The organism is Amycolatopsis sp. GM8 (assembly GCF_021653975.1).
In the GTDB taxonomy this organism is placed as follows: domain Bacteria; phylum Actinomycetota; class Actinomycetes; order Mycobacteriales; family Pseudonocardiaceae; genus Amycolatopsis_E.
Window position 1 is genome coordinate 55,939 of sequence record NZ_JAJKFK010000005.1, and the last position, 54,680, is coordinate 110,618.

Genomic DNA, 54,680 nt, shown 5'->3' on the forward strand with positions numbered 1-54,680 from the left:
GACGACCATCAGTCCACCAGCGTCCGTCCGGTCAGCCGGAGGAACACGTCCTCCAGGGTGCTGCGGCGGACCAGGGTGGACAGCGGCCGCAGCTCGCGCGCGTGCACGTGTTCCAGCGCCGTCTCACCGCTGCCGGTGTACAACAGGATCCGGTCCGGCAGCACCTCGGCGCGCTCGGCCAGGTCCGTCAGGCGCTCGGGCGGCACCTCGTGCCCCGGCGGGAATCGCAGCTCCAGCACCTCGCGGGTGGAGTACCGCGCGATCAGCGCCGCAGGGGAGCCCTCCGCCACGATCCGGCCGCCGTCCATCACGACGAGCCGGTCGCACAGCTGTTCCGCCTCGTCCATGTAATGCGTGGTGATGATCAGCGTGACGCCCTGGGCCTTGAGCCGGAACAGCCTGTCCCACAACAGGTGCCGGGCCTGCGGGTCCAGCCCCGTGGTCGGCTCGTCGAGCAGCAGCAGCTCCGGCTCGTTGACCAGCGAGCGGGCGATGGTCAGCCGCCGTTTCATGCCGCCGGACAAGGGTTCCACCTCGTCGTCGGCCCGGTCGGACAGCTGCGCGAACTCCATCAGCTCATCAGCCTTGCGCCGGGTCTGCGCGCGGGACAGGCCGAAATACCGGCCGTACACCTGGAGGTTCTGCCGCACGGACAGCTCGACGTCGAGATTGTCCTGCTGTGGCACCACGCCCAGCCGCGCGCGGATACGCGGGCCGTCGGTTTCCGGGTCCAGCCCCAGGACCTTCAGATCACCGTCCGAACGCGGTGAGACGCACGCGATCATGCGCATCGTCGAGGACTTCCCGGCGCCGTTGGGGCCGAGAAAGCCGAACGACTCGCCCCGGCGGACCTCGACGTCGATCCCCCGGACGGCTTCGAACTCGCCGAAGCGCTTCGTGAGCGCCTTGGCCTGGACCATGGTCGGTTCTTCGTCCACCCTGGGAACACTAGGCGGGGGTACCGACAGTTTTCGACCGGATTACCGCCGGGCCCGGGACGCGACAACGTCCCGGGCCCGGCATCAGCTCACAGGTCGGGGAACCACAGCTTCAGCTCGCGCTCGGCGGACTCGGGCGAGTCCGAGCCGTGCACCAGGTTGAACTGGGTCTCCAGCGCGAAGTCGCCGCGCAGGGTGCCCGGGGTGGCCTTCTCCACCGGGTCGGTGCCCCCGGCGAGCTGCCGGAACGCCGCGATCGCGCGCGGCCCCTCGACCGCGATCGCCACGAGCGGGCCCGAGGTGATGAACTCCAGCAGGTCGCCGAAGAACGACCGCTCCTTGTGCTCGGCGTAGTGCTCCTCGGCGAGGGCGACCTCGACCGTGCGCAGTTCCAGTGCGACCAGCTTCAGGCCCTTGCGCTCGATCCGCGAAATGACTTCGCCGACGAGACCGCGCTCGACGCCATCGGGCTTGACCAGAACCAGCGTGCGCTCACTCACGACTCTGCTTCTCCTCTAATTACTTTTTGACGGTGCCGAAAGCCTAGCGGCCTCAATGACGCTCGGGCCGGAGGGTCTTCGACCAGAGCGAAACGCCCTTCCCGTCGCGCAGATCCACGGTCAGTTCGCCACCCGGACCATCCACGTTCAGCTCCCCGAAATGCTGGAAACCTTCCATCGGCGAAGCGTTGGCGACCGGCGGCGCGTGCACGAAAACGGCTTCCGGGCCGAACGTCGGATCGAGTGTGTTCGGGCCGAACGCGCCGGCGTGCAGTGGACCGGAAACGAATTCCCAGAACGGCGAGAAATCACCGAACGCGGCGCGGTCGGGCGAATAGTGGTGGGCGGCGGTGTAGTGCACGTCGGCGGTCAGCCACACGACGTTCGGCACGCGCCGGATCTGGTGCAGCACCCAGGCGATCTCGGTCTCGCGGCCGCCGAGCGCGCCGGGCAGCGCGTTCGCGACGCCCTCGATGTCGGCGCCGTCCGGCACGACCAGCCCGACCGGCAGGTCGTTCTGCACGAACTTCCAAGTCGCGGTACTCCGGTTCAGCCCCTCGACGAGCCACTTCGCCTGCTTGTCGCCCAGGATGTGGCCCGGCTTGGTCTGGTCGGCGGTGTTGGCGTCCTTGTAGCTGCGCATGTCGAGCACGAAGATCTCGATGTGCTTGCCGTAGCGGAAGCTGCGGTAGACCCGGCCGTCGACGGCGAGCTTCGCGTCGATCGGGTGCCACTCGTGGAAGGCCTGGAACGCGCGGCGGGCGAGCACGTCGACGTTCTTTTCGGTGTACTGAGCCAGATCCAGGATCTCGCCGGGGTACCAGTTGTTGAGCACCTCGTGGTCGTCCCACTGGACATAGCTGGGCACGGCGGCGGTGAAGGCCTTGACGTTCTCGTCGAGCCGGTTGTACGCGAACTGCCCGCGGTACTCGTCGAGCGTCTCGGCGACCTTCGACTTCTCGGCGGTGACGATGTTGCGCCAGATCCGGCCGTCGGGCAGCGTGACCGACTCGGTGAGCGGGCCGTCGGAGTACACGGTGTCACCGCTGTGCAGGAACAGGTCCGGGCGGCGGGCGGCCATCGCGGCGAACCCGGTCATGCCGCCGATGTCGGGGTTGATGCCCCAGCCCTGGCCGGCGACGTCGCCGGACCACAGGATGCGGGTGTCCGTGCGGCCGAGCGGCACGGTGCTGAAGCGGCCGGTGACGGCTTCGCTCGTGGCGCGGCCGTCTTCGGCGGTGACGCGGTAGTGAAAGTCGGTGCCGGGGGCCAGGCCGGGGATGCGGACCTTGCCGGTGCCGCCGGTGTCCGGCGTGAGCAGCGGGCCCCGGATCGTGCGGGCATGGCGGAAGGACGGGTCGCGAGCGATCTCGACGACCATCCGGGACGGCTTGTCGGCGCGGGTCCAGACGATCGCGGAGTCCGCGGTCACGTCGCCGGACTGCACGCCGTGCGTCAGCACGGGACGGTCGCGGCGGACGAGCGGGGCGGCCTGTGCGGTGGTGGGAACGACGAGACCGGCGGCGAGGGCACCGGCGGTCATCGCGCCGGATTTGAGCAGGGAACGGCGGGTCTGTTCGGTCATGCCCGATTTCTAGCCCGCGATCCGGACGGCCGGGCCAACTCGGGCTTTCGCGCGAATGAACTGGCCTGGGTGCCGTCCCAGCGGCGGAGGCCGTAGCCGAGGGAGCGGTCCAGGCAGATGTGGGCGAGCCAGGCGAGGCCGAGGGTGAAGCCGGGGACGAAGTTCGCGCCGGCGAAGAAGGTGAAGTAGACGAGCAGGAGCACGGGCAACGGCCAGAAATGCGTGGTGTTGTAGAACGGCACCACGCGGCGCGGCAGCACGCCCCGCTCGGTGTGGACGCCGATGCCGATGAGGAACACCAGGTCGGGGGCGATCAGGCCGACGAACAGGAGCGGAGTCGCCCAGCCGCCGTGCTTGACCGCTTCGAAGATGGCGAAGGCCAGCAGGAGCAGGCCGAAGACCCCGTTACCGGTCCGGATCGCGGTGCGCATGTCTCGTCTCCGATCACTGGTCATTTTCGAGAGCGACGCTCTCTCATGAACACAGCATCATCGGATCGACGAACATTGTCAAGAGCAGTGCTCTCGCTTTGGATCGGGGCTCGCCCTACTGCTGCTGGAAGGGCAGGGTGCCCGCGGCCATCCGGCGGGCGACCTCGCGGCGCAGCCACAACGCCCACAGCCAGAACGCGAGGAACAGCAGGCCGATCACGCCGATCGCGGTGATGAAGAACAGGAACACGATCAGCACGACCTGCAGCGCCAGGATCACCGGCACGATCCACGACCGCCGCAGCACGCCACAGCACAGGACCAGCGCGACCGCGACGGCGATCACCGTCCAGCCCTTCACGGTGCCGACGCCCCCGCCGAGCCGCGCGACCACCGGCAGCGCGAGGCCCACCGTGATCGCTTCCAGGATCAGCGTGCCCGCCATCACCCCGCGGAACGACTTCATCGGGTCCTTCGCCGGCGGCTTGACGGACGCCGCGCTCTCGGGCTGTTCCGGAGAACTCACATCGGCTCCTTACCGAACAGGGTGCGCGCCTCGCCCGCCGTGACCACCGAACCCGTCACCAGCACCCCGCCGCCGGCGAGCGGCTCCTCGGGATCGCCGGTCTCCTCCACGAGCGCGACCGCGGTCTCGATCGCCGCGTCGAGGCTCGGCTCGGCGACCACCCGGTCCTCGCCGAAGACCGACAGCGCCAGCTCGTTCAGCTCGTCGAGCGGCATCGCGCGCGGCGAACCGTTGCGGGTCACCACGATCTCGGACACCACCGGCTCCAGCTCCTCCAGGATGCCCCGCGCGTCCTTGCCCGCCATCACCCCGACCACCGCGACGAGCCGCCGGAACGCGAACTCCTCGGTGATCGTCGCCGCGAGGGCGCGGGCACCGTGCGGGTTGTGCGCCGCGTCGATCAGGACCGCCGGGGCGGCCCGCACCCGCTCCAGCCGGCCCGGCGTCTCGACCTCGGCGAACGCCTCGCGCACGGCCTCGATCACGAGCTGCCTGTCCTTGCCCGCGCCGAAGAACGCCTCGACCGCCGCCAGCGCGAGCGCCGCGTTCGCGGCCTGGTGCGCGCCGTGCAGCGGCAGGAAGATCTCGTCGTACACCCCGCCCAGGCCCTGCAGGCTCAGCATCTGCCCGCCGACCGCGATCTCCCGGCGCAGCACGGCGAACTCGCTGCCCGCGCGCGCCACCGTCGCGTCGACCTCCACCGCACGCTCCAGCAAAACCCGTTGTGCCACCGGATCCTGCTCGGCGATCACCGCGACACCGCCGGGCTTGATGATCCCGGCCTTCTCCCGCGCGATCCCGGCGAGATCGCCGCCGAGGAACTCGACGTGGTCGATGCCGACCGGGGTGATCGCCGCGACCTGCGCGTCGGCGACGTTCGTCGCGTCCCAGGTGCCGCCCATGCCGACCTCGATCACGGCGGCCTCGACCGGAGCGTCCGCGAACGCGGCGAACGCCATCCCGGTCAGCACCTCGAACTTGCTCATCGGCGGTCCGCCGGCGGCGTCCACCATGCCCACGTACGGGAGGATGTCGTGGTACACGTCCACGTATTTCGACGCGGAGATCGGCGCGCCGTCCAGCGCGATACGTTCGGTGACCAGCTGCAGATGCGGGCTCGTGTACCGGCCGGTACGCAGGCCCATCCGGGTCAGCAGCGCGTCGATCATCCGGGCCGTCGAGCCCTTGCCGTTGGTGCCCGCGACCTGCAGCACCGGATACGTCTTCTGCGGCTCGCCGAGCACGTTGACCAGCGCGGAGATCCGGGTGAGCGACGGCTCGATCTTGGTCTCGGGCCAGCGCGTGTTGAGCTCGGCCTCGACCTTCAGCAGCTCCTGGCGGGCCTGGCGCTCGGTCACCTCGGGGTCGGCCCGCTCGACGTCCTCGGGATCGTCGGGCAGCGGCCCGGCCACGAAGTTGTCGCCGGTCGACAGCTCGGCGGGATAGTCCTCTTGCACCTAGCCCAATGTAGTCGGCGTGAAGCGCTCCGCCGGTGGTGGTCGGGCGAGGGGCTGGCGGTGGACGCGGTCGATCCGGACGCGGACGCCATCGCCGCCGCCCGCGCGCTCGGCAACGGTGTCGCGTTCCGGCAGCAGGACATCACGACGGCCGACCTGCCCAGCGCCCTACGACTTCATCTCCTGCCTGGCGTCGTTGCACCACATGCCGTTCGGCACCGTGAGGGCCTCAACGGCGGCCCCGACCGGACGATCATCCCGCGCATCCGGCCCGAGACCATGACGATGACCGAGATCCGTCGCGAGTCGGCGCGGTTGCTGCCCGGCCGCGCCGTCCGCACGCTGGTGTTCTGGCGGTACCTGCTCAGCTACCGCGCTCCCCTGCTATGAACGAGGGGTGTTCGTGGAGACGTATCCGCAGCTCGCGGTCAAGGACCTGATCGACGTCGCGGGCCAGACGGTCCGCAATGGCACTCCCGGTCTCGGGCACCGGGTCGCGGCGAAGGACGCCACGGCCGTGGCGCGGCTGCGCGCGGCGGGCTATGTCGTGACCGGCCGCACCACCGTGCCCGAGCTCGCCTGGTCGGGCCGGACACCCGGCTGCGGCAACCCGTTCGACCCCACGCGGGACGCGGGCGGGTCGAGCGGCGGCTCGGCAGTCGCGGTTGCGACCGGCGCGGTGCCGGTCGCCCTCGGCACGGACACCGGTGGCTCCATTCGCATTCCGGCCGCGCTGTGCGGGGTCGCGGGACTGCGGCCGACGCACGGTTCGGTGCCGATGGACGGGATCACGCCGGTCGCCCCGTCGATGGACACGGTCGGCCCGATCGCCCGCACCGCGGCGGAATGCTTGCGAATCCACGGACTCCTCGCCGAGACGACCGCCGAAATCCAGCCGGTCGACGGTATTCGCGTGGGCTGGCCGTCCGGCCTGTGGGGCGACCGGATCGATCCCGAGGTGCTACGGCTGGTCGAGAAAGTGGCCGAGGGACTGGAAATCGTCGAGGTCGAGTTGCCCGTCTCGCGCCGCCACGCGCGCGGAACCGGTTACACCATCATGCTTTTCGAGTCCGCGCGACGGTGGTGGGCCGAGTACCAGGAACATCCGGAAGGTCTTGCCGGACGCGCGATCGGCCAGCTGCGAGCGGGTTCCCAGGTGTCCACTTCGGACTACGAGCAGGCGCTGAAGCTCGCCGGTGAGATCCGGGACGAGGTGGACGCCGTGTTCACCACCGTCGACGCCCTGCTCCTGCCGACGGTCCCGGTCACCGCCGCGCCGCACGACGCGGACACCGTCGAGGTCAACGGCCGCACCGAGGACGTCGAGACCGCCTACTACCGGCTCACCGCGCTCGCGGCCGTCAGCGGGCATCCGGCGCTGTCGGTCCCGGCCGGGCGCACCGCGAGCGGGCTCCCGGCCGGCGCTCAGGTCGTCGGGCCGCGCGGGCAGGAGGCGCTGGTCTGTTCCATCGGCGAGGCGATCCACCGGACCGGGTGAACTGCGCAAACGCCACCCGATCGGCGGCGCCACGGCTGCCTTGCGCGGGCTAGGAAAGAAGTATGCGCGTTCGTCGGGGACTCGTTATCGCTCTGCTCGCCGTCTGCACCGTATTGGTGTCGACCTTCACCGCCTCGGCCTCGCCGCGGCATTACGAGCGCTACGTCGCGCTCGGTGACTCCTACACGGCCGGGCCGCTGATCCCCTTGCAGCGCCTCGACCCGCTCGGCTGTTTCCGGTCCACTCTGAACTATCCGGCGCAACTCGCGCTGAGGCTGCACACGCGGTCGTACACCGACGTCAGCTGCAGCGGCGCCGACACCACCAACATGACCGGCCCGCAGTCGGTGACGCTGGGTGTCAACCCGCCGCAGCTCGACGCGCTGCGCCCCAGTACCGATCTGGTGACGCTCGGCATCGGCGGCAACGACTACGGCGTGTTCGGCACGCTCGTGGGGACCTGTCCCGGGCTGCGCGCGTCGGACCCGGCCGGAAACCCGTGCCAGCGGCATTTCACCACCGATGGCGTGGACGTCATCGAGGCGCAGCTGACGCAGACCCAGGCCAACGTCACCGCGGTGCTGGCCGAGATCCACGAGCGGTCGCCGCACGCGAAGGTGCTCGCGATCGGGTACCCGCGGATCGCGCCGGTGAGCGGGACCTGCCCGGACGTGCTGCCGTTCGCCGACGGTGACTACGCGTGGCTCAGCAGCGTCGAAGAAGCGCTCAACGCCGCGATCTCCGGTGCCGCGGAGAAGGACGGCGACACGTCCTATGTGGACACCTTCACGCCGTCGCTGGGGCACGACGCGTGCGCCGGCCGCGCGGCGTGGATCAACGGCCAGTACTACCAGCTCACCGCGGCGCCGTACCACCCGAACCTGTCCGGGATGACCGGCCTGGCGAAGATCGTCTACGCCGCGCTGTACTGAGTCCGGTCCACGAGCACGGCATCACCGACAGCGACCGGACCGGGTTCGACCGTCGAGCCGTAGACGCCGAGACACAGGTCCCGCTCGCGTGCGATCGTGCGGAGGACTTCGGGATCCCGTTGCGTGGTAACGGGATCCACGTTGACGATCATGCAGCGCCGGTCACGCCGGTCCACCCGCAGGCGCAGGCCGCCGACGCGCAGCACGCTGCCGACCCAGTCGTCCTCCGCCCCAGCGGGCGCGTCGATGACCAGGTTCGGCCGGAACCGCCGGACGTCCAGCGCGCCGGCGGATCCGGTGGTGATCAGCGACAGCGGCAGCGCGTCGAACGTGCCGCGGTCGAGCTTGACGGCCCGGACTCCCCCGCCCAGCAAGGCGGCCAGCGCGGGATCGATCACCTCGTACGTGCCGCCATCCGGCGTCGTGACGAAGGTCTTCGACGAATCGGGCTCGGCCGGATCGGCGAACCACGGGCGATACCGGCACAGCTCGGCGCGCTGACGGATGGTGAACCACGGGAACCCGTTGCGCGGCACGCCATCCCGGAGAAACGCCCAGCGACGGTCCCCGGCCAGGCCGTGCCAGGACACGTCCGTCCCGGCCAGCTCCTGCCCGGCCATCGATTTGACCGGATACCGCCACAACCCCACGACCGTGCCGACGGTTCGCATCCCGCCTCCGAAGGAAAGGAGGCGCCCTTGGTGCGTGGAGACCGGGACCGAGCGTGGCGGATCGGATCCGTCGCAGCGCCTCTCGGCTCCGGCAGCCCGAGCTTGCCCGGCGCCGGGAGCGACTGTCAACTGTGTACCGAATTGGTTGCGCTGTCCCCGTTCCCGTAACGCCCCCGCGATTCCGCCGATCTTCGGTGCGATATCACGAGATGACGGGATAACCAGTGGACGAGCGCGACATCGAGAACCACCCGGACCTGATGGACCCGGACTGGCAGCGGCACGCCGTGAAAGAGGCGTGGACCGAGCATCGCCGGAACCAGCGCCGGGGGCGGACAACCAGGCGGCTGGGCATCTGGGTCGTCGTGCTCGTGGTCGTGGTCGCCGCGGGGATCGCGATCTACCGCTGGGGCAAGGCGACCTCGGACCACTACGCGGGCGGCGGCGAGCCCCTCACCACGGCGACGACGACCCCGCCGAGCGACCTGCCGGACTTCGCCCGCGTCGACCTGACCCGGCCGTTCGACAACACCCCGGCGCAGAACTGGGCCGAAAACATCACGGGCCTGGTCATGCCCCCGGCGACAAAGGTCGGGACCTTCTCGGCGGAACAGGTCAAGTCCGCCCAGGACCAGGTCAAACAGGCGATCGTCGAGTCCTCGCTGGACCTCGACGTGCTTCAGCAGCACAAGTTCGAGAAGTACGTCGGCCTGCTGGCCCCGGACGCCAGGGCGGATGCCCGCGCGAACCCCACCCACTACCTGACCCCCATCGCGGACGGCAACCACCTCCTGCCCGTCCCGCCTCGGCTGAACGGCACCGCGAGCGTGCGGCCCGGCGACGAAGGCGAGTTGATCGTGCATGTCACCTACCTGGTCGCGTACGCCTTCGACCCCGGCAGCCACCAGGTCTACGGCCCAGGCGACATGGAGCCCTACGTCCGTACCGACGCGGACTACATATTGCGCTCGGGACCGCACTGGAAGAAGAGCAGCTACGGCCTCTGGCTCGGCCCGAGCAACCTCTACTTCACCGAGTCCGCGTGCAAGGCTTCGGACCAGGGGCAGATCGCGCCGGTCTTCAGCGAACCGAACTTCAACCCCACGTCCCTCACTCCCGAGCCCGGCCGGTTCGATCCGAACCAGCCCATGCCCACCGGGGACAACTGTCACTGATCCGCGCGGAGCGGGTGTGACCAATCGAACAGTGCTCTAGGGCGAGGTGCCCGAGTATCGGCTGGGCACCGCCCCGTACTCGGCGCGATCGCCGCATCCACGCTGATAGCGCTGCGTTTCGGCGAGCGGGTAGGCCCGCGGCACCTCGCGCAGGCGCTGCTCGGCCTCGCTCGCCGACCCGGTGTCGCTGCGCACGTCCGCTCGTCAGAAGGCGACCAGGGCCGGAAGATGATGACGTGACACGCAACGCGCCGAAGGCCGACATCGACGAGGCCCAGCTCGAGATCCACCAGCCCAAACAGTGGGCCGCCGGCGTGACCGGGGTTGCCGTGTCACTGCTGCGCAGCGTCGAGCAGATGGGCACCGGCCGCACCGTCCGCACGCTCCGGCTGCTCAACCAGCAGCAGGGCTTCGACTGTCCCGGGTGTGCCTGGCCCGAGCCGCAGCAGGCCGACGGCGAGCATCGCAAACTCGCCGAGTTCTGCGAGAACGGCGCGAAGGCCGTGGCCGAGGAGGCCACGAAACGCCGCGTGGGCCCGGAATTCTTCGCGGCGCACCCCGTTGCGGAACTCGCCGGCAAGACGGACTACTGGCTCGGCCAGCAGGGCCGGCTGACCGAGCCGATGGTGCTGCGCGAGGGTGGCACCCACTACGAGCCGATCAGCTGGGAAAGCGCTTTCACGCTCGTCGCCGACCAGCTGCGCGCACTGTCCACACCGGACGAAGCGGTGTTCTACACCTCCGGCCGCACCAGCAACGAGGCCGCGTTCCTGTACCAGCTGCTCGTACGTTCCTTCGGTACCAACAACTTGCCGGACTGCAGCAACATGTGCCACGAGTCCTCGGGCACCGCGCTGACGGAGGCGACCGGGATCGGCAGGGGCTCGGTCAGCCTCGCCGACGTGCACCACGCCGATCTGATCGTGGTGGTCGGGCAGAACCCCGGTACGAACCACCCGCGGATGCTGTCCGCGCTGGAGGAGGCGAAGGCGGGCGGCGCGAAGATCATCGCGGTGAACCCGTTGCCGGAAGCCGGTTTGATGCGCTTCAAGAACCCGCAGTCGCCGCGCGGCGTGGTCGGCAAGGGCACCGCGCTGGCCGACGAGTTCGCGCAGATCCGGCTCGGCGGCGATCTCGCGCTGTTCCAGGCGATCGGGCATCTGCTGCTGTCCTGGGAGGACGCCGCGCCGGGCACCGTGCTCGACCACGATTTCATCGACGGCTCGTCGCACGGATTCGAGGAGTACGCGAAGAACCTGCGCGAGATCGACTGGGCCGCGATCGACGAGGCGACCGGGCTGGAGCGGATGCAGATCGTCCGGCTCGCCCGGCTGATCGCGGACTCGCGGCGCACCGTGTACTGCTGGGCGATGGGTGTCACCCAGCACCGGCACGCGGTCGCGACCATCCAGGAGATCACGAACGTCGCGCTGCTGCGCGGCATGATCGGCAAACCGGGCGCGGGGCTGTGCCCCGTCCGCGGCCACTCGAACGTGCAGGGCGACCGCACGATGGGTGTCTGGGAGAAGATGCCCGAGGCGTTCCTGGACAGCCTGGAAGCCGAGTTCGGCATCCCGATGCCCCGCGAGCACGGGTTCGACACCGTCGCCGCGATCCGTGCGATGCGGGACGGCAAGGGCAAGGTTTTCCTTGGTATGGGTGGGAACTTCGCCGCCGCCACGCCGGATTCGGAGCTGACCGAGCGCGCGCTGCGGGCGTGCGAGCTGACCGTGCAGGTGTCGACGAAGCTCAACCGCTCGCATGTCGTGCACGGCAGGACCGCGCTGATCCTGCCGACGATGGGGCGCACTGAGCGCGACGTGCAGGCGAGCGGGCACCAGTTCGTGACGGTCGAGGACTCGATGTCGGCGGTGCACTCGTCGCACGGCCGGTTGCGGCCCGCGAGTTCGCACCTGCTGTCGGAGGTCTCGATCATCTGCCGGCTCGCCGGGGCGGTGTTCGGCGAGGGCCATGCGGTGCCGTGGCGCGAGTTCGAGGGGAACTACGACCTGATCCGCGACCGGATCGCCCGCGTGGTGCCGGGGTGCGCGGACTACAACGCCCGCGTGCGGCAGCCGGACGGGTTCGTGCTGCCGCACCCGCCGCGTGACTCGCGGGAGTTCCGCACCGGCAGCGGCAAGGCGAACTTCACGGCCAGCGAGCTGGAGTTCCCGCAGGTGCCTTCGGGGCGGTTGCTGTTGCAGACGATGCGCAGCCACGACCAGTACAACACCACGATCTACGGGCTTTCCGACCGGTACCGCGGGATCGAGGACGCCCGGCGGGTGGTTCTGGTGCACGCCAAGGACATCGCTGAGCTGGGCTTCGCCGATGGCGAGATCGTCGACCTGGTTTCGGAATGGGAGGACGGCGACAGGCGCGCGGCGGAGTTCCGGATCGTGGCCTACCCGACCGCCCGCGGCTGCGCGGCGGCCTACTTCCCGGAGGCGAACGCCCTGGTACCGCTCGATTCCGTCGCCAAGAAGTCCGGCACCCCCGTCTCCAAGGCGATCGTCATCCGCCTGGAACACCGCCTCTGACGCCCGCGCCTCGCGCGGGCGAGTCCCAGTTCCGCGCGGGCACGGACCTGGGACTCGCACACGTGGAACGGGGGATCCGCTTGATACCGCGCTCGCCGGGAAAGCGAGCCGGCGACGCGTTCGGTCGTGATGAACCCGGCGCCACCGACGTGACCGCGATGCCATGCGCCGATAGGCCCGCCCGAGTCTCGTGTTCCGCGCGCGGGACGCGGAACTGGCCCGGCGACAACACGGGACTCACGCGCACACAATGGGCGACACGCGCGGGGAACGGGTGACTCGCACACATGGAACGCCGAACTCACGCTCAGCGAACCGGGGACTCGCCCGGCGGGCTAAGTCCTGAGGTACGACGCGCCGTTCAGATCCAGGACGGCGCCCGATGCCCACTGCGAGCCCGCGAGGTAAACCACGGCTTCGGCGATCTCGCGCGGCTCGGCCACGCGGCCGAACGGGCTCTGCGCTTTAAGTTCCGCGCCGCGTTCGCCGGTCAGCCAGTCGGCGACGCGTTCGGTCGCGATGAATCCCGGCGCCACCGAAGCGACCGCGATGCCGTGGGGCGCAAGGGAAACCGCGAGCGACTGGCCCAGCGAGTGCAGCGCCGCCTTGGTCGCACCGTAGGCCGGATGGTCCGGCTCGCCGCGGAAAGCCCCCCGCGAGCCGACGTTGACGACGTGGCCCGCGACGCCACGCTCGATCATGTGCCGCGCGACGCAGAACGTCATATCGGCGGCGCCCAGCAGGTTGACGTCGACCGACTCGCGCCACATTCGTTGCCAGTGCTCGAAACTCGTGCCAGCGAGCGGATGCGCTGTCTCCGTCGTGGTCAAGACGGCGGCATTGTTCACGAGCACGTCGACGCCGCCGAGAGCCTCCTCGGCAGTGTCCGCGATCTGCCGGGCGGCGACCGTGATATCGCCCTGGACGAGCGTGTGTCCGTTGCCGGGTAAGGAATTCAGCGTCGCCTCGGCGTCGGCCTGGCGCGAGTGGTAGTGCACCGCGACACGATCACCGCGCTCGGCGAACGCGAGCGCCACCGCTCGCCCGAGCCCGGCAGCCGCACCGGTCACGAGAATGCCGCGGCTCATTTCGCGAACAACTGGGACTCGTCGCGGAAAGCCTTGAACTCCAAGGCATTCCCGGCCGGATCGTGCAGGAACATCGTCCACTGCTCCCCCGGCTCGCCCGCGAACCGCTGGTACGGCTCGATAACGAACTCGGTGCCCGCCGCACGCAGCTTGCCGGCCAGCTCGTGGAAGTCCGCGATGGACAGGATCAGCCCGAAATGTGGCACCGGGACCTCGTGCCCGTCCACCGGGTTGCGGCCGGATTCGGTGCGCGCGCCGGGCACCACGTGCGTGACCACCTGGTGCCCGTGGAAGTTCCAGTCCACCCACGCCGCGGCGGACCGGCCTTCCGGCAAGCCGAGGACACCGCCGTAGAACTCGCGGGCGCGGGACAGATCGTCCACCGGGATGGCGAGATGGAAGCCCGGGCGGGTCATCGGCTACTCCTCAGGTCGTCGTATCCCCAGCTTGACCTTCGGAACGTCCGAATGTCAACATTCGGACATGCAGCCAGCCGAACGCCGCGGTCTCGCCGAGGAGGCGGCCGACCGGATCCGTGACGAGATCTTCGCCGGGAGGTTCGCGCCCGGCAGCGCACTGCGCGAGGTCGAACTCGCCGCGTCATTGCTGGTGAGTCGCGGGTCGGTCCGCGAAGGACTGGCTGTGCTGGAGCGCGAGGGACTCGTGCGGAGCGTGTGGCACCGGGGCACCCACGTCATCGGGCTGACCGAGTCCGACATCGACGAGGTCTACGCCGTCCGCGGCGCCCTCGACCGGCTCGCCGCGACCACCGCCGCGACGCGCGCGTCCGCCGAACACCTCGACGAACTGGACCGCGTGGTCAGCCAGATGGTCCACGAGAACAACGGCGCGCGCGTGCTGTCCCTCGATCTGGAGTTCCACGAGGCCGTCTACCGCGCGGCCGGCAACCGGCGGCTGCTCGACGCCTGGCACGCCGTGCGGTCGCAGGTCCACCTGTTCCAGACCCACCGCATCCGCGTGGGTGGCGACAACTACCGGACCAACGTGTGGCGCGAGCACCGCGAACTGGCCAGGCTCATCCGCGACGGCGAGACCGAGCGCCTCGCCGAGGTCGCGGAAGAGCATGTGCACAGCGCGCGGCGCGCGCTGCTCAAGGGGCTGGCTCAGCCGCCGAAGAGCTGAATCACCTTGAGAATCAGCTCGTACACGCCGTAGGCGAAGGGAAGCCCGACCCACAGCCAGGCCAGGGTCAGCAGCCACGGCCGCCGCGAGGAGTTCATGCCGCTTCCTTTCCGGCCGCGACATCCGCCTGCGGCGTGCTCGGCTCGTGGAACGTGTGCCGGACCGGCCGGATGAACTCGTTGGCGATGAAGCCGACGACCAGCAGCCCGATCATGATGTAGAACGACGTGGTGTAGAGGTCCGGACCAACCTTCCCGGCCTGCTTCTCGCTGTCGGCGATCGCGTTGACGATCAGCGGCCCGGCCACGCCCGCGACCGACCACGCGGTGAGCAGGCGGCCGTGGATGGCGCCCACCTGGTAGGTGCCGAACAGGTCCTTCAGGTACGCCGGCAGGGTCGCGAAACCCGCGCCGTAGAAGGAAAGGATCAGGATCGCGCAGAGGATGAACACGACCTTCGACGAGTTGCCGGTGAGCGCGATGATCAGGTACAGGATCGCGCCGATACCGAGGTAGCCGCGGTAGATGTTCTTGCGCCCGATGAGGTCCGAAGTGGACGACCAGACGAACCGGCCGAGCATGTTGGTCAGTGACAGCAGCGCGACGAACCCGGCGGCCGCGGCCGCGCCGACCGGCACCGCGGTGTTCTTGAAGAAGTCCGTGATCATCGGCGAGGCCTTCTCCAGGATGCCGATGCCCGCGGTCACGTTGAAACACAACACGATCCACAGCAGCCAGAACTGCGGGGTCTTGATCGCGTTCGCGGCCGAGACGTTCGCCGTGGTGATCATCGCGTTGCCGTTGACCGCCGGCGGTTCCCACCCCTTCGGCCGCCAGCCGTCCGCGGGCACCCGGATCAGGAAGACGCCCAGCGACATGAACAGCGCGTAGACGAGACCGTGGATGAGGAACGACGTGCCGATCCCGCCCGGCGTGCTGCCGAACGCCTGCAGCATCTCGCTCGACCACGGCGAGGCGATCAGCGCGCCGCCGCCGAAACCCATGATCGCGATGCCGGTCGCCATGCCCGGCCGGTCCGGGAACCACTTGATCAGCGTCGACACCGGCGAGATGTAGCCGATGCCGAGCCCGATCCCGCCGATCAGGCCGTAGCCGAGGACCACCAGCCAGTACTGCGAGGTCGCGGCGCCGAGCGCGGACACCAGGAAACCGGTGGAGAAACAGGTCATCGAGACGAACATCGCCCAGCGCGGGCCGTTGCGCTCGACGTACGTGCCACCGAACGCCGCGGACAGGCCCAGCATCACGATGGCCAGCTGGAACGGGAGCGCGCTCAGCGTGCCGGACAGGTGCAGGGCCTTCTCCAGCGGTGGCTTGAAAACGCTCCAGGCGTAGGCCTGGCCGATGGCCAGGTGCACGGAAAGAGCCGCCGGCGGGATGAGCCAGCGACTCCAGTTCGCGGGTGCGACCGTATGGGAACGGTCGAGAAAGGTGACGGCCACAGTGAGCCTCCCCTAGGCTGGTTAGTGAGAGAGCAATCTAGTACCGAAAGTTTGTCGGTGCATCACTGACATGTGGAACTTTTGGGCAACGTCGGCGGGAGAAACGGATCATGGGCCGAGTGACCGTACGGCGACCAGTGCGAATGCTGTCGGAGAGCGGGCAGCGGCGGCGGCCCGATTCCCTCGCCGCCGAGGAACCGCTGGAGATCCGGGTCGGCGGCAAGGCGCTGGCGGTGACCATGCGCACCCCGGGACACGACGTCGAACTGGCCCACGGATTCCTGCTGTCGGAAGGTGTGCTCGGCTCGTCGGACGACGTGTTCAGCGCGCGCTACTGCGACGGTGTCGACGATCAGGGCCGCAACACCTACAACGTGCTCGACGTGACGCTCGCCGACGGGGTCGCGCCGCCGGAGACCGGCGTGGAGCGCAACTTCTACACGACATCCTCGTGTGGCGTGTGTGGCAAGGCCGCGCTCGACGCGGTCAAACTCAAGACCCGCTTCGCGCCCGGCGAGTCGACGTTCTCGGTGCTGCCGGAGGTGCTCTCCGGGCTGCCGGATGCCTTGCGGGAGAAGCAAAAGGTGTTCGACAGCACCGGCGGCCTGCACGCCGCGGGCCTGTTCCGCGCCGACGGCACGTTGCTCGTGGTGCGGGAGGACATCGGGCGGCACAACGCCGTGGACAAGGTGCTCGGCTGGGCACTGCTGCAGGGTCTGGTGCCGTTGGGCGAGGTCGGGCTGCTGGTGTCCGGACGGGCGTCGTTCGAGCTCGTGCAGAAAGCCGCGATGGCCGGGATCCCTTTGCTGGCAGCGGTTTCCGCCCCGTCCTCGCTCGCCGTGGAGCTGGCCGAGGAGAACGGGATGACGCTCATCGGGTTCCTGCGCGGCACGAGCATGAACCTGTACACCGGCGAGCGACGGGTGCTCGAACCGGCTGTGGCATGAGGTTCCGCGTCAGCCGCCGGTCGATGCTGGTCGCCGGTGCGTCCGGGCTGGGCGTGGCCGCGTTCGCGGTGCTGCCGGCCGAACCGACCGTGCAGCGGGCGGTTGTGTCCTCCTCGCGAGTGGAGCGGGTGTGGTCGGCGGCGCGCAGCCGTGAAGTCGACTTGGTGACGATGCTGCCCCCGGCGCCCGCGCCGGGCCTGCCGATGGTGCTGGTACTCCACGGTTTGCACGGCCGCGCGCAGGCCGCGGCGCCGACGGGCACGCTCGCGGAGCTGACGGCTCAGATCGCGCGCGGGGCGGTGGCGCCGTTCGGGTTCGTGGCGGTCGACGGCGGGGACAACTATTGGCACGAGAACCATCCCGGCGACGACCCGATGGCGATGCTGCTGGAGGAAGTGCCGGTGTGGCTGCGGCAGCGGGGGCTCAGCGGCGCCGACGGGTTGCCGTTCGGGGTGCTGGGCATGTCGATGGGCGGTTTCGGCGGGCTGCTCTACGCGCGCCGGCGGGGCGAGCGGCGGCAGCGGATGCGGGCGCTCGCGTTACTGGCGCCGGCGCTGATCCTGTCGTGGCAGGAAATGGCGAAGCGGGACGCTTTCCACAACGCGACGGACTGGGCGTCGATGGACCCGCTGAAACACCTGTCGGCGACGGCGGGTGTGGCGACCGGCGTCTGGTGCGGCACCGAGGACCCGTTCATCCAAGGCACCCGCCGGTTCATCGCGGCGACGCACCCCCAGGTGGCCTACACGGCGCGCGGCAAGCACGGCGACTCGTTCAACCGCACCGTGGTGCCGAGCGTGATCGGCTTCCTGGGGCGTCAGCTGGGTTAGCGGCTCGCGACCAGCACCAGCAGCAGAAGGCCACCGATCAGACCGGCGACGAAGACGGCCGCGTAGATGTTGTACCGCCGTTGCGTCGCGACGGTCCGGACTCGCCACAACGCGAACAGCCCCGCCCCGAAGGCGGCTGCGGGCAGTAACGGCAGCGCGTCCCCACGCCGTACGACCGCGGCGATCGCGAGAAGGAAGAACAGGCCCGTGAGCGCGACTGACCCGCGGTACACCCTCAGTCCACTGAGGTAGTTGGCCCGGAAGACCTCCTGGCCCGGGTCCCGCCCGGCACCCGGGCGGTTCGCGTTGTACGGGATCCCGAAGTCGTCGTCGTTCGCGTTCATCGCCGCTTCCAGTCGATCTCGTCGTAGGGAGCTTCCTCTTCGGCCGATCGCTGCCGTTCCGGCAGTGGTCGTTGCCGGTGCACCGGAACGTCCCCTGGTGTGAGCGCATTTTCGCCGACCGCCGCGACTTCGTCCCGCTCAACTTCGGACAAGGACTGGTACCACGTGATGAAGTATCGAACGTGCGTATGAAGCGCCTCACCGCAGGCAGCCGAAGCCATCGCAGCTCGCGGGGTCAACTGTCCGGCGAGCAACGCTTTCGCCATCTCCGCGAGGACCGGATTCCGACCTTTTCCCGCGACGAGTTCGAGCAGCCGGCGGCGGTCGGCAGCGAGCGCCGGGCCGACCACGGTCGCCGCGAGAACCCCGCCCGCGGCGGCCGCGACCGCCGCCCAGAAGACGTTGTCCATCATGTCTGAGATCGCATCGGCCGCGGCCTTCGCGGCATCCGCGACTCCCTTCGCGGTGCGCGCGTACTCGTCGCGAAGTTGCTCGAGTCCCTGTCGATAGCTGTCGAGGGTCGCCGCCAGATTCTTGAAATAGCCTTCCGCCGCTGCGGCCGCGTGGCCCTGCCAGTCCGCGCGGACCAGATCCATGTTCTGGCCGATGTTGCGGCTCGCGTCGCCTCAGAAGTAGGCGAGGCAATGGAAGGCGCCGGATGCCTTCGCCACCGCCTTCCAGTCACCCAGCCGGGGCTCGACCGCGCGTTCCAACGGGTTCACCCCGATCAAGGCCTCGAGGACCTCCTGGATCCACTTCGCCGGGCTCAGCAGGTCACTGATCTGGTCCACCAGGCCACCGGGGTTGCCGGTAGGCGTCCGAGGCCTTCCGTAGCTCTGTAGTCCTGGACCAGGGTGTGCTTCGTAATGAGTTCCGAAGATCAACTTGAATGCGGTGCCGACGCTCGACGGACCAACGTAGGCCGCTCCCCCAACGTTCGATTCGCCCGACGCTACCACTTTCCGCGTCTGGCTACGAACGGAGCGTAATCTACCTGGCGACGTGGTTCGCCACGACGGATAGGGACCAGAAGCCGACCACGAGGCTCGCCAGCAGGAGGAACCACCACAGGGACAGCGAACGGTCGTCGTCGCCGGTGGAGTTGGTTCGCCGCAGGCAGTAGTAGCTGAACGCGAACAGCGGGATCGGCACCAGCGGCAGCGCCGAGAGACGTACGCCCGTCGCGACGAGGCACAGCACGGTGAGCACGATCAACACGATCCGCGTCGTGCGGTGCACCAGCGGGTGCCGCAGGTACGGCGTGATGATCCGGTAGGTGAGATCGCTGATCCCCCGCACGTCCCCCCGGCCCTCCGGGACGACCGTGTCCGCGGCGGTTTCGGCCCCCTGTCCGGGGCCCGCCCCCTCGACGCTCATTCGCACAGCTTATCCACCCGCGCCCCACCCCATTCGGGCAACGGGTCATTACTCCGCGGGGGTTTGGGGGTCGCCCCCCAAGAATTACGGCGGGACGAGGCCGGCGAGCGCATCTCGCGAGCACAGCACGCCCGCTCGTCCCGTGCGAACTTAGGCGGTCTTCTCACCGCGCTCGGTGCTGCGGCGGCGCGACGGCTGCCGCGACACGATGGTCGGGTTCACGTTCTCCCGCACGGTCTGCTCGGTGATGACCACCTTGGCGACGTCGTTGCGGCTCGGGATGTCGTACATCACCGGCTGCAGGACCTCTTCCATGATGGCGCGCAGCCCACGGGCACCGGTCCCGCGCAGCACCGCCTGGTCCGCGATGGCCTGGAGCGCCGTCTTGGTGAACTCGAGCTCCACGTTGTCCATCTCGAACAGCTTCTTGTACTGCTTGACCAGCGCGTTCCGCGGCTCGGTCAGGATCCGCACCAGCGAGTCCTTGTCGAGATGCGTCACGTTGGCCACGATCGGCAGCCGGCCGATGAACTCCGGGATCAGCCCGAACTTGATCAGGTCCTCGGGCATCGTGTCCGAGAAGATGTCGCTCTCCTCGATCTCGGTGCGCGTGCGGATGTCCGCCCCGAAGCCGAGGCCACGCTTGCCGACCCGCTCGTTGATGATCTTCTCCAGACCGGCGAACGCGCCCGCCACGATGAACAGCACGTTCGTCGTGTCGATCTGGATGAACTCCTGGTGCGGGTGCTTGCGCCCACCCTGGGGCGGCACCGAAGCGGTGGTGCCCTCGAGGATCTTCAGCAGCGCCTGCTGCACACCCTCGCCGGACACGTCGCGGGTGATCGACGGGTTCTCCGACTTGCGGGCGATCTTGTCGACCTCGTCGATGTAGATGATGCCCGTCTCGGCGCGCTTCACGTCGTAGTCCGCGGCCTGGATGAGCTTCAGCAGGATGTTCTCGACATCCTCGCCGACGTACCCGGCCTCGGTCAGCGCGGTCGCGTCGGCGATGGCGAACGGCACGTTCAGCATCTTCGCCAGCGTCTGCGCGAGGTACGTCTTGCCGCATCCGGTGGGGCCCAGCAGCAGGATGTTGGACTTGGCCAGCTCGACCGGCTCGTCCTTGGCATCCTTGGGGCCGGTCTTGTCGTCGGACTGGATGCGCTTGTAGTGGTTGTACACCGCCACGGCGAGCGTCCGCTTGGCGTCGCCCTGGCCGATGATGTACTGGTCGAGGAACTCGTGGATGTCGAACGGCTTGGGCAGCTCGTCGAGCTTCACCTCACCGGCTTCGGCCAGTTCTTCCTCGATGATCTCGTTGCACAGGTCGATGCACTCATCGCAGATGTACACGCCGGGGCCGGCAATGAGCTTCTTCACCTGCTTCTGGCTCTTCCCACAGAAAGAACACTTCAGCAGGTCCCCGCCGTCGCCGATCCGAGCCATGATCGTTGACCTGTCCCCTCCGGAGCGCCGGATGGCGCGCCCTTTCCGTGTCCCTGCTCTGCCTCGCCCCTGACGGTACCCGCCCGGAGCGCCCGGCGGGAGGACCCTCGGTCCCCGAGCTACACCCCGCCAGCCACTTCCCCGCCCCACCCGCACACGGAGGCGCCGGCGCGCCGCAGCCTGACCCTAGTGCGGCGGGCCGGTGCCTGTCCGGAAGGACACGCACCGGCCCGCCGCCGGGCTCAGCTGTCGGAGGCCTTGCGGTAGGGCAGCACCTCGTCGATGATCCCGTACTCCTTGGCCTGCTCGGCCGTCAGGATCTTGTCGCGCTCGATGTCGTCGCGAACCTCGTCCGGCGTCTTGTTCGTGTGCCTGGCCAGCGTCGTCTCCATCAGGCGCCGCACCCGGCCGATCTCGTTGGCCTGGATCTCCAGGTCCGACACCTGACCGTAGGTGCCCTCGGTGGCCGGCTGGTGGATCAGCACCCGCGCGTTCGGCAGCGCCATCCGCTTGCCCTTGGTGCCGGCCGCGAGCAGCACGGCCGCGGCGGAGGCCGCCTGGCCCAGCGCCACCGTGCTGATGTCGGGGCGGATGAACTGCATCGTGTCGTAGATCGCCATCAGCGAGGTGAACGAGCCACCCGGGGAGTTGATGTAGATCGTGATGTCGCGGTCCGGGTCCTCGTGCTCGAGGTGCAGCAGCTGGGCCATCACGTCGTTGGCCGACGCGTCGTCGACCTGGACGCCCAGGAAGACGATCCGCTCCTCGTAGAGCTTGTTGTACGGGTTGGACTCCTTGACCCCGTAGCTCGTGCGCTCGACGTACGAGGGCAGGATGTACCGGGACTGCGGAAGCTGGAATTCGCTCATTTTCTTGTCTCCTGGTTACGCCCGGTCAGCGGCTGCCGTTGGGCGAGGGAAGCTGGTTCTCGCGGCTCAGCACGTGGTCGACGAAGCCGTAGTCACGGGCCTCCTCCGCGGTGAACCAGCGGTCCCGGTCGCCGTCGCGGATGATCTGCTCGATGGTCTGGCCGGTCTGCTCGGCGGTGATCCGGGCGAGCTCCTGCTTCCACTTGCCGAACACCTCGGCCTGGATCGCGATGTCGGACGCGGTACCGCCGACGCCGGCCGAGGGCTGGTGCATCAGGATGCGCGCGTGCGGCAGCGAGTACCGCTTGCCCGGGGTGCCCGAGGACAGCAGGAACTGCCCCATCGAGGCCGCCAGGCCCATCGCGTACGTCGCCACGTCCGGCTCGATGAGCTGCATGGTGTCGTAGATGGCGAAGCCCGCGGTGACCGAGCCGCCCGGCGAGTTGATGTACAAGCGGATATCGGATTCGGCATCCTCCGCGGACAGCAGGAGCAGCTGCGCGGTGATCCGGTTCGCGATCTCGTCGTTGACCTCGGAGCCGAGCACGATGATGCGTTCCTGGAGCAGCCGCTCGGACACCGAGTCGGTCAGGTTGAGCCCCGCGGTGCTGGTCCGCGCCTCGGGCTGGTGCTGTGTCACGTCTGCCTGCCTTTTCGCCGCCGTGGACTCCGTCGCAGGAGATCCACTGTGGACTCGTACAAAGAGTGAGATCTTGCCATCGACCCTAACGAACTCGGGCGGCGCAGAAGTCCTGACACCGCCCGAGTTCGCTGAGAGCTTTACTTTTCGCCGGGAGCGCCCGCCGGCTCGGTGGCCTCGGTCTCAGCCACCTCGGCGTCGACCACGGCCGGGGTCTCCTCGGCCTGCTCGGGCCCGAACAGTTCCTCCAGGTCGATCGTCTCGCCGGAGGCGTCGGTGACCGTGGCCTTGCGCACGATCGACGCGAGCGCCTTGCCGCGGCGCACGTCCGCGTAGATGGCCGAGAGCTGGCCGGACTGCTGTGCCCGCTGCACGTACTCGTCGGGGCTGACCCCGAACCGCTGCGCCTGGTAGATGATGCGCTCGGTGAGCTCGGCGTCGTTGACGCTGGTCTCCTCGTTGTCGGCGATGGTGTCCAGCAGCAGCTGGGTGCGCACCGCCTTCTCGGCATCGGCCTGCAGTTCGGTGTTGAACTCCTCGAGGGTCTTGCCCTGCGACTCGAGCACCTGCGCGAGGGCCTCCTCGCTGTGGTCGAGGTCGTGGATCGCGTCGTGCTTGCGGCTTTCCACCTCGGCCTCGACGACCTTCTCGGGCAGCGGCACCTCGACGGTCTCCAGCAGCTCGTCCAGGATCTTGTCCCTGGCCTGGACGCCCTGCTGGACCTTCTTCATCTTGGCGAGCCGGTCGCGCAGGTCGGCCTGCAGCTCCTCGATCGAGTCGAACTCGCTGGCGAGCTGGGCGAACTCGTCGTCCGGCTCGGGCAGCTCGCGCTGCTTGACGCTCTGCACGGTGACCGCGACGTCGGCGTCCTGCCCGGCGAACTGGCCGGCCACGAGCTTGGTGGTGAACGTCTTGGTCTCGCCGGCGTTGGCGCCGATGATCGCCTCGTCGATGCCCTCGACGAGCTGGCCGGAGCCGATCTCGTAGGAAAGCCCCGTGGTGGCGGCCTCCTCGACCTCCTGGCCGTCGACCGTGGCGGACAGGTCGATCGACACGAAGTCGCCGTCCTCGGCGGGGCGCTCGACGCCGGTCAGCGTGCCGAACCGGGCGCGCAGCTGGTCGAGCTCGGCCTCGACCTCTTCGTCGGTGACCTCGACGTCGTCGACGCTCACCGTCAGGCCCTCCAGCTCGGGCAGCGTGATCTCGGGCCGGATGTCCACCTCGGCGGTGAACTCCAGCACGTCACGGTCCTCGAGCTTGGTGACCTCGAAGTCGGGCTGGCCGAGGGTGCGCACCTCGCCGGCACGCACGGCCTCCAGATACTTGGCCGGGATGGCCTCGTTGACGACCTCATCGAGCACCGGCGCGCGGCCGATCCGGCTTTCCAGGACGCGAGCGGGCGCCTTGCCGGGCCGGAAGCCCGGGATGCGCACCTGCTGGGCGATCTTGCGGTAGGCGCGGTCGAAGTTCGGTTTCAGTTCGTCGAACGGCACCTCGACATTGATCTTGACTCGCGTCGGGCTGAGCTGCTCGACGGTGCTCTTCAACGTGTTCTCCTCGAGCCGTACAGGGTTGGATGACAGGCATACGCGCGCATGCCTGAAGTCCGAGTCTAGGCCAGCCACTTGACACGTTCGGGCTGGCCCTGCTCACCAGGGCCAAAGTTTACATTTGCGCTGGTCTTGTCTACCTTTTTCGTGCAGCAGATCCCCATTTTCGGCGAGGAGCCGTCGTGGCCGGAGTAGAGGTGGTGCGGGTCCCGCCGGAGGCGGCGGCGCTGCGGAAACCCCGGCTCCGGGTGCCCGATGTCGTGGCCCCCACGCTGCTGCTGTTCGCCGGGTCGCTCGCGCTGGGCATGTTCGCGGCGTGGCTGGCGCTCGAGCACCTGGCCAGTCCGATGGTGACGGTGCCGATGCACGTCGCCGCGATCTTCGGCATGTTCGTCGTGACGCACGAATGCGTCCATCACGCGATGGGCCGGCTGACCTGGCTGAACGACGTGGCCGGCCGGCTCGCGATCCCGTTCGTCTCCGTGCTCAGCGGGTTCCCCGGTGCCCGCTACGTGCATCTCGAACAGCATCGGGTGCAGGACGGCGGTGAGCACCTGACGCCGTGGAACGTGCGCGGACCGGCCTGGCAGCTCCCGCTGCGCTGGATGCTGACCGACTTCTGGCACGCCTGGGCCTATCTGCGGCGGACGGCCGGGCGGCCGCAGGCGGAGGCGGCCGAGACGCTGGTGATGCTGACGCTGCTGCCCGGCACGCTGGCCGCGGTGATCTGGGCGGGTCACGGCTGGGCGCTGCTGGTGGTGTACCTGCTGCCGCAGCGGATCGCGCTCGGGCTCGCGGCGTGGTGGTTCGACTGGTACCCGCGGCGGCTGCCCCCCGACGCCTACAGCTATCACCGCGTGCACAGCCGGCACCCGAGCCTGCCGTTCTACCGGTACCCGCAGGCGTGGCGCGCGGAGCGGATGGTGTCGCCGGCCGCACCTCCGGCGGCGTGCCCCGGCGTCTTCCACACGCTGACGGTGTCGAGCGTGCGACCGTTGACCCGCTGCGCGGTCGAGGTCGGTTTCGCGGTGCCGCCGCGGTTGCGGGACGAGTTCGCGTTCACGCCGGGGCAGCATGTGGTGCTGCGGGCGATGATCGACGGTGAGCCGGTCGCCCGGCCGTACGCGATCAGCTCGTGCCCCGGCGAGCTGCGGGTGGCCGTCAAGCGGATACCGGGCGGGCTGATGTCGACGTATGCGACGACGCGGCTGCGCGCGGGCGACCGGCTCGACGTGCGGCCACCGTCCGGCGGCTTCACGGTGAGCCCGGCGCGGGAGGTGGTCGCGATCGCGGCCGGGGTCGGCATCTCGCCCGTGCTGCCGATGCTGTCGCACCTGCTCGCGACCTCGCCGCGGAGCCGGGCGACGCTGCTGTACGTCAACCGGAGCGGCGCGGACACGATGTTCGCGGACGAGCTGAGCGCACTGGTGCGGCGGTTCGAGGGCCGCCTGCGGGTGGAACATTTCCGTACCGACGAACGGGATCCGGTCCTGCGGCAGGCCCGCTCGACGTTCGACAGCATCGCGTCGGCGCTCGTCATCCCCGACGAGCGTTACCACGCCGGCCCGCTCGATACCCGGCGGCTGGGATCGTGGCTGGACTGCCGGCTGCATCCCGCGAAGATCGACGAGTGGCTCCTGTGCGCGCCGCGGGACATCGCCGGCCCGGTGCGTGCCCTGCTCGCGGAACACCATGTGCCCGCCGACGCGGTGCGCGACGAGCGGTTCTGCGAGCCGGTGTCCTAGCTGGTCTCGCGCAGGCGCAGGGCGAGCGTCGGGCAGAGGCGGACAGCGCGTTCGGCATGGGCCCGTAGCTCCGGGTGGATCGCGGGCTCACGGGCGCCGTCTCGCGGGACCGGGAAGCCCCACGGGTCGTGGGCCAGCACTTCGGGCAGCAACTCGGTGCACAGGCCGCGCCCGTCGCAGGCCGTCCAGTCGATGTGCAGTCTCATCGTCCGCTCCTCGCTACGCAGGTGCCGCGCTGGTGCCGCGCGATCTCGTCGCCGAACACGGCGAGGCTGCTGCGCACGAACCGCGCTGTGCCGTCCGGGTGGCCGCAGGCGCCGCGGCGCTCGACCAGGTCCGCCAGTTTCCGCGCCCGCTCCGGCAAATCCGGTCCACCGCCGTCGGCGAGCGCGGTCATCGTCGCGGCCAGCGCGGGCAGGCCGTTGCGGCACGGGCCGCATTGGCGGGCGCTCTGGCCCGCCAGGTACCGCGTCACGTCGGCGGCCGCCTTCAGTCCACAGTGGACGTTGTCGAGCGCGATCACGACACCGGCGCCGATCGAGCCGCCGACGGGCACGAGTGCCTTGCGGGACAAGGGAGTCGACAGGTCCGACACCCAGGTTCCGTGGTAGCCGCCGACGAGGGCCGCGCGCAGTCCGGTCGTCGCGCCCGCGAGCAGTTCGCCGAGCGGGACACCGATCGGCACCTCACGGACCCCGCGAGGGACGGCGCCGCTGACCGTCACGAGGAACGTGCCCGGCTCCTCGGCGGTGCCACGCCGCCGGAACCACGCCGGTCCGTACCGCGCGATCTGTGCCGTGTGTGCCAGGGTTTCGACGTTCTGCACGAGCGTCGGGCGGCCGTGGACGCCGGCGCGCGGGGTCAGTTCGAGCCGGTCCGCGGGCAGCGCCGGGCGGCCCTCGACCGCGGCGACCACGGCCGATTCCTGGCCTGCGACAAAGTATCCGGGCGCGGTCACGACGGTCACCGGCATCGCGTCCCATTGGGTGCGCTCGGCCAGCGCGGCGCGGACGGCGTCGGCCGCAGGACCGATGGGGACGTACAGATAGACCTCCGCGGCGCGCACGGCCTCGGCGGCCAGTTGCAGTCCGTCGAGGACGAGATGGGGCGCGCGGACAAGCAGTGTGTGGTCCTTGTCGCTGGCCGGCTCACCCTCGGCGCCGTTGCCGATCACGACCGCCGAGCGTCCCTCGGCAACCGTGGAAATCTTGCGCCACACGGGAAATCCCGCACCGCCGCGGCCGGTGAGCCCGGCTTCCCGCAGTTCGCCGACAAGCGCTGCGGAGCGGCGCCAAGGGACTGGGCCGTTGCGCGCGAGATGGGTGGCAAGATCGGGGGCGGCCGCGTCGAGCAGCCCGGTGATCTTATGGACGAGCGCGGTCATATCCGGGCCTCCAGTTTGGTGAAACGAGTCGACAGCCGCCAGGACAGCGCGCCGATGACGGCCGCGGCACAGACCACGGCGAGCGCGAGGAACCAGGTGCTGAAAGCGTCGGTGCCGGTCCCGAGCGCGTGCGCGAACCCGACGGGCCACAGGCCGTAGGCGGTCCAATGGATCGCGCGCCAGGTCCGGTGGCCGAGGCGGTGGCGCAGCAGGCTCGTCACGACGATCACGAGCAGGATGTCGAGGGCGAGTGTGCCCAGGCCCTGCCAGAACGGCCGGTAGTTGCCCGCGAACGGCACCACGAGGTCGAACAGGCGCAGCATCGCGTACGGGTCGAACAGCAGCAGAACCACGTGCAGGGCAACGAAAACAGTGGCGAGCAGGCTGACGTTGCGATGCACCTCGGTGATCGCGAACCGTGGCAGCCACGGCGCCGGGCGGCCCGAGCGGGTCGCGATGCCGAGCACGGTCGACACGGTGAGCAGGACGAGCGCCACGACGCCGGTGCCGCGGCCGAAATCCCACAGGGCGGTATTCATGCCGCACCGCCCGGTTGACGAGCGGCCACGGGTCGGCTTGCTTCCCTGGTCAGCTCCTCCGGCCAGCCGCCGAGGACGTGAACCCGGCCGTCTGCGGCGACGAGGCGAGCGGGCACCCGGTGCGCCGCCAGCCATTCCGGTGCCGCCTCGCCGCGGACGAGGGCCGCCGTGGTGAGGGTGTTGGCGTCGACACAGCGGTCGGCGACCACCGTGACACTGCGCCAGACGCGCGGCGCGGACTGGCAGGTGCGCGGGTCGAGTACGTGATGCAGCAGGCGCTCGCCGCGACGCCAGCTCCGGCTGTTCGTGCTCGACGTCGCCATCGCGGCTCCGCTCGGCACCGCGACCACGCACGCCGGATCGCCTGGCTGGTCGACGACGAGTACCCGCCAGTCACCGGCCGGACCCGCTGTGGCGAGGTCACCGCCCAACTCCACGAGCACCCCGACGCCCAGGGCGCCTGCCGTCAACCGGGCGCACCGGTCCGCGGTCTGCGCTTTCGCTGTCGCGCCAAGGTCCAGGTGCACTCCGGGCGGCACGGTCAGGCGGCGCCCGGCCAGCTTGATTCGCTGCCAGCCCGGCGCCGGGCGCACCCGCAGCGGGATCGCCGGTCCGTCGAGCGGCACCAGCGGCAGGTCACGGTCGTAGCCGAGTTCGGCGAGCGCGTCGCCGAGCGTGGGGTCGACGTCCCCATCGGTGTGCCGGGCCGCCGCGAGCGCGACGCCGACCAGTTCGGCGAGGAGCTCACTGACCTCGACCTCCCCCGCGCCCTCGGCGAGGGCGAGTTCGGCGTCGGGCCGGAAGCGGCTGCACGCCGCGTCCACGGCCGCCAGCTCGGCTTCGACGAGCGCTCGCGCGTCGGCCAGCGCCGCGGGATCGGTGACGACGACGCGCGCCGTCGTGCTCCACACCCGCCACTGGGCGACGGTGTCGCCCGTGAGTAACGCGGTCATCACGAACCTCCCGACTGGCTGTGCGCCTGCCCGTTGTCCGAAGAGATCCCGCCACCGCTGTAGCCGGGTGCCGTTGAACTGCCGGGTGCTGTTGAACTGTCCGAAGTGGACGATTGGTCGCTCGTGTTGGTCGTAGCCGTGGTGTCGGTGACCGCGTAGGCCGCGATCGTCGCGCCCGCCACACCGGCCACCGCGATGCCGGCGGTCACGTATGCGACCCGCCGGATGCCTTTCTCGCGCCATTGTTGAGTCATGCGGCCGAGTTTCCGACGGCTTTCTGTGCCGTTCCTGTGGGAGTTATGAGGTCTAGCTGAGCTGAGGGGTTCCACAGCCACCTCACAGGAAGCACACAAGACGCCCACACGATCGGCGGCGATCGTCGGGGTGTGAACGTGCCGAAGTCTGCCCGCCGGCGCCGAGTCCGGCCGTTGCGGACGAAGCTGATCGCGGCACTGGTCGCCCTGCTCACCGTGGTGTGCGTGGTGATCGGCGTGATCAGCGAGTTCGCGCTGGGCGTGTTCCTGACCCGACAGGTCGACGGCCAGCTGCAGGACACGGTGGCACGCTCGCAGATGTTCGCGCATGTGGACAACGGCGACGCGCTCGCCGCGTCCGGCACCGCCACCGGCACCGTGCACGCCTGGGTCGGTGGCACCCAGCCGCGCGGCGCGATCCTCGACACCGGGCCGGACTCGCACCTGCCCGGCCCGCGGCCCCTCGGTGACGCGGACTTGGAGGTTCTCGGCGGCGTACCAACCACTGGCGTTGCTGAGACCGTCTCACTCTCGTTCGGCGAGTACCGGGTGCTCGCCGTCAACACCGGCCGCGGTGCCGAGGTGTTCGGCCTGCCGATGGCGCAGGCCAACGCGACGCTGCTCACCGTCGGGCTGATCCTGGGCGGGGTCGCGGCGGCGGCCGTGCTGGGCGCCGGGATCGTCGGCGCCCTGGTGGTGCGGCGGACGTTGCGTCCCCTAGACCGGGTCGCGGCCGCCGCCGCGAAGGTCACCGAATTGCCGTTGGAACGTGGTGACGTCGCGTTGTCCGTGCGGCTTCCGGTGACCGACACCGATCCGGCGACCGAGGTCGGGCAGGTCGGCCATGCGCTGAACCAGATGCTGGGGCATATCGACAACGCGCTCGACGCACGTCAGGCGAGCGAGATGCGCGTACGCCGGTTCGTCGCCGACGCGAGCCACGAGTTGCGCACCCCGCTGGCCGCGATCCGCGGCTACGCCGAGCTGACCCGCCGCTCGGGCGGCCGTGTGCCGCCGGACATCGCGCACGCGATGAACCGCGTCGAGTCCGAAGCCGCCCGCATGGGCACCCTCGTCGACGATCTCCTGCTGCTGGCGCGCCTCGACGACGGGCGTCCGCTCGAACAGTCCGAAGTGGACTTGAGCAGGCTGGTCGCGGATGCCGTCGGTGACGCGCAGATCGCGGGGCCGGGGCACCGGTGGCGGCTCGAACTGCCCGACCGGCCGGTCGTCGTGACCGGTGACGCGCAACGGCTGCACCAGGTCCTCGCGAACCTGCTGGCAAACGGGCGCACGCACACTCCCCCGGGCACGACCGTCACGACGCGGCTCGCCCCCTTCGGCGACAGCGCCGTGCTGACGGTCACCGACGACGGGCCGGGCATCGCGCCCGACCTGCTGCCGAACGTGTTCGAACGCTTCGCCCGCGGGGATTCGTCGCGTTCGCGCGCCGCCGGCAGCACGGGGCTCGGCATGGCGATCGTCGCCGCCGTGGTCAGCGCGCACCACGGGCATGTCGGGGTGCGCAGCAGGCCCGGCCGGACCGAGTTCGAAGTGCGCCTGCCACGCACAGGTTTCGCACAGGAACGGCACAACAACGGCCAAGGTCGCACCGAGAAGGTGAGCTCATGACGACCTTCGCCCAGCCCGTGTCCGACAGCCCGCCCCAGCTCCGGCGCCGATCCGCCGACCCGCGCTGGGTCCGCCCGGGACTGGCCGTACTGCTGGCGGCGACGGCGGCGCTCTACCTGTGGGACCTGAGCGCTTCCGGCTGGGCCAACGCCTTCTACTCCGCCGCCGCGCAGGCAGGCGGCGAGAGCTGGAAGGCGCTGTTCTTCGGGTCCAGCGATCCGTCGAACGCGATCACGGTGGACAAGACCCCGGCCGCGTTGTGGCTGATGAGCTTGTCGGTACGGATCTTCGGGCTCAGCTCGTGGAGCGTCCTGGTGCCCGAGGCGCTGCTCGGCATCGCGTCGGTCGCCCTGCTGTACGCGACGGTCCGGCGCATGAACGGCCCGGGGGCCGGGCTGCTCGCGGGCGCGGTGCTCGCGCTGACCCCGGTGGCGGCCTTGATGTTCCGCTTCAACAACCCGGACGCGCTGCTCGTGCTGCTACTGATCGCGGGCGCCTACTGCACGGTCCGCGCGGTGGAGAAGGCGAGTCCGAAGTGGATCGCGCTCGCCGGGGTCGCGGTCGGATTCGGCTTCCTGGCCAAGATGTTGCAGGCTTTCCTGGTGTTGCCGGCCTTCGCGCTCGCCTATCTGGTCGCCGCGCCGGCGTCGCTCGGTAAGCGCTTTCTGCATCTGCTGGGTGCGCTCGCCGCGGTCCTCGTCTCGGCCGGCTGGTACCTCGCGATCGTCGAGCTGTGGCCGGCGGGCAGTCGCCCGTTCATCGGCGGCTCGCAGACCAACAGCATCCTCGAACTCACCTTGGGCTACAACGGTTTCGGCCGCATCACCGGCGACGAGGTGGGCAGCCTCGGCGGGGCGCAGAGCAGTGGCAGCTGGGCTCGTCTCTTCGGCAGTGAGATGGCCGGTGGTATCGCGTGGCTGCTGCCCGCGGCGATACTCGCGCTGGGCGCGCTGATCTGGCTCACCTGGCGTGCGCCGCGGACGGATCGCACCCGCGCCGCCGCGATCGTGTGGGGCGGCTGGCTGCTCGTGACCGGCGCCGTGTTCAGTTATATGAGTGGGATCATCCACCCGTACTACACGATCGCGCTGGCCCCGGCGGTGGCCGCGCTCGTGGGCATGGGTGCCGCCCGGTTGTGGGCGACGCGCGCCCATCCGGTCGCGGCGGGACTGCTCTCCAGCGGTGTCGGGCTGACCGCGCTGACGGCATTTCTCGTGCTGCGCAACGAATCGGACTGGCAGCCGTGGCTCAGGTACTTCGTGCTCGTGCTGGGACTCGCCGCCGCGGTGCTGCTGCTGGTCTCCGGCCACCTGGCAAGGACGGCGGCTCGAGGGGTGGCGGTACTCGCGCTCGTCGCCTCGCTGTCGGCGACGGGGGCGTACACGGTGGCCACCGCCGCGATCCCGCATACGGGCGCGATTCCTGCCGCCGGGCCGACGGGAAGCGCTTTCGGTGGCGGGATGCCGCGAGGCACCTTCACCGGTGGCGCACCGGCCGGCGGCGGGCGGATCGGTGGCATGGGCAGCCTGCTCGGCACCTCGACCCCGGGCGAGGCCCTGGTTTCCTTGCTGCGGAAGGACAGCACCACCTACCTGTGGGCGGCCGCGACGGTCGGTTCGAACCCGGCGGCGAGCTACCAGCTCGCGGCGAACGTGCCGGTGATGGCCGTCGGCGGGTTCAACGGCACCGACCCATCGCCGACGCTCGCGCAATTCCAGGAGTACGTGCGGAGCGGGAAGATCCACTACTTCGTCGGTGACGGCTCCTCGATGCGCGGCACGTCCGGCAGTGACGACGCGCAACAGATCGCCGAATGGGTCGCGCAGAACTACACCGCGACGACCGTGGACGGCACGACCGTCTACGACCTGACGACGTGACCCACAGGGCACTTTCACCTGATCCTTAGACGAACCACAGGCGAACAGGCCACACTGGGATCAGCGGGTGAAGGAGGGTGCCATGAGGGAGATTGCGAGCGAATCACCAACGCCGCGCGCCGGTGAGGTGGGCGCATGAGCCCTGGCAGGACTCCGGTGTGGCAGACGGCCAGCGCGCAGGGGCCGCGTACGGTGAACGCCGACGCGGTGGACGCCTACGCCGATCCCGGCACCCACCAGGTCGTGTTCGCGCTGGCAGACGGCGTGGGCGACACCGCGGCCGCCGCGCACGCCGCACAGCTCGCCGCGGCGGCCGCGGTCCGCGTCGCGGCCGCCGACGGACCGGTCGAGGCCCTGCTCGCCGCGCAGCGGGCGGTCCGGGCGGACGCCACGGCCGGCGACTGCGTGCTGGTGGTGGCGATGCCGTCCGACGGCGGCTACCGCCTCGCCTGGGTCGGCGACGCCCGCGCGTACGCGTGGAGTGGGGCCGGCCTGACCCAGCTGACCAAGGACCACACGCTCGCCCAGTACTTCCGCGACCACGACGCGACGCCCGCGCCGCACATGGAGCACATGGTGACCACGAGCGTGCGCACCGCGGGTGCGACCGAGTTCGGCCGCGCCGAGGTCCGCTCCCCCGCCGGCCTGCTGCTCACCAGCGACGGCGTGCACAAGACGCTGACCCTCGCCACGATGGCGGAGGTGCTGCGGCAGCCGGCGAACTCGGCCACCGCGCTCACCGAAGCCGCGCTCGCGGCGGGTGGTCCGGACAACGCGACGGCGATGTTCGCGGAGTTCGCGCCGGCCGACGTCCGCACGGTGCCGTTTCGCGCCGCCGCCTGACCCGGGCGGCTTCACGAAACCGTGTTGCTGGCGATGACCTTGGCGTACCAGCGCGCGGAGTGCTTGGGCGTACGGCGCTGGGTTTCGTAGTCGACGTGCACCAGGCCGAAACGCTTGGCATAGCCCTCGGCCCATTCGAAGTTGTCCAGCAGCGACCAGTAGAAGAAGCCCCTCAAGTCGACGCCCTGTGCCAGCGCCGCGTGCGCGGCCCGCAGGTGCGCGGCCACGAACTCGATCCGGTCCTCGTCGACGATCTCGCCGTCCGGGGTCACCACGTCCGGATACGCCGCCCCGTTTTCCGTGACGTACAAGGGAATGTGCGGGTAGTCGCGGTGCACCCGCAGCAGCGTGCCGGCCAGCTTTTCCGGTTCGACCTGCCAGCCGGAGTCGGTGCGCCCGGCCAGCGGGTCGGGTACGAAGTGGACCTCCCCCGCGCCGATCCACTCCGGCCCGGCCGGTTCGGTGGCGGGCGACGGCGTACGGGTGACGACGTAGCCGCGGTAGTAGTTGATGCCCAGCATGTCGATCGGCGCCGCGATGATCTCCGGATCGCCGTCGCGCACGGGGAAACCGAACGGCGCCAGGTCCGCCAGCAGATCCTCGGGGTAGCGGCCGAGCAGCACCGGGTCCAGGAACAGCCGGTTCTGCAGCCCGTCGATCTTGCGTACGGCCTCGGGATCCGGCCCCTGCACCGGATAGAGGTTGAGCGTGATACCCGACCGCGCGGACGGCGCGTACCGGCGTAGCTCCGGCATCGCGAGGCCGTGTGCCAGCAGCAAATGGTGTGCGGCCGCCGCGGCGGCGGCCGGGTCCTGGCGGCCGGGCGCGTGCACACCGGACGCGTAGCCGAGGAAGGCCGAGCACCACGGTTCGTTCAAAGTGGACCAAGACGGGACACGGTCGCCGAGGCGTTCCGCTGCCGTCGCGGCGAATTCCGCGAACCGGTAGGCGGTGTCGCGGTTCGCCCAGCCACCTTTCTCCTCCAACGCCTGCGGCAGGTCGAAGTGGTAGAGCGTCGCCCACGGCTGGATCCCGTTCTGCAGCAGCTCGTCCACGAGCCGGTCGTAGAAGTCCAGCCCGCGCGGGTTCACCGCGCCGCCGTCCGGCCGGACCCGGGACCAGGCAAGGGAAAACCGGTAGGAGCCGAACCCGAGATCGCGCATCAGCGCGATATCCTCGGCGTACCGGTGGTAGTGGTCGGCCGCCGGTTCGCCGGTGTCACCGCCGGCGACCGCTCCGGGGCGGCGGCAGAACGCGTCCCAGCTCGAATCGGTGCGACCGTCCACTGTGGTCGCTCCTTCGATCTGGAAGGCGGCGGTGCTGGCGCCCCACAGGAAACCCGGGGGGAACTCGAGTCCCGCGGCGACCTGTTCACCGAGTACGGACATGCTCAGCCTTTCACTGCGCCCTGCATGATCCCGGCCACGATCTGGCGGCCGAGCAGCAGGAAGACGATGAGGATCGGGATGGTGGCCAGGGTGGTGCCGGCCAGCACCAGGGAATAGTCGACGTAGTAACCGCTCTGCAGCCGCTCCAGCGCGAGCTGCACGGTCGGGTTCTCGGCGTTGAGCACGATCAGCGGCCACAGGAAGTCGTTCCAGGACATCATGAACGTGAACATCGCGAGCACCGCCGCGGCGGGCCGGACGGCGGGCAGGCACACGTTCACGAAGATCCGGAACACGCTGCAGCCGTCGACGCGGGCGGCCTCGATCAGCTCGTACGGCACGGCGTCCACCGTGTACTGCCGCATCCAGAACACGCCGAACGCCGTGACCAGGTTCGGCACGATCACCGCCTGCAGGTGCCCGGCCCAGCCGAACTCCGACATCGCGATGAACAACGGGATGATGCCGAGCTGAGTGGGTACCGCAAGAGTTACAACGATGAACAGGAACAACGGGTTGCTGCCGCGGAAACGCAGTTTCGCGAACGCGAACCCGGCGAGCGACGAGAACAGGACGGTGGTCAGGGTGACCGTGCCGGACACGATGACGCTGTTGCCGAGCGCCTTCCAGAACGCGACGACATCGAACACGCGTGCCGCGTTGCGGAAGAAGTTGCCGCCCGGCAGCAGCGAGGGCAGGTGATCGGACAGCATCCCCGCGTCCCGGCTGGCCACCAGGAACTGCCAGTAGAACGGGAAGAACGACACCAGCACGAACAGGATCAGCGTCACGTAGACGAACGCGTTCGGACGGCCCAGGCGTGCGTTCATCGGATCCGCCCCATCCGCCGGGTGATCAGGAAGTTGAGCACCGCGATGACCACGATCAGCAGGAACAGCACCCACGCGATCGCCGACGCGTAGCCGAGGTCGAAGCTCTCGAACCCGGACTGGTACATGTACAGCGTCACGGTCTGGAACTGGTGGGTGGAGCCGCCGTTGTTCGAGCCGGGCATCGCGTCGAACAGCTTGGGCTCGGTGAAGATCTGCAGCCCGCCGATGGTCGAGGTGATCACCACGAAGATCAGCGTGGGCCGCAGCATCGGCAGCGTGACGCTGACGAACCGGCGGATCGCGCCGGCCCCGTCGACGACCGCCGCCTCGAGCACGTCCTTCGGTAGCGCCTGCATCGCGGCCAACACGATCAGCGCGTTATAGCCCGTCCAGCGCCAGTTAACCATTGTCGCGATCGCGAGATGGCTCGCGAACCGGTTGGCCTGCCAGTCGACCCGGCCGAGCCCGAGGCTCTCGAAGATCGAGTTCACCAGCCCATAGTTGGGGCCGAACAGGTTGGCGAAGATGATCCCGATCGCCACCAAGCTCGCCGCGTACGGCAGCAGGATCCCGACGCGCCAGCCGGTCGGCCCGCGCAACCGGGTGTTGAGCAACGCGGCGAGCAGCACGGCGATCACGACCTGCGGCCCGCTGGAGAGCACGAAGATCGACAACGTGTTCACCACTGAGTTCCAGAACTGCCCGTCGCCGAGCAGTTCGGCATAGTTCTTCAGCCCCAGGAACTTCGGGTGGTCGTCGCCGACCTCCCAGTCGAACAGAGACACATAGGCCGTGTAGAGCAAGGGAAACAGGCCGACGATCGCGAACACCACGAAGAACGGCGCGATGTACAGGTAGGGCGAAACCTTCACGTCCCACTTGGCGATCCGCTCCCTCAGCGTCGGCCTGACCGGTTCGCCGCGTGGCGCCCGCTGCCGCGGTTCGAGCGCGGTACTCGTCGTCATCTCGGCCTGTTCCCCTTGTCACTACTTGGCGATCTTGTTGGCGCCGTCGACGACCTGCTGCCAAGCGTCCGCCGGGGACTTGCCCTGCTCGACCGCCTGCAGCGCCGGGCTCGTGACGTTCTCCTGGATCTGGCCGTCACCCGGGCCCTTGTACTGCGCCTTGGTCACCTTGCGGGCCTGCTCGGCATACAGCTCACCGGTCTTGACGTCGCCGAAGTACGGGTCGGTCTGGTTCAGCAGCTCGGGCGAGGTCAGCGCCTGCGTCTGGCTGGGGAAGTTTCCCTTGGCCTGGAAGGCTTTCAGCTGCTGCTCCGGTGCGGTCAGCCAGGCGGCGAGCTCGGCCGCCTCCTTCGGGTGCTTGCTCTGCTTCGGCACCGTCAGGTAGGAACCGCCCCAGTTGCCGCCGCCGTTGGGGAACGCGTCGGTGACCGCCCACTTGCCGGCGTTCGCCGGTCCCGCGTCCTCCTTGACCACGCCGAGCATCCACGACGGGCACACGGTCGTGGCGAACGCGCCCTGGGCGAACCCGGTCTTCCATTCGTTGCCGAACGCGACGAGCTTGGCCGACTGGCCCTGGCCGATCGCGGTGGTCACCCGGTCCCAGGCCGCCTTGATACCCGGGTTGGACTCGATGGTCAGGTTGTTGCCGCGGTCGAAATAACCGACGTCGAGCTGGTTGATCATCGAGTTGTACAGCTGCGAAGACGCGTCGAACCAGGGCTTTCCGGTCTTCTGCACGTAGCTCTGGCCGGCCGCGAAGTAGCTGTCCCAGCTCGCGAACAGCGCCTTGACGCCCGCGGGATCCGAGGGCAGGTTCGCCGCGGCGAGCAGATCCTTGCGGTAGCACAGGGCGAGCGGGCCGATGTCGGTGCCGTAGCCGATCAGCCGGCCGTCGGAGTCCTTGCCGGCGTCGTACTTCCAGCCCAGCCAACGATCCGCGGTCACGTCCTTGGGCCCGATCTCGGTCAGGTCGTTGAACTTGCCGCCCTTGTCGACGATGTCGGAGAAGTGGCCCTCCTCGACGGCGGTGACGTCCTCGAGCCCGGAACCCGCCGCCAGCTTGGTGATGAGGTTCTGGTGATAGGGACCGCCCTCACCGGTCTTGTGGTGAGTGATCTTGATGCCGGGGTGCAGCCGCTCGTACTCCGGCAGCAGGGACTCGTAGCCGAACTCGGTGAACGTGCCGATGGTCAGTTCGATCTGGCCACCGGACTCGTTCGCCCCGGTCGAGGAGTCCCCACCACCACACGCCGCCAGGCTCGCGCCCAGCACCGCCAGTCCGATCGCGAAGCTCACGCCCTTGTGAAGGTGTCGCACGTCAACCCCTTGCTCTGGGTCTTGGACAGAAACTGGGAGCGCTCCCAGAACCCGAGTGGAGTGTGTTCCTTGCCACGTCCGGTGTCAAGATGCGTTAAAGTTGAGAGCGCTCCCACAGAGAGGACGTTGATCGTGACGCACAGCCCGGACGACCGGCCGACATTGGAGGATGTCGCGGCCTTCGCCGGGGTGTCCCGCTCGACGGCTTCGCGCGCCCTCAACGGCGACGCGAACGTCAGCAGCCGGGCGAAGGACGCCGTTCTGGCCGCCGCGCGCGATCTCGGCTACTCCCCCAACCAGGCCGCACGGTCGCTGGTCACCAGGCGCACGGGTGCGGTCGCGGTCGTGCTGTCCGAGCCGGAGGAGGTCGTGCTGGGCGATCCGTACCGTACCGCGGTGATGCGCGCGGGCTACCGGGAACTCGCGTCGTCGGGCAGCCAGATGGTGTTGATGTTCAACGACGGCAGGGAAGATCACGCACGCACGTTGCGTTTCCTCGAAGGCGGGCACGTCGACGGAGCGCTCGTGTTCGCGCCGCACCGCGCCGACCCGCTCCCCCGCGCGCTGCGGTTGCTGCGGCTGCCGATCGTGTTCGGCGGTCCGGCGGGGAACCTCGCGCGCGGGGTGCACGTCGTCGACTTCGACAACTCCGACGGCGCGCGGCTGGCCGTGGAACACTTGCTGGACAAGGGAAGGCGGCGGATCGCGACGGTCGCGGGGCCACAGGACCAGACCGCCGCGGTGCACCGGCTTTCGGGCTGGCGCGACACGCTGACCCGGGTCGGACTCGACCCGGCGGGACTGTCCGAAGAGGCCGACTTCACTTCGGACGGTGGCCGCGCGGCGATGAATCGTTTGCTGGTAAGGGAACCCGGCCTGGACGGGGTGTTCGTGGCGAGCGACCTGATGGCCGCGGGGGCGCTGCGCGCGCTGCACGACGCGGGCCGCCGGGTACCGGACGACGTCTCGGTGATCGGCTTCGACGACCACCCGGCGCTGGCGTCGGCGATGAACCCGCCGCTGACGACCGTGCACCAGGATCCGGCGGCACAGGTCCAGCAGATGGTCGCGACCCTGATGGCACTGCTGGCGGGCGAGGCGGTGCGACCGCGGCGACAGGTTCTGCCGGTTTCCGTGCGAATCCGGGAATCGGCGTAGCGCGGATCCGCCGGCCGCGCTGCTTCCGGCCGTGAGCGGGCGCGCGGGGTACCGTGGTCGCGTGACCGACAAGGACATCATCGGCAGAGTCGACGAGCTCATCGCCGAGGAGCACGAGCTGCGTTCGAAGGCCAGCGCCGGCGGCCTCGACGAGTCCGACCGCACCCGGATCCGGAGCCTCGAAGAGCAACTCGACCAGTGCTGGGACCTGCTGCGCCAGCGCCGCGCCCGGCGCGAGTTCGGCGAGGACGAGAACTCGGCCGACGCCCGGCCGATCAGCGAGGTCGAGCACTACCAGCAGTAGCGCGGCCTTCCCGGCTTCCGGTCAGGGCTTGAGGATGACCTTGCCGGCAACCGTGCCGGACTCGGCGAGACGGACGGCGTCGGCGACGCGTTCGAGCGGGAGCTCGGCCGCGACCCGGGTGGTGATCCGGCCGGTGCGCACGGCCTCGAAGACGGCGGTCAGGTCCTCGCGGAGGCGGGCGCGGAAGGTGTTCGCCGCGTACTTCCGGCCGGCCCAGATGTTGTACAGGTAGGCGTGGCGGCCGTTCGGCATCGCGTTCCACAGCAGCACCCGGCCCAGGATCTTCAGCAGCGGCCACCGCTTGGAACCGGTGTCGTCCCTGGTCGACGCGGTGCCGTAGGAGACGAGGGTGCCGCCCCGGCGCAGCAGCTTCCAGGAGTCGATGACACCGCGCCCGCCGACGTGGTCGAACACCGCGTCGATGCCGTCCGGGGCGAGTTCCCGGACGCGGGCGGGGACGTCCTCGGTCCGGTAGTCGATCGGGGTCACGCCCAGCTCGCGCAGGGCGTCGTGGTGCCGCGCCGAAGCCGTGCCGAGCACCCGGGCGCCGGCGGCGCGGGCGAGTTGCACGAGTGCCATGCCCACGCCGCCGTTCGCACCGTGCACGAGCACGGTCTGCCCGGCGCGGACGTGGGCCTTGCGGTGCACCAACTGCCAGGCGGTGATGCCGTTGACGACGACGGTCTCCGCCTCGGCCGGGCCGATCCCGTCCGGGACGTCGACGAGATCCGCCGCGTCCAGCACGATATGGCTCGACCAGCCGCCGATCTTCGTCATCGCGGCCACCCGGGCGCCGGCCCGCGCGGGGTCGACGCCGGTGCCGGTGACGGCGATCCGGCCGACCAGGTCGTAGCCCGGCACGAACGGGAACGGCGGCTGGTCGAAGTACCGGCCCCGGCGCATCTGCTGCTCGGCGAAGGAAACGCCGGTGGCCTCGACCTCCACGAGGACCTGTCCCGCGCCCGGTCGCGGCACCGGGCCCTGCCTCAGTTCGAGCCCCTCGGGCTCCACTTTTCCTGGCAGGACCACTTCCCTGAGCTGAGTCATCACATTCTCCGTTAGTAGCTGTCCACCTCGTTACAGGTTCTAACTGAAGCACGATGCTGTTACAGCTGCTAGCGCCAGTGACATCGGTAACAGGTTCGTTATCACATGACGCACCTGTTAGAGGGTCAAGCTAGAGTTGAAGCGCGTCGAAAGGGGGTCGCTCGTGGAAAGCCCACGTGAGCGATACCGGGCACAGGTCCGCGCGGAGATCAAGGACCACGCCTGGGAGCAGATCGCGGCGTCCGGCGCCTCGGCGCTGTCGCTCAACGCGATCGCGAAGAAGATGGGCCTGAGCGGCCCCGCACTGTACCGCTACTTCGCCAACCGGGACGAGCTCATCACCGCGCTGGTCGTCGACGCGTACCGGATGGAAGCCGACGCCCTGCGCCACGCGACCGAGCGGACCGGGAACGAACCGCATTTCCTCGCGGACGCGCTACGCCAGTGGGCGCTCGCGAACCCGCACCGCTACTTCCTCCTCCATGGCACGCCGATTCCCGGGTACCATGCGCCGCCGGAGACGACCAAGATCGCGGCGGAGATCATGGCCATGCTGATCAAGGCGTTCAAGCACTGCGACACCGGCCGGCGCACACCCTTCGACGTGCACCTGGAAGAGCACAGTGACTGGGTGACCGAGCGCGCCGTCCCACGGGGCGTGCCGCGCCTGGCGCTCGCGTTCTGGACCCGGATGCACGGGGCGATCAGCCTCGAACTCGCGGGCCACTTCAACGGAATGGGTTTCGACCCGGCGGAGCTCTTCAAGGCCGAAGTCAACGCGCTCATCCCGATCCGGCCACCGAGTGACACCCTCTAACGGCGGTTCCAGGGCATCAGCGCCAGCCGGGAAAGCCGCATATCGACCGAATGCCGAATACGGTCATAAGCCAATTCGGCCGGTGTGCGCGCGTCAACAATACTGACCTCGTCATGTGATTCGATCATGTGACCGAGTTGTACGGCGTCCATGAACCGCGTTGGTAGCACCCGAAACCTAAGGCAGATCCCGATATTCGGAAATACTCCGAACGACTGAGTTTCGGTAGCTCAAGGTAATCGGCTGAAAACAGCCGAATGGACTGGACGCGGGCCGCCTCTTGGGTTAATTGTGTACCCCGTCCGCTCTTCACCCCGTCCCCCGATCGTACGAGAGCGCCCAGCTCCAGCGTTTTCGTCGAAAGGCAACGAAGTGCCCAAGAAATTTGGAAACATAAGTACGACCCTCCGATCTTCGCCCCGGGTCCGGCGCAAATCCAGGATCTCGTTGCGGACCCGCGTGCTCGCGATCGCCCTGATTCCGGGTTTCGTGCTGCTCGCCGCCGGCGTGGGCATCAACGCCTATCTGATCACCACCGCCGTGCAGAAACGCGACACCGCCGTGCTGCTGACCCGCGGGTACAGCCTCGCGGTGCCGTTCATGCCGGCGATGACCCAGGAACGCCGCGCGAGCATCGCCTACGCGGCCGATCCCTCGCCGCAGAACAGGGCCGCGCTCGACGCGGCCCGGAACGGCTTCAACCAGCTCCTGGCCGCGTTCGGTGAGGTGTCCACGCAGGTCGCGAACGCGATGCCGCCGGAGTCCCGCGCCTCGATCGGCCGGTTCGTGCAGACGATGGGGCAGGTGCCGCCGATCCGCGAGCAGATCGACAAGGGCCAGGTCGGCCGGCTCGCCGTGTACGACACGTACAACTCGATCGCCGACGCGATGATCGTCGCGGCCGGCGCGATCGGCCGCGATTCGACGGACAAGGACGTGGCACTGCTGCGTTCGCACGCCGCCGACCTGATGCGCGTGTCGGACTGGCTCGACCGCAGCAACTCACTCGCCCTCGCGGCGTACCGGAACGGCGGGCTCACCACCGGTGAGCTGGCCGCCTACGACTCGCTGACCCGCGCCTACCGCGCCGAGCTGAGCGGCCTCAGTCCACAGCTTCCCTTGGCGCAACAGCAGAAGATCGCCCAGTTACAGTCCTCTTCGGACTGGAACCTGCTCGGCGACGTGGAGAACGCCATGGTGCGCCAGGGTTACGACCCGCGCCCGCTCTCCCCCGGCGCCACCCCCTCGCTGCCGGTGACCATGCAGCAGTGGCAGGACGCGGTGCGCCAGGTCTCCGGCGAGATCAGCGGTCTGGGTCTCGGCGACCTGGGCAGCGCCGCGGCCGCACTGGAGAAGCGCACCGCCGACGACACGCTGCGGCGCTCGGTGATCATCGCGGCCGCGAGCCTGCTGGTCGTGATCATCGTGCTGCTGCTGGCGATCCGGTTGAGCAACAACCTGGTGCACCGCTTGCGCAGGCTCCGCGCGGACACGATCGCGGCGGACAAACGCTTGCCGCAGGTGGTGGGCCGCATCCGGGAAGGCGAGCACGTCGACGTCACCGAGGAGGTGCCCGCACTCGACTACGGCACCGACGAGATCGGCGAAGTCGCCGACGCGTTCTCCAAGGCGCAGCAGGCCGCGGTCGCCGCGGCGGTCCAGGAGGCCCGCCTCCGCGAGGGCACGAACACGGTGTTCCTCAACATCGCCCGCCGCAGCCAGGCCGTCGTGCACCGGCAACTCCAGGTGCTCGACAAGGCCGAACGCGCGGCCGACGATCCGGACCAGGTCGAGCTGCTCTACCAGCTGGACCACCTCAGCACCCGGGAACGCCGCAACGCCGAAAACCTGATCGTGCTCGGCGGCGGCAGACTCACCCGGCAGTGGCGGACGTCGGTGAGTCTGCTCGACATCGCGCGCAGCGCCGTCGCCGAAACCGAGCAGTACCACCGGATCACGTTCGGCCGCGTCCCGCAGCTGCAGGTGACGGGACGCGCGGTGGCCGACCTGATGCACCTGCTCGCCGAGCTGGTCGACAACGCGATCGCCTTCTCCCCACCGGAATCCCGCATCGAGGTGCGCGGCAACCCGGTCGGCAAGGGCGCCGTGCTCGAGATCGACGACCAGGGGCTCGGCATGCCGGTCGAGGAGCGCGAGCGGATCAACACCATGTTGGAGCATCCACCGGACTTCGGGGTGATGGCGCTGACGGGTGACTCGCGGATCGGGTTCTTCGTCGTGGCGCGGCTCGCCCGCCAGCACGACATCCGAGTGTCCCTTTTGGAATCTTCCTACGGCGGTATCCGTGCCGTGGTGGTGATTCCGAACAGCGCGCTCGCCTCGGTGAAACACCTCGAAACGAACGGCGAAAGGCACACCGACTGGTTCGACACCGTGGTGCCCGCGCAGGCGGGCGCCGCCCCGGAAATCAGCCCCACGGCCGGAACCCGGACCAAACACCGGGCCACCGTGGCGATGCTGCCCGAAGGCAACCCGGCGTGGCCCGCGCTGCCGCCGTCGGACGACCGGCCACCGCTGCCGAAACGCCGGCGCCAGGCGAGCCTCGCCCCCGAACTGCACGAGCTGCCCGAACCCGAAACCACGACCGCCGAGGCCGATCCCGACGCGACGGCCGTCGAAGCACGGAACCTGATGGCCGCCTTCCAGGACGGCACCCGCCGCGGCCGGGCCGGCGACGACGACACGTGGCTCGGCTGAGCCGCCGCGAAGACGACGAGGAAACTGTGGAACAGACAACCAGAAACGTGGACCTGAACTGGCTGCTCGACGATTTCGTCGACCGGGTGGTGACCATCGACCGGGCCGTGCTGCTCTCGGCCGACGGGCTGCTCATGGGCCGCTCGCACGGACTGTCCGAAGAGGACGGTGAGCACCTGTCGGCCATGGCGTCCGCGTTCCAGAGCCTTTCCCGTGGCGCCGCCCGGCATTTCGACGGCGGCGGGGTGCGGCAGACGCTGGTCGAGATGGACAACGCCTTCCTGTTCGTGATGGCCGCGGGCCGCGGCGCATGCCTGGCCACGCTCGCCGGGCACGGGGCCGATCTCGGCCTCGTCGCGTACGAGATGAACCGCCTTGTGCAACGGGTCGGTGTGAACATGTCGGCGCCGCCGCGGCCTGCGGAAGTGCCGGACGGCGGGCCCCATGACCGGCGGTGAGGCTGATGGACGATCCGGCGCACGACGAGTCCGGTCCGCTGGTCCGGCCGTACTTCCTGACCGGCGGGCGCAGCCGCCCCGCGCGCACCGACCTGGAGATGATCACGCTGGTGGTCACGGTGACCGAGCGGATCCGGGAGACGGTCAGCCCCGAGCACGAACAGATCGTGCGGCTGTGCCGCGACCCGTGCTCGGTCGCCGAGGTCTCGGCGCTGACCGACCTGCCGCTGATGGTGGTGAAGGTGCTGCTGAGCGACCTGATCGAGCGCGGGTACCTGATCCACCGGTCCCCGCCCAGCACGGAAATCCCCACCAGAGAACTACTCCAGGCGGTCCTCGATGGCATTAGAAGGCTCTGAGCGCACCGCCCCGGCGCTGGCCACGGCGGTGAAAATCCTGGTGGCGGGCGGGTTCGGCGTCGGCAAGACCACCATGGTCGGCGCGGTGAGCGAGATCCGCCCGCTGCGCACCGAGGAGATCCTGAGCGACGCCGGATCAGGGGTGGACGACCTCAACGGACTCGAGGCCAAGACGACCACGACGGTCGCCATCGACTTCGGGCGCATCACGATCAGTCCCGAACTCGTGCTCTACCTGTTCGGAACGCCGGGCCAGCAACGGTTCTGGTTCATGTGGGACGAACTCGCTCGCGGCTCGCTCGGCGCGGTCGTGCTCGCCGACACGCGGCGGCTGGACACCAGCTTCGCGGCGGTGGACTTCTTCGAGCGCCGGGGCGTGCCGTTCGTCGTCGGGGTCAACTGTTTCGACCACGCACCCGTGTACCACGCCGCGGAAGTGCGCGACGCGCTCGATCTGGACCAGGACATCCCGGTGGTCCTGTGCGACGCGCGCCGCCGCGAGCCGGGCAAGAAGGTGCTCGCGACCCTGCTGGAACACTTGATGAAACTCGGCGACCGGCAGTGGGCGGGCTACCAGCCGGGCGCCGCCCGCTGAGCGCGTCGCCCATTCCGCCGTCGACCAGCCAGAGCTCGTCCTCGGCTCGTACGGGATGTGCTCCACCTGGGCACGCTGGATCGCGAACTTGTCCTTTAAATGCCGAAGACCACGACGAGGGGCCACCAATCCGAGGCCAGACAAACCCGGTATGCCGCCGCAACAGGCCGCGGGCCTGCCCCCGGGTGGCACCGCTCCCCTTCCGGTGCTCTAGTGGACGCATGTCCACTGCACCCTCGGATCCACACCGGCAGCGTGAGGTGGCGGAGTCGTTCGGCGCGGAGGCCGAGCGCTACGACCGGACCCGGCCGAGCTATCCCGAGGCCATGGTGGCGGCGATCGCCGCCGCCAGCCCCGGACCGGACGTCGTCGATGTCGGCTGTGGCACGGGAATCGCGGCGCGGCAGTTCCAGGCGGCGGGCTGCCACGTGCTCGGCGTCGAGGTGGACGAGCGGATGGCCGAACTGGCGCGGCACCGCGGTCTCGACGTGGAGGTGACGACCTTCGAAGCGTGGGATCCGGCCGGCCGGAGCTTCGACGCGGTGATCGCCGGGCAGGCGTGGCACTGGGTGGATCCGGTGGCAGGAGCGGCAAAGGCGGCCGAGGCACTGCGCCCCGGCGGCCGGATCGCCTTGTTCTGGAACGCGTTCGAGCCACCGCCCGGTCTGGGCGAAGCGTTCGCCGCGGTCTACCGCCGGATACTGCCCGACTCCCCAGCAGGCCGAGTGGCGCTGCCGGGCGTGGACGCGTATTCGGCGTTCTTGACGAAGGCGGCCGACGGCATCGCACAGACCGGCGCGTTCGGCGAGTCCGAACGGTGGCGGTTCGACTGGGAGCGGTACTACACCCGCGACGAGTGGCTGGAACTGGCGCCCACCTTCGGCGGCGCCAGCGGATTCCCGAAGTCCACAGTGGACGAACTACTGGCCGGCTTCGCCGCCGCGATCGACGAAATCGGCGGCGGCTTCACGATGCGCTACAGCGCGGTGGTGGTCACCGCGGCCCGATCCTGACCAGCCGGGCCCCGCGGCCAGGATCTCGACCCGCTGCCGCACGAGCGAAATGTGTGCCCCCCCTCCGGCGAATTTCGACTCTTTCGTGCGAATCGACCGCTGGCGGGGGTGCTTGCGATAGCGCAGCGTCGGCGCGTCGACCAGAACTCCCTCGGCGACCGCCGACGCCGCCATGAGCAGGCCGGTGTCCTCCATGCCGTGCAACGCCGTCCAGCCGCCGAGCTCGACCACCAGCGCACGCCGCCACATCGCCCCGGCCGGGTGGACGGGAAGCCGATCGTTCCCGGGATCGTTCAACCACGCGTCGGACAACGTTCCCCGCGCCAGCACGCCAGGAGCGAGCGACAGCTCGTGTTCTCGCAAGGAACCGTCTGGCAGGAGATCGCGAGCGTGGCCGACCGCGAACCCCGCCGCCGGATGCGCTCGCATCGCCGACACCAGTAGCCCGATGGCGTCCGCCTCCAGGAGATCGTCGGCGTCGAGGTTCTGCAGGAGCGGCGCTTCGGCCCGCGCCGCCGCGATGTTCCGGGTGATCGCCGGGCCGGTGAGGTCCCGATTGCTGTCCACCAGGACCCGGTCGTCGTCCGCCGCACCGGTCAGTTCCAGCACGGTGCGGACGGCGGAATCGTTGACCCCGTCGATCTGGACCAGCCATCGCCACGACGGATGGGTCTGCGCCCGCAGCGACGCGTAGGCCGCGGGAAGGAAGGACGCATAGGCAGCGTGCACCGCGGTCACCACGTCAACCCACACCGCTTGTGTTTACCACTTACCCAGCCACCGAGTGTGGTAAGTAGTGGGTCGATCACACTTGGTGGAGGGAAACATGGACGAGAAGGCCCTCGTGGACAGCCTGCGCCAAGCGGCCACCACGGGCTCACGCGAGCTGGACCGCATCTGCGAGTCGGCCGCGGCCGAGCTGATCACGGCCGGCGCGGAACCACCGTTCCAGGTGCACTCGGCCGACTTCGCGGCCGATCCCTTCCTCATCTGCGCCGATCGGTACTGGCGGCTCCGGTTCCTCGAACTGCCCACCGTGGACACCGCCGCCCGCTGCGCGGACTGGCTGGCCCGCTCGGTCGACGACGGCCACCGCACGGTGGTCACTCAGAAATGGGCGCTGGGCTACGGATTCATCACCAGGGACAACGTCGAGGCCGCCGGGGAGCTCACCGAAGCCAGCGGCTGGATCCTCGAAGAACACCGGGGATCGGCCGCGATCGCCTTCTTCGCAACGCTTTACCACGCCGCGAAGCTGCGGTCGAACTTCGCTTTCGACGAGCTGCGCAGGTTCCTCGATTCGTCGTTGCTCGCGCTCGCCTGTCACGAATACCGTACGGATCCGCTTTTCGTCGCGCTGGAAGCGCTTTCCGCCTTCGGCAGCCGGACGATCACCACCGCACACGCCCTCACCCGGCTGGAATTGGCCTGGACCTTTCCGGGCCGGACGGAGCACGTGCTGGACGTTTGTCTACACGGGATCTCGGCCTCGCCGCCGTTCGAGGGCAAGGGCGAACTTCTGTGCGCACGAGCCGAAGAGGCCGTCGAGGCGTTCCCCGAGAACCACATTTTCCGTTTCCGCCTCGCCGCCGGGCAGCGGATGTGCGGCGATCACGACAAGGCACTCGACAGCATCGACACAGCGCTCCTGCTGCTGCCCGCGACCGGGAACCGCGGCAGCCACGAACTCCTGCAGGAACAGTTCCTCCGGGAACGCACCACGATCGAAACAGGCCTGCAGCTGGCCGCGTGGTCGGATGAGCAGCAGCGGCGCTGGACCGAACAGGAAGCCGGCAACGCCGAGCTGCGCCGCACCGTGGCGACCTCCACCGTCCGCGCCATGGAGCTGGTCACCCTCTTCACCGCCGCGATCGCGTTCGCCGTCGGGTCGCTGCAGGTCACGCTGGCCGGGACGCTCTCGGTCGGCGACCGGATCGGGATCATCGCGACGTTCGGCGGCGGCCTGCTGGTCTTCGCGCTGCTCGTCATCGGCGGTACCTGGTGGCTCACCCGGCGTCGCTGACACCATCGGGGGCCCAATCTTGATTCATTCAAGATTATGCGGCAGACTGCGGGGCGTGCCGACGACTTCGGACTTCGAGCGCATGCTGCGCGGGGCGGCTCTGCGGGTGACCCGCCCCCGGTTGGCTGTGCTGTCCGCGGTGCACGACCATCCACACGCGGACACCGGCTCGATCATCGATGTCGTGCGTGCGGATCTCGGCGAAGTCTCCCACCAGGCCGTCTACGACGTGCTGAGCGCGTTGACCGCGGCCGCCCTGGTGCGGCGCATCGAACCGACGGGCTCCGTCGCACGCTACGAAGCGCGCGTCGGAGACAACCACCACCACGTCGTGTGCCGTTCGTGCGGCGCCATCGAGGACGTGGACTGTGCCATCGGCGCGACACCGTGCCTGACCGCGTCCGACGACCACGGCTTCACGATCGACGAAGCCGAGGTCATCTACTGGGGCCTGTGCCCCGACTGTTCCACCGCAACCAACACTGATTCCCGGAAGGATTCCCGTGTCTGACAGCCCGAACGCCGAAGTAGGCGAACTCAACGTGGAGAGCGCGGGCGGGTGCCCGGTCCACACCGGACGCTTCGCGCACCCGACCGAGGGTGGCAGCAACCGCGACTGGTGGCCGAACCAGCTCAACCTGTCGATCCTCCGGAAGCACTCGGCCGTGGCCAACCCCATGGGCGAGGACTTCGACTACGCCAAGGAATTCCAGACCGTCGACCTCGACGCGCTGGCCGCCGACGTCGACGCGGTGCTGACGACCTCGCAGGACTGGTGGCCCGCGGACTTCGGTCACTACGGCGGCCTGATGATCCGGATGGCCTGGCACAGCGCCGGCACCTACCGGATCGACGACGGCCGCGGGGGTGCGGGCGCCGGCATGCAGCGCTTCGCACCGCTGAACAGCTGGCCGGACAACGGAAACCTGGACAAGGCCCGCCGTCTGCTGTGGCCGGTCAAGAAGAAGTACGGGCGCAAGATCTCGTGGGCCGACCTGATGATCTTCGCGGGCAACCGCGCGCTGGAGACCATGGGCTTCACGACCTTCGGCTTCGCCGGCGGCCGCGCCGACGTGTACGAGCCCGACCAGGACGTGTACTGGGGCCCCGAGCGCACCTGGCTCGGCGACGAGCGCTACTCCGGTGACCGCGAGCTGGAGGCGCCGCTGGCCGCCGTCCAGATGGGCCTGATCTACGTCAACCCGGAAGGCCCGAACGGCAACCCGGACCCGCTGGCCGCCGCGCGGGACATCCGCGAGACGTTCCGCCGGATGGCGATGAACGACGAGGAGACCGTCGCGCTGATCGCCGGCGGGCACACCTTCGGCAAGACCCACGGTGCGGGTGACGCCGACGAGAACGTCGGCGCCGAGCCCGAGGGCGCGCCGATCGAGGACCAGGGCTTCGGCTGGAAGAACAAGTTCGGCACCGGCAAGGGCCGCGACGCGATCACCAGTGGCCTCGAGGTCACCTGGACCGCCACGCCGACCCAGTGGAGCAACGGGTTCTTCGACAACCTGTTCGGCTACGAGTGGGAGCTGACCAAGAGCCCCGCGGGTGCCAACCAGTGGGTGGCGAAGGACGCCGAGGCGATCATCCCCGGCCCGGAGGCCGGTGACCCGCCCCGCAAGCCGAGCATGCTCACCACCGACCTCGCGCTGCGGTTCGACCCGGTGTACGAGCCCATCTCCCGGCGCTTCCACGAGAACCCGGACCAGTTCGCGGACGCGTTCGCCCGTGCCTGGTACAAGCTGACGCACCGCGACATGGGCCCGGTCCAGCGCTACCTGGGTGCGCTGGTGCCGCAGGAGACGCTGATCTGGCAGGACCCGGTGCCCGCCGTCGACCACGAGCTGGTCAGCGACGCGGACATCGCGGACCTCAAGGCGAAGATCCTGGACTCCGGCCTGACCGTGGCGCAGCTCGTCTCCACCGCGTGGGCGTCGGCTTCGACGTTCCGCACTGGTGACAAGCGCGGTGGCGCCAACGGTGCGCGGCTCCGGCTCGAGCCGCAGCGCGGCTGGGAGGTCAACGAGCCCGACCAGCTGGCCCAGGTGCTGAGCACGCTCGCGAGCGTGCAGGAGTCCTTCAACAGCGCCCAGTCCGGCGGTAAGAAGGTCTCGCTGGCCGACCTGATCGTGCTCGGCGGAGTCGCCGCGGTGGAGAAGGCCGCCAAGGACGCCGGGGTCGACGTCCAGGTGCCGTTCACCGCCGGCCGCACCGACGCCACCCAGGAGTGGACCGACGCCGAGTCGTTCGCCCCGCTGGAGCCGGCGATCGACGGGTTCCGCAACTACCGCGGCAAGGCCAACCGGCTGCCGAGCGAGTACCTGCTGATCGACCGCGCGAACCTGCTGAACCTGAGCGCGCCCGAGCTGACCGTGCTCGTCGGCGGGCTGCGGGTGCTGGGCGCGAACTACCAGCAGTCCAAGCTGGGCGTGCTCACCTCGACGCCGGGGTCGCTGACCAACGACTTCTTCGCGAACCTGCTGGACATGGGGATCGAGTGGAAGTCGACGTCCGAGGACCAGGAGACCTTCGAAGGCCGCGACCGCGCGACCGGCGAGGTCAAGTGGACCGGCAGCCGCGCCGACCTCGTGTTCGGCGCGAACTCCGAACTGCGCGCCGTCGCGGAGGTCTACGCCGCGGATGACGCGAAGGAGAAGTTCGTGCGCGACTTCGTGGCCGCGTGGGACAAGGTCATGATGCTGGACCGGTACGACATCGCCTGATGCACCACCACGTTCCGGGCCGGCCGCTCACCGCGGCCGGCCCGGACGTCGTGGGGTCGCCGGAGGTGATAGCGGATCCGCTATCATCGGGTCATGACCGCAGCGGACAGCACGACCGGTCGCGCATCTGCCACCGCAGCCAAGCTCGTATCCGAAGCGCGCGACAGGCGCGGCATGTCGCAACGAGAACTCGCCCGCGCGGCCGGGGTGCCCCAGTCGACGGTGGCGACCGTCGAGTCCGGCGGGCGGCAGCCATCGGTCGCGATGCTGGAACGCCTCCTCGAGGCCGCGGGCTTCCACCTCGAGACGCGACTGGTCAACACCATTCGCCCGTCCCGATTGCTGGAGCAGCACCGGGCGGCCGCCGGCGAGGTGTTCGCGCGCTACCCCGTCACGCGGGTCTGGGTCTTCGGATCGGTGGCCCGAGGCGACGATGGTCCCGACTCAGACCTCGACCTGCTGATCGAGCTCGATCAGAACGCCTCCGTCGCGGACATTCTCGGCCTCGACGAGGAACTGGCCGCCGTGCTCGGCTGTCCCGTCGACGTCGTCACCACCGCCGAACTGCGGTCCAACGACCTGCTCCGCCGCGGCGTGAACCGCCATCGCCGTCCGCTTACTTTCGCCGCCTGACATGGACGAGCGCACCGCGGAACGCCTGCTCTACGTCGATGCCACGTTGGTCGAAATGACCCAGCTGGCAGCACGCGGCCGCCCGGCGTACGACTCGGACATCGCAGTCGCTCGCGCCTGCCAGTACAACGTCATCCGGCTCGCGGCCGATCTCGAGCGTCTCGGCGAGCCATGGATCGTTTCTCATCCCACCGTGCCGTGGCGCCTCATCAAAGGCATGCGTAACCGCATCGCCCACAACTACTGGACCGTTGACGACGACATCGTCTGGGACGTCGTCGCCCACCATGCGCCACGACTCCGCGAAGCACTCACCGGCGAAATCGACGCCGCCCGATCAGTGCTGGGCGATCACTGATTCTTCACACCCACCCGGCAGAGGCGCTGACCTCGGCCCCCGCTGCGTGTGACCAACGCCGACCGCTGCGCGAGTTCCCGTTGCCGCCCAACCCCGGCGGTGGCCACACGGCGGGCCGGTTGCCGGTCAACGCGTCGGTGGGGTCAATCGGTCGTGCTGATCACCGTTTCACCACCCCTCGGGCGGCGTCCGAATTGTGCAGAGTTAGCGGTCGGCAAATTCCACCGAAATCGGAATTATCTTTCCGGGAATTGTCATTGTTAATGTTCACGTGGCTTCCTGTTATTGTTGCGAATCCGGATCCTTCACCACCACGGCGCACGGTGGCACGCGTTGTCCAGAGCGGCCCGCGGCCGCGTGTACGAGGAGGAATCCGTTGGTGCGTAAGCGATGGAGGCAGGCCGCAGTGGCCGGGGCGGTGGGGCTGCTCGGGTGTACGGCGGCGGTGCCGGCCGCACAGGCGCAACCCGGTGGCGCACATGTGCTCCTGCTGAGTGTGGACGGTCTGCACCAGTCGGATCTCGCGTGGTACGTGGCGAAGCATCCCGGCTCGGCGCTCGCGGCGCTGACGCACCAGGGAACCGAATACACGAACGCCCGGACGCCCGTGCCGTCGGATTCATTTCCCGGCATGGTCGCGCAGGTCACCGGCGGCAATCCTGGCACCACCGGCGTCTACTACGACGACACCTACAACGCGCGCCTGCTGCCCGCCGGCACCACGTCGTGTGCCGGGGCCAAGCCGGGCGCCGAGGTGGACTACACCGAGGATCTCGACAAGAACAAGAACAGCATCGACGCCGGGCAGGGGCTTCCTGGCCTGCCGAACGGGGTGCTCGCGATGACCGGCAAGCCGCAGACCCTGCTCAACCCCGCCGCGCTGCCGGTCGACCCGGCGACCTGCAAGCCGGTCTACCCGGACCAGTACCTGAAGGTCAACACGGTGTTCGAGGTCGCGCACCAGGCGGGCCTGCGCACGGCGTGGTCGGACAAGCACCCGGCCTACGAGATGCTCAACGGGCCGTCCGGCGCGGGTATCGACGACCTGTTCACCCCGGAGATCAACAGCAGCACCGCGACCGGCGACTGGACCACGGACAACGCCGACACCCGCACCTACGACGGCTACAAGGTGCGCGCGGTGCTCAACGAGATCGACGGCTACGACCACAGCCGCACCACCAAACCCGGCACGCCGGCCGTCTTCGGGATGAACTTCCAAGCCGTGTCGACCGCGCAGAAACTGCCTGCCTCGGACGGAAAGCAGGGCGGCTACCTCCCGGACGGGACGCCCGGGCCACTGCTGTCGGACACCCTGGACTGGGTCAACGGGCAGGTCGGCGCGATGCGGGACGAGCTGCGCAAGGAGCACCTCGCCGGCAACACCACGATCATCCTGTCCGCGAAGCACGGCCAGTCGCCGATCGACCCGTCCGCGCTGACCCGGATCGACGACGGCCCCCTGCTGGACGGGCTGAACTCCGCCTGGCGTGCCGCGCACCCCGGCGCGGCCGATCTCGTCGCGCACTCGGTCGACGACGACGCCATGCTGCTGTGGTTCACCGACCGCTCCCCCGCCGCGATCGCATTCGCCAAGAACTACCTGCTCGCGCAATCCGGCACCGGTAACGGCATCAACGGTCAGCCGAAGTCGTTCGTCCACTCCGGACTGCAGGCGGTCTACTCCGGCGCGGACTACTTCCACGTGTCCGCCGGCGACGCGCGGGTGCCGGATCTCTTCGGGGTCGCCCAGTACGGCGTGGTCTACACCGGTGGCAAGAAGAAGATCGCCGAGCACGGCGGCGCGGCCCCGGACGACCGTGACGTGGCGCTCGTCGTCAGCGGTCCGCGCGTGGCACACGACGTGGTCGGCAGCACCGTCGAAACCACCCAGATCGCGCCGACCATCCTCAGCCTGCTCCGGCTGAACCCGTCGGCGCTGCAGGCGGTCCGGATCGAGCACACGCAGGTGCTGCCCGACCAGCGGTAGCTCAACGCGAAGGCCTGGCCGCCGCGACCGTGAGATACGCGCTCAACGCCGTGATCAAGATGGCGACGGGCACGTGCGCGGCGACCAGGCTGTGCCGGTCCCCGGCCGCTTCGCCGAGCCCGGTCTCGACGACCAGCAGGACGAACAAACCCACGGACTGCGCGACGAGCACCGGGCGGCGGCGCAGGGTCACGATCGCCAGGATCGCGGCGGCCAGCGCGACGAGCGCCATCGCCACCGCGGTGATCTGGTGCACGTGTACCCACGCCGTGCCGAGGCGGCCCATGAACAAACCCGCTGACACGCCTTGGAAAAGCACACCCAGCAACACTAGTCCATTGAGGACGGTGAAGCCCGGTGCGCTTTTCAGTGCGTGGTCTTCTCTCGCCGGTGCGATGGTCATGAGCGCTCTCCTTCCGTGACGAACCCGGCGGCACCGATGCCGAGGCCGATGTTGAACCGGCTGCGCAGGTTCTCCAGTGCGATCACATGGGTCAGCTCGACGAGCTGGGCGTCCGTGAGGTGCGCGCGGAGCGCCGCGAACACCTCGTCCGGGACATGCGCAGGGGTGCGGCACATCCCGGCCGCGTAGTCGAGCACCCGCTTCTCCAGTTCGGTGAACAGCGGGCTGTCCTGGTAGGCGGCCAGCGCGCCCACTTCGGCGTCGGCCAGGCCCCAGCGCCGCGCGACCACCGAACCCAGGTCGATGCAGTACGCGCAGGCCACCAGGTTGGCGGCCTTGAGCTCGGCCAGCGCCCGTAACCGCCGGTCCAGTCGCTTGAGCCTGCCGGTG

At 69.4% G+C, this 54,680-nt stretch carries 60 protein-coding genes and 1 riboswitch (2 of these 61 only partly in view); of the genes, 26 read left to right on the forward strand and 34 right to left on the reverse strand.

Annotated features, from left to right (window positions below; translation table 11 throughout):
• The 7 genes from LOZ83_RS23675 to LOZ83_RS23705 all read right to left on the reverse strand — a co-directional run.
• A protein-coding gene (locus LOZ83_RS23675; protein WP_236793662.1) for an ABC transporter permease crosses the window boundary here: on the reverse strand, positions 1-9 show its 5' portion. It extends 792 nt beyond the left edge of the window; the window shows 9 of its 801 coding nt (coding positions 1-9); its start codon is at positions 7-9; its stop codon lies off the left edge, out of view.
• Positions 9-920 (reverse strand): ABC transporter ATP-binding protein, encoded by a 912-nt coding sequence (locus LOZ83_RS23680; RefSeq protein ID WP_236794339.1) that lies wholly within the window; start codon positions 918-920, stop codon positions 9-11. The genes LOZ83_RS23675 and LOZ83_RS23680 overlap by 1 nt, the downstream gene beginning before the upstream one ends.
• A 107-nt stretch (positions 921-1,027) precedes the next feature.
• Positions 1,028-1,438: a nucleoside-diphosphate kinase gene (gene ndk, locus LOZ83_RS23685; RefSeq protein ID WP_236793664.1), complete on the reverse strand. Its 411-nt coding sequence runs from the start codon at positions 1,436-1,438 to the stop codon at positions 1,028-1,030.
• Positions 1,439-1,490: 52 nt separating this feature from the next.
• Complete coding sequence (locus LOZ83_RS23690) at positions 1,491-3,023, reverse strand: alkaline phosphatase (protein WP_236793666.1); 1,533 nt, start codon at positions 3,021-3,023, stop codon at positions 1,491-1,493.
• Positions 3,020-3,454: a DUF4260 family protein gene (locus tag LOZ83_RS23695; RefSeq protein WP_236793668.1), complete on the reverse strand. Its 435-nt coding sequence runs from the start codon at positions 3,452-3,454 to the stop codon at positions 3,020-3,022. The genes LOZ83_RS23690 and LOZ83_RS23695 overlap by 4 nt, the downstream gene beginning before the upstream one ends.
• A gap of 115 nt (positions 3,455-3,569) precedes the next feature.
• The gene (locus LOZ83_RS23700) at positions 3,570-3,920 is read right to left on the reverse strand and encodes a DUF4233 domain-containing protein (RefSeq protein WP_236794340.1); all 351 of its coding nucleotides are present in this window, start codon (positions 3,918-3,920) and stop codon (positions 3,570-3,572) included.
• Between the two features lie 56 nt (positions 3,921-3,976).
• Positions 3,977-5,437 carry a folylpolyglutamate synthase/dihydrofolate synthase family protein gene (locus LOZ83_RS23705; protein ID WP_308190286.1) on the reverse strand — a complete coding sequence of 487 codons (1,461 nt, stop codon included), beginning with the start codon at positions 5,435-5,437 and terminating at the stop codon, positions 3,977-3,979.
• Between the two features lie 60 nt (positions 5,438-5,497).
• On the opposite strand from LOZ83_RS23705, the gene LOZ83_RS23710 reads away from it, so the two are divergent.
• The 3 genes from LOZ83_RS23710 (at position 5,498) to LOZ83_RS23720 (ending at position 7,867) form a co-directional block, all read left to right on the forward strand.
• Positions 5,498-5,827 carry a hypothetical protein gene (locus LOZ83_RS23710; protein ID WP_236793669.1) on the forward strand — a complete coding sequence of 110 codons (330 nt, stop codon included), beginning with the start codon at positions 5,498-5,500 and terminating at the stop codon, positions 5,825-5,827.
• Between the two features lie 13 nt (positions 5,828-5,840).
• Positions 5,841-6,935 carry an amidase gene (locus tag LOZ83_RS23715; protein WP_236793670.1) on the forward strand — a complete coding sequence of 365 codons (1,095 nt, stop codon included), beginning with the start codon at positions 5,841-5,843 and terminating at the stop codon, positions 6,933-6,935.
• Positions 6,936-6,997: 62 nt separating this feature from the next.
• Entirely contained in the window at positions 6,998-7,867 is an 870-nt protein-coding gene (locus LOZ83_RS23720; protein ID WP_236793671.1) for an SGNH/GDSL hydrolase family protein, read from the forward strand.
• On the opposite strand, the gene LOZ83_RS23725 is transcribed toward LOZ83_RS23720, so the two are convergent.
• Entirely contained in the window at positions 7,849-8,538 is a 690-nt protein-coding gene (locus tag LOZ83_RS23725) for an MOSC domain-containing protein (RefSeq protein ID WP_236793672.1), read from the reverse strand. The two genes, LOZ83_RS23720 and LOZ83_RS23725, sit on opposite strands and share 19 nt — an antisense overlap.
• Positions 8,539-8,550: 12 nt before the next feature.
• A riboswitch (S-adenosyl-L-homocysteine riboswitch) is annotated at positions 8,551-8,629 on the reverse strand.
• A 133-nt stretch (positions 8,630-8,762) separates the two neighbouring features.
• On the opposite strand from LOZ83_RS23725, the gene LOZ83_RS23730 reads away from it, so the two are divergent.
• The gene (locus LOZ83_RS23730) at positions 8,763-9,713 is read left to right on the forward strand and encodes a hypothetical protein (protein WP_236793673.1); all 951 of its coding nucleotides are present in this window, start codon (positions 8,763-8,765) and stop codon (positions 9,711-9,713) included.
• A 36-nt stretch (positions 9,714-9,749) separates the two neighbouring features.
• Here LOZ83_RS23730 and LOZ83_RS23735 read toward each other — a convergent pair whose 3' ends face one another.
• Positions 9,750-9,908 carry a hypothetical protein gene (locus tag LOZ83_RS23735; protein WP_236793674.1) on the reverse strand — a complete coding sequence of 53 codons (159 nt, stop codon included), beginning with the start codon at positions 9,906-9,908 and terminating at the stop codon, positions 9,750-9,752.
• A gap of 41 nt (positions 9,909-9,949) precedes the next feature.
• On the opposite strand from LOZ83_RS23735, the gene LOZ83_RS23740 reads away from it, so the two are divergent.
• On the forward strand, positions 9,950-12,253 hold the full coding sequence (locus LOZ83_RS23740) for an FdhF/YdeP family oxidoreductase (RefSeq protein WP_236793675.1): 2,304 nt from the start codon (positions 9,950-9,952) through the stop codon (positions 12,251-12,253).
• Positions 12,254-12,588: 335 nt separating this feature from the next.
• On the opposite strand, the gene LOZ83_RS23745 is transcribed toward LOZ83_RS23740, so the two are convergent.
• Together LOZ83_RS23745 and LOZ83_RS23750 are read right to left on the reverse strand one after the other, a co-directional pair.
• On the reverse strand, positions 12,589-13,341 hold the full coding sequence (locus tag LOZ83_RS23745; protein ID WP_236793676.1) for an SDR family NAD(P)-dependent oxidoreductase: 753 nt from the start codon (positions 13,339-13,341) through the stop codon (positions 12,589-12,591).
• Positions 13,338-13,757 carry a VOC family protein gene (locus tag LOZ83_RS23750; RefSeq protein WP_236793677.1) on the reverse strand — a complete coding sequence of 140 codons (420 nt, stop codon included), beginning with the start codon at positions 13,755-13,757 and terminating at the stop codon, positions 13,338-13,340. Before LOZ83_RS23750 ends, LOZ83_RS23745 begins: the two co-directional genes overlap by 4 nt.
• 67 nt (positions 13,758-13,824) lie before the next feature.
• Between LOZ83_RS23750 and LOZ83_RS23755 the strand changes: the two genes are divergently transcribed.
• Entirely contained in the window at positions 13,825-14,484 is a 660-nt protein-coding gene (locus LOZ83_RS23755) for a GntR family transcriptional regulator (RefSeq protein WP_236793678.1), read from the forward strand.
• A 94-nt stretch (positions 14,485-14,578) separates the two neighbouring features.
• Here the strand turns inward: LOZ83_RS23755 and LOZ83_RS23760 are convergent, their stop codons facing one another.
• A complete protein-coding gene (locus LOZ83_RS23760; protein ID WP_236793679.1) occupies positions 14,579-15,946 on the reverse strand; it encodes an OFA family MFS transporter in 1,368 nt (455 codons plus the stop codon).
• 110 nt (positions 15,947-16,056) lie between these two features.
• Between LOZ83_RS23760 and fdhD the strand changes: the two genes are divergently transcribed.
• Positions 16,057-16,893 (forward strand): formate dehydrogenase accessory sulfurtransferase FdhD, encoded by an 837-nt coding sequence (fdhD, locus tag LOZ83_RS23765; RefSeq protein ID WP_236793680.1) that lies wholly within the window; start codon positions 16,057-16,059, stop codon positions 16,891-16,893.
• Positions 16,890-17,723, forward strand: coding sequence for an alpha/beta hydrolase-fold protein (locus LOZ83_RS23770; RefSeq protein ID WP_236793681.1), 834 nt, complete (start codon positions 16,890-16,892; stop codon positions 17,721-17,723). The genes fdhD and LOZ83_RS23770 overlap by 4 nt, the downstream gene beginning before the upstream one ends.
• Here the strand turns inward: LOZ83_RS23770 and LOZ83_RS23775 are convergent.
• The 8 genes from LOZ83_RS23775 to tig all read right to left on the reverse strand — a co-directional run bounded on the left by LOZ83_RS23775 (position 17,720) and on the right by tig (position 23,946).
• The gene (locus LOZ83_RS23775; protein ID WP_236793682.1) at positions 17,720-18,067 is read right to left on the reverse strand and encodes a hypothetical protein; all 348 of its coding nucleotides are present in this window, start codon (positions 18,065-18,067) and stop codon (positions 17,720-17,722) included. The two genes, LOZ83_RS23770 and LOZ83_RS23775, sit on opposite strands and share 4 nt — an antisense overlap.
• Complete coding sequence (locus LOZ83_RS23780; protein ID WP_236793683.1) at positions 18,064-18,663, reverse strand: hypothetical protein; 600 nt, start codon at positions 18,661-18,663, stop codon at positions 18,064-18,066. The genes LOZ83_RS23775 and LOZ83_RS23780 overlap by 4 nt, the downstream gene beginning before the upstream one ends.
• A gap of 30 nt (positions 18,664-18,693) precedes the next feature.
• The gene (locus LOZ83_RS23785; RefSeq protein WP_236793684.1) at positions 18,694-18,858 is read right to left on the reverse strand and encodes a hypothetical protein; all 165 of its coding nucleotides are present in this window, start codon (positions 18,856-18,858) and stop codon (positions 18,694-18,696) included.
• 199 nt (positions 18,859-19,057) lie between these two features.
• Entirely contained in the window at positions 19,058-19,444 is a 387-nt protein-coding gene (locus tag LOZ83_RS23790; protein ID WP_236793685.1) for a hypothetical protein, read from the reverse strand.
• Positions 19,445-19,594: 150 nt separating this feature from the next.
• A complete protein-coding gene (gene clpX / locus LOZ83_RS23795) occupies positions 19,595-20,890 on the reverse strand; it encodes an ATP-dependent Clp protease ATP-binding subunit ClpX (protein ID WP_236793686.1) in 1,296 nt (431 codons plus the stop codon).
• Positions 20,891-21,132: 242 nt separating this feature from the next.
• The gene (locus LOZ83_RS23800; protein ID WP_236793687.1) at positions 21,133-21,759 is read right to left on the reverse strand and encodes an ATP-dependent Clp protease proteolytic subunit; all 627 of its coding nucleotides are present in this window, start codon (positions 21,757-21,759) and stop codon (positions 21,133-21,135) included.
• Between the two features lie 25 nt (positions 21,760-21,784).
• Entirely contained in the window at positions 21,785-22,399 is a 615-nt protein-coding gene (locus tag LOZ83_RS23805) for a ClpP family protease (RefSeq protein WP_236793688.1), read from the reverse strand.
• Positions 22,400-22,539: 140 nt separating this feature from the next.
• Entirely contained in the window at positions 22,540-23,946 is a 1,407-nt protein-coding gene (gene tig / locus LOZ83_RS23810) for a trigger factor (RefSeq protein WP_236793689.1), read from the reverse strand.
• Positions 23,947-24,131: 185 nt separating this feature from the next.
• Here tig and LOZ83_RS23815 point away from each other — a divergent pair, with 185 nt between their 5' ends.
• Positions 24,132-25,694, forward strand: a complete 1,563-nt coding sequence (locus tag LOZ83_RS23815) for an FAD-binding oxidoreductase (RefSeq protein ID WP_236793690.1) — start codon at positions 24,132-24,134, stop codon at positions 25,692-25,694.
• Here LOZ83_RS23815 and LOZ83_RS23820 read toward each other — a convergent pair.
• The 5 genes from LOZ83_RS23820 to LOZ83_RS23840 are packed head-to-tail and all read right to left on the reverse strand — an operon-like array spanning position 25,691 to position 28,824.
• A complete protein-coding gene (locus LOZ83_RS23820) occupies positions 25,691-25,900 on the reverse strand; it encodes a ferredoxin (RefSeq protein WP_236793691.1) in 210 nt (69 codons plus the stop codon). The two genes, LOZ83_RS23815 and LOZ83_RS23820, sit on opposite strands and share 4 nt — an antisense overlap.
• The gene (locus LOZ83_RS23825) at positions 25,897-27,078 is read right to left on the reverse strand and encodes an NADH-ubiquinone oxidoreductase-F iron-sulfur binding region domain-containing protein (RefSeq protein WP_236793692.1); all 1,182 of its coding nucleotides are present in this window, start codon (positions 27,076-27,078) and stop codon (positions 25,897-25,899) included. The genes LOZ83_RS23820 and LOZ83_RS23825 overlap by 4 nt, the downstream gene beginning before the upstream one ends.
• The gene (locus tag LOZ83_RS23830; RefSeq protein ID WP_236793693.1) at positions 27,075-27,617 is read right to left on the reverse strand and encodes a ferric reductase-like transmembrane domain-containing protein; all 543 of its coding nucleotides are present in this window, start codon (positions 27,615-27,617) and stop codon (positions 27,075-27,077) included. Before LOZ83_RS23830 ends, LOZ83_RS23825 begins: the two co-directional genes overlap by 4 nt.
• Positions 27,614-28,570 (reverse strand): FAD:protein FMN transferase, encoded by a 957-nt coding sequence (locus LOZ83_RS23835; RefSeq protein WP_236793694.1) that lies wholly within the window; start codon positions 28,568-28,570, stop codon positions 27,614-27,616. Before LOZ83_RS23835 ends, LOZ83_RS23830 begins: the two co-directional genes overlap by 4 nt.
• Positions 28,570-28,824 carry a hypothetical protein gene (locus LOZ83_RS23840; protein ID WP_236793695.1) on the reverse strand — a complete coding sequence of 85 codons (255 nt, stop codon included), beginning with the start codon at positions 28,822-28,824 and terminating at the stop codon, positions 28,570-28,572. The genes LOZ83_RS23835 and LOZ83_RS23840 overlap by 1 nt, the downstream gene beginning before the upstream one ends.
• A 132-nt stretch (positions 28,825-28,956) precedes the next feature.
• On the opposite strand from LOZ83_RS23840, the gene LOZ83_RS23845 reads away from it, so the two are divergent.
• The 3 genes from LOZ83_RS23845 to LOZ83_RS23855 all read left to right on the forward strand — a co-directional run bounded on the left by LOZ83_RS23845 (position 28,957) and on the right by LOZ83_RS23855 (position 33,179).
• On the forward strand, positions 28,957-30,456 hold the full coding sequence (locus LOZ83_RS23845) for an ATP-binding protein (protein WP_374202700.1): 1,500 nt from the start codon (positions 28,957-28,959) through the stop codon (positions 30,454-30,456).
• The gene (locus tag LOZ83_RS23850) at positions 30,453-32,336 is read left to right on the forward strand and encodes a glycosyltransferase family 39 protein (RefSeq protein WP_236793697.1); all 1,884 of its coding nucleotides are present in this window, start codon (positions 30,453-30,455) and stop codon (positions 32,334-32,336) included. The genes LOZ83_RS23845 and LOZ83_RS23850 overlap by 4 nt, the downstream gene beginning before the upstream one ends.
• A 135-nt stretch (positions 32,337-32,471) precedes the next feature.
• Entirely contained in the window at positions 32,472-33,179 is a 708-nt protein-coding gene (locus LOZ83_RS23855) for a PP2C family serine/threonine-protein phosphatase (protein WP_236793698.1), read from the forward strand.
• A gap of 11 nt (positions 33,180-33,190) precedes the next feature.
• Here the strand turns inward: LOZ83_RS23855 and LOZ83_RS23860 are convergent, their stop codons facing one another.
• Genes LOZ83_RS23860 through LOZ83_RS23875 form a run of 4 tightly spaced genes read right to left on the reverse strand, consistent with a single transcriptional unit; the run spans position 33,191 to position 37,682 of the window.
• Positions 33,191-34,567 (reverse strand): GH1 family beta-glucosidase, encoded by a 1,377-nt coding sequence (locus LOZ83_RS23860; RefSeq protein WP_236793699.1) that lies wholly within the window; start codon positions 34,565-34,567, stop codon positions 33,191-33,193.
• A 2-nt stretch (positions 34,568-34,569) separates the two neighbouring features.
• A complete protein-coding gene (locus LOZ83_RS23865; RefSeq protein ID WP_236793700.1) occupies positions 34,570-35,397 on the reverse strand; it encodes a carbohydrate ABC transporter permease in 828 nt (275 codons plus the stop codon).
• Positions 35,394-36,365, reverse strand: coding sequence for a carbohydrate ABC transporter permease (locus LOZ83_RS23870; protein ID WP_236793701.1), 972 nt, complete (start codon positions 36,363-36,365; stop codon positions 35,394-35,396). Before LOZ83_RS23870 ends, LOZ83_RS23865 begins: the two co-directional genes overlap by 4 nt.
• A gap of 21 nt (positions 36,366-36,386) precedes the next feature.
• Complete coding sequence (locus tag LOZ83_RS23875) at positions 36,387-37,682, reverse strand: ABC transporter substrate-binding protein (RefSeq protein WP_236793702.1); 1,296 nt, start codon at positions 37,680-37,682, stop codon at positions 36,387-36,389.
• Between the two features lie 132 nt (positions 37,683-37,814).
• Between LOZ83_RS23875 and LOZ83_RS23880 the strand changes: the two genes are divergently transcribed.
• Both LOZ83_RS23880 and LOZ83_RS23885 read left to right on the forward strand, forming a co-directional pair.
• Complete coding sequence (locus LOZ83_RS23880) at positions 37,815-38,840, forward strand: LacI family DNA-binding transcriptional regulator (RefSeq protein WP_308190287.1); 1,026 nt, start codon at positions 37,815-37,817, stop codon at positions 38,838-38,840.
• Between the two features lie 61 nt (positions 38,841-38,901).
• A complete protein-coding gene (locus tag LOZ83_RS23885; protein WP_236793703.1) occupies positions 38,902-39,144 on the forward strand; it encodes a DUF2630 family protein in 243 nt (80 codons plus the stop codon).
• Positions 39,145-39,165: 21 nt separating this feature from the next.
• Here LOZ83_RS23885 and LOZ83_RS23890 read toward each other — a convergent pair whose 3' ends face one another.
• A complete protein-coding gene (locus tag LOZ83_RS23890; protein ID WP_236793704.1) occupies positions 39,166-40,191 on the reverse strand; it encodes a medium chain dehydrogenase/reductase family protein in 1,026 nt (341 codons plus the stop codon).
• 163 nt (positions 40,192-40,354) lie between these two features.
• Between LOZ83_RS23890 and LOZ83_RS23895 the strand changes: the two genes are divergently transcribed.
• A complete protein-coding gene (locus LOZ83_RS23895) occupies positions 40,355-41,008 on the forward strand; it encodes a TetR/AcrR family transcriptional regulator (protein ID WP_236793705.1) in 654 nt (217 codons plus the stop codon).
• Here LOZ83_RS23895 and LOZ83_RS23900 read toward each other — a convergent pair.
• Entirely contained in the window at positions 41,005-41,160 is a 156-nt protein-coding gene (locus tag LOZ83_RS23900; RefSeq protein ID WP_236793706.1) for a hypothetical protein, read from the reverse strand. The two genes, LOZ83_RS23895 and LOZ83_RS23900, sit on opposite strands and share 4 nt — an antisense overlap.
• A 295-nt stretch (positions 41,161-41,455) precedes the next feature.
• On the opposite strand from LOZ83_RS23900, the gene LOZ83_RS23905 reads away from it, so the two are divergent.
• The 5 genes from LOZ83_RS23905 to LOZ83_RS23925 all read left to right on the forward strand — a co-directional run bounded on the left by LOZ83_RS23905 (position 41,456) and on the right by LOZ83_RS23925 (position 46,151).
• Positions 41,456-43,726, forward strand: coding sequence for a nitrate- and nitrite sensing domain-containing protein (locus tag LOZ83_RS23905; protein WP_236793707.1), 2,271 nt, complete (start codon positions 41,456-41,458; stop codon positions 43,724-43,726).
• A gap of 26 nt (positions 43,727-43,752) precedes the next feature.
• Positions 43,753-44,184, forward strand: a complete 432-nt coding sequence (locus LOZ83_RS23910; RefSeq protein WP_236793708.1) for a roadblock/LC7 domain-containing protein — start codon at positions 43,753-43,755, stop codon at positions 44,182-44,184.
• 5 nt (positions 44,185-44,189) lie between these two features.
• Positions 44,190-44,543, forward strand: a complete 354-nt coding sequence (locus tag LOZ83_RS23915) for a DUF742 domain-containing protein (RefSeq protein ID WP_236793709.1) — start codon at positions 44,190-44,192, stop codon at positions 44,541-44,543.
• Positions 44,524-45,138: an ATP/GTP-binding protein gene (locus LOZ83_RS23920; RefSeq protein ID WP_236793710.1), complete on the forward strand. Its 615-nt coding sequence runs from the start codon at positions 44,524-44,526 to the stop codon at positions 45,136-45,138. Before LOZ83_RS23915 ends, LOZ83_RS23920 begins: the two co-directional genes overlap by 20 nt.
• Positions 45,139-45,359: 221 nt before the next feature.
• On the forward strand, positions 45,360-46,151 hold the full coding sequence (locus LOZ83_RS23925) for a bifunctional 2-polyprenyl-6-hydroxyphenol methylase/3-demethylubiquinol 3-O-methyltransferase UbiG (protein WP_236793711.1): 792 nt from the start codon (positions 45,360-45,362) through the stop codon (positions 46,149-46,151).
• Here the strand turns inward: LOZ83_RS23925 and LOZ83_RS23930 are convergent.
• Positions 46,059-46,904, reverse strand: coding sequence for a glycosyltransferase family A protein (locus tag LOZ83_RS23930; protein ID WP_236793712.1), 846 nt, complete (start codon positions 46,902-46,904; stop codon positions 46,059-46,061). The genes LOZ83_RS23925 and LOZ83_RS23930 overlap by 93 nt on opposite strands.
• 73 nt (positions 46,905-46,977) lie before the next feature.
• On the opposite strand from LOZ83_RS23930, the gene LOZ83_RS23935 reads away from it, so the two are divergent.
• From LOZ83_RS23935 to LOZ83_RS23960, 6 genes are all read left to right on the forward strand, one after another.
• Entirely contained in the window at positions 46,978-48,174 is a 1,197-nt protein-coding gene (locus LOZ83_RS23935) for a hypothetical protein (protein ID WP_236793713.1), read from the forward strand.
• Positions 48,175-48,229: 55 nt separating this feature from the next.
• Positions 48,230-48,685: a Fur family transcriptional regulator gene (locus LOZ83_RS23940; RefSeq protein ID WP_236793714.1), complete on the forward strand. Its 456-nt coding sequence runs from the start codon at positions 48,230-48,232 to the stop codon at positions 48,683-48,685.
• Positions 48,678-50,906 carry a catalase/peroxidase HPI gene (gene katG / locus LOZ83_RS23945; protein WP_236793715.1) on the forward strand — a complete coding sequence of 743 codons (2,229 nt, stop codon included), beginning with the start codon at positions 48,678-48,680 and terminating at the stop codon, positions 50,904-50,906. Before LOZ83_RS23940 ends, katG begins: the two co-directional genes overlap by 8 nt.
• Positions 50,907-50,999: 93 nt before the next feature.
• Positions 51,000-51,539 (forward strand): helix-turn-helix domain-containing protein, encoded by a 540-nt coding sequence (locus LOZ83_RS23950; RefSeq protein ID WP_236793716.1) that lies wholly within the window; start codon positions 51,000-51,002, stop codon positions 51,537-51,539.
• 1 nt (position 51,540) lies between these two features.
• Positions 51,541-51,897: a HepT-like ribonuclease domain-containing protein gene (locus LOZ83_RS23955; RefSeq protein WP_236793717.1), complete on the forward strand. Its 357-nt coding sequence runs from the start codon at positions 51,541-51,543 to the stop codon at positions 51,895-51,897.
• 379 nt (positions 51,898-52,276) lie between these two features.
• Positions 52,277-53,887 (forward strand): alkaline phosphatase family protein, encoded by a 1,611-nt coding sequence (locus LOZ83_RS23960; protein WP_374202702.1) that lies wholly within the window; start codon positions 52,277-52,279, stop codon positions 53,885-53,887.
• Position 53,888: 1 nt separating this feature from the next.
• On the opposite strand, the gene LOZ83_RS23965 is transcribed toward LOZ83_RS23960, so the two are convergent.
• Positions 53,889-54,290, reverse strand: coding sequence for a hypothetical protein (locus tag LOZ83_RS23965; RefSeq protein WP_236793718.1), 402 nt, complete (start codon positions 54,288-54,290; stop codon positions 53,889-53,891).
• A protein-coding gene (locus tag LOZ83_RS23970; RefSeq protein ID WP_236793719.1) for a carboxymuconolactone decarboxylase family protein crosses the window boundary here: on the reverse strand, positions 54,287-54,680 show its 3' portion. It continues 182 nt past the right edge of the window; only the last 394 of its 576 coding nucleotides appear in the window; its start codon lies off the right edge, out of view — the gene reads right to left on this strand; the stop codon is at positions 54,287-54,289. Before LOZ83_RS23970 ends, LOZ83_RS23965 begins: the two co-directional genes overlap by 4 nt.

Bases quoted from the DNA above. Each gene is read 5' to 3' on its own strand.
- fdhD (WP_236793680.1), top strand. From the start codon at position 16,057: ATGGGCCGAGTGACCGTACGGCGACCAGTGCGAATGCTGTCGGAGAGC.
- LOZ83_RS23825 (WP_236793692.1), bottom strand. From the start codon at position 27,078: ATGACCGCGCTCGTCCATAAGATCACCGGGCTGCTCGACGCGGCCGCC.
- LOZ83_RS23870 (WP_236793701.1), bottom strand. From the start codon at position 36,365: ATGACGACGAGTACCGCGCTCGAACCGCGGCAGCGGGCGCCACGCGGC.
- LOZ83_RS23860 (WP_236793699.1), bottom strand. From the start codon at position 34,567: ATGTCCGTACTCGGTGAACAGGTCGCCGCGGGACTCGAGTTCCCCCCG.
- LOZ83_RS23830 (WP_236793693.1), bottom strand. From the start codon at position 27,617: ATGAATACCGCCCTGTGGGATTTCGGCCGCGGCACCGGCGTCGTGGCG.
- LOZ83_RS23840 (WP_236793695.1), bottom strand. From the start codon at position 28,824: ATGACTCAACAATGGCGCGAGAAAGGCATCCGGCGGGTCGCATACGTG.
- LOZ83_RS23745 (WP_236793676.1), bottom strand. From the start codon at position 13,341: ATGAGCCGCGGCATTCTCGTGACCGGTGCGGCTGCCGGGCTCGGGCGA.
- LOZ83_RS23865 (WP_236793700.1), bottom strand. From the start codon at position 35,397: ATGAACGCACGCCTGGGCCGTCCGAACGCGTTCGTCTACGTGACGCTG.
- LOZ83_RS23855 (WP_236793698.1), top strand. From the start codon at position 32,472: ATGAGCCCTGGCAGGACTCCGGTGTGGCAGACGGCCAGCGCGCAGGGG.
- LOZ83_RS23755 (WP_236793678.1), top strand. From the start codon at position 13,825: ATGCAGCCAGCCGAACGCCGCGGTCTCGCCGAGGAGGCGGCCGACCGG.
- LOZ83_RS23690 (WP_236793666.1), bottom strand. From the start codon at position 3,023: ATGACCGAACAGACCCGCCGTTCCCTGCTCAAATCCGGCGCGATGACC.
- LOZ83_RS23920 (WP_236793710.1), top strand. From the start codon at position 44,524: ATGGCATTAGAAGGCTCTGAGCGCACCGCCCCGGCGCTGGCCACGGCG.
- LOZ83_RS23780 (WP_236793683.1), bottom strand. From the start codon at position 18,663: ATGGATCTGGTCCGCGCGGACTGGCAGGGCCACGCGGCCGCAGCGGCG.
- LOZ83_RS23915 (WP_236793709.1), top strand. From the start codon at position 44,190: ATGGACGATCCGGCGCACGACGAGTCCGGTCCGCTGGTCCGGCCGTAC.
- LOZ83_RS23770 (WP_236793681.1), top strand. From the start codon at position 16,890: ATGAGGTTCCGCGTCAGCCGCCGGTCGATGCTGGTCGCCGGTGCGTCC.
- LOZ83_RS23965 (WP_236793718.1), bottom strand. From the start codon at position 54,290: ATGACCATCGCACCGGCGAGAGAAGACCACGCACTGAAAAGCGCACCG.
- LOZ83_RS23700 (WP_236794340.1), bottom strand. From the start codon at position 3,920: ATGAAGTCGTTCCGCGGGGTGATGGCGGGCACGCTGATCCTGGAAGCG.
- LOZ83_RS23725 (WP_236793672.1), bottom strand. From the start codon at position 8,538: ATGCGAACCGTCGGCACGGTCGTGGGGTTGTGGCGGTATCCGGTCAAA.
- clpX (WP_236793686.1), bottom strand. From the start codon at position 20,890: ATGGCTCGGATCGGCGACGGCGGGGACCTGCTGAAGTGTTCTTTCTGT.
- LOZ83_RS23680 (WP_236794339.1), bottom strand. From the start codon at position 920: ATGGTCCAGGCCAAGGCGCTCACGAAGCGCTTCGGCGAGTTCGAAGCC.
- LOZ83_RS23900 (WP_236793706.1), bottom strand. From the start codon at position 41,160: ATGGACGCCGTACAACTCGGTCACATGATCGAATCACATGACGAGGTC.
- LOZ83_RS23850 (WP_236793697.1), top strand. From the start codon at position 30,453: ATGACGACCTTCGCCCAGCCCGTGTCCGACAGCCCGCCCCAGCTCCGG.
- LOZ83_RS23800 (WP_236793687.1), bottom strand. From the start codon at position 21,759: ATGAGCGAATTCCAGCTTCCGCAGTCCCGGTACATCCTGCCCTCGTAC.
- LOZ83_RS23775 (WP_236793682.1), bottom strand. From the start codon at position 18,067: ATGAACGCGAACGACGACGACTTCGGGATCCCGTACAACGCGAACCGC.
- LOZ83_RS23750 (WP_236793677.1), bottom strand. From the start codon at position 13,757: ATGACCCGCCCGGGCTTCCATCTCGCCATCCCGGTGGACGATCTGTCC.
- LOZ83_RS23955 (WP_236793717.1), top strand. From the start codon at position 51,541: ATGGACGAGCGCACCGCGGAACGCCTGCTCTACGTCGATGCCACGTTG.
- LOZ83_RS23835 (WP_236793694.1), bottom strand. From the start codon at position 28,570: ATGACCGCGTTACTCACGGGCGACACCGTCGCCCAGTGGCGGGTGTGG.
- LOZ83_RS23950 (WP_236793716.1), top strand. From the start codon at position 51,000: ATGACCGCAGCGGACAGCACGACCGGTCGCGCATCTGCCACCGCAGCC.
- LOZ83_RS23935 (WP_236793713.1), top strand. From the start codon at position 46,978: ATGGACGAGAAGGCCCTCGTGGACAGCCTGCGCCAAGCGGCCACCACG.
- LOZ83_RS23925 (WP_236793711.1), top strand. From the start codon at position 45,360: ATGTCCACTGCACCCTCGGATCCACACCGGCAGCGTGAGGTGGCGGAG.
- LOZ83_RS23890 (WP_236793704.1), bottom strand. From the start codon at position 40,191: ATGACTCAGCTCAGGGAAGTGGTCCTGCCAGGAAAAGTGGAGCCCGAG.
- LOZ83_RS23695 (WP_236793668.1), bottom strand. From the start codon at position 3,454: ATGCGCACCGCGATCCGGACCGGTAACGGGGTCTTCGGCCTGCTCCTG.
- LOZ83_RS23790 (WP_236793685.1), bottom strand. From the start codon at position 19,444: ATGAGCGTCGAGGGGGCGGGCCCCGGACAGGGGGCCGAAACCGCCGCG.
- LOZ83_RS23820 (WP_236793691.1), bottom strand. From the start codon at position 25,900: ATGAGACTGCACATCGACTGGACGGCCTGCGACGGGCGCGGCCTGTGC.
- LOZ83_RS23720 (WP_236793671.1), top strand. From the start codon at position 6,998: ATGCGCGTTCGTCGGGGACTCGTTATCGCTCTGCTCGCCGTCTGCACC.